At 57.0% G+C, this 57671-nt stretch carries 58 protein-coding genes (1 of these 58 running past the window's edge); 44 read left to right on the forward strand and 14 right to left on the reverse strand.

Translation table 11 applies throughout. The features are described 5' to 3' along the window. Positions 1-1251 precede the first annotated feature (1251 nt). From IG168_RS13255 to IG168_RS13275, 5 genes are all read left to right on the forward strand, one after another. Entirely contained in the window at positions 1252-1875 is a 624-nt protein-coding gene (locus IG168_RS13255) for a bactofilin family protein (protein WP_193164890.1), read from the forward strand. Between the two features lie 83 nt (positions 1876-1958). Continuing rightward, on the forward strand, positions 1959-3185 hold the full coding sequence (locus tag IG168_RS13260) for a hypothetical protein (protein WP_193164891.1): 1227 nt from the start codon (positions 1959-1961) through the stop codon (positions 3183-3185). A 3-nt stretch (positions 3186-3188) separates the two neighbouring features. Further along, positions 3189-4496 carry a MotA/TolQ/ExbB proton channel family protein gene (locus tag IG168_RS13265; RefSeq protein WP_193164892.1) on the forward strand — a complete coding sequence of 436 codons (1308 nt, stop codon included), beginning with the start codon at positions 3189-3191 and terminating at the stop codon, positions 4494-4496. Then, complete coding sequence (locus IG168_RS13270; protein WP_193164893.1) at positions 4486-5190, forward strand: OmpA/MotB family protein; 705 nt, start codon at positions 4486-4488, stop codon at positions 5188-5190. Before IG168_RS13265 ends, IG168_RS13270 begins: the two co-directional genes overlap by 11 nt. Then, positions 5190-6263: a hypothetical protein gene (locus IG168_RS13275; RefSeq protein WP_193164894.1), complete on the forward strand. Its 1074-nt coding sequence runs from the start codon at positions 5190-5192 to the stop codon at positions 6261-6263. Before IG168_RS13270 ends, IG168_RS13275 begins: the two co-directional genes overlap by 1 nt. A gap of 68 nt (positions 6264-6331) precedes the next feature. Here IG168_RS13275 and IG168_RS13280 read toward each other — a convergent pair whose 3' ends face one another. Beyond that, the gene (locus tag IG168_RS13280) at positions 6332-8284 is read right to left on the reverse strand and encodes a cytochrome c/FTR1 family iron permease (RefSeq protein ID WP_193164895.1); all 1953 of its coding nucleotides are present in this window, start codon (positions 8282-8284) and stop codon (positions 6332-6334) included. 166 nt (positions 8285-8450) lie between these two features. On the opposite strand from IG168_RS13280, the gene IG168_RS13285 reads away from it, so the two are divergent. The 7 genes from IG168_RS13285 (at position 8451) to IG168_RS13315 (ending at position 15127) form a co-directional block, all read left to right on the forward strand. Beyond that, on the forward strand, positions 8451-8930 hold the full coding sequence (locus IG168_RS13285) for a glutathione peroxidase (RefSeq protein ID WP_193164896.1): 480 nt from the start codon (positions 8451-8453) through the stop codon (positions 8928-8930). Beyond that, complete coding sequence (locus tag IG168_RS13290) at positions 8927-9433, forward strand: MarR family winged helix-turn-helix transcriptional regulator (RefSeq protein ID WP_319024710.1); 507 nt, start codon at positions 8927-8929, stop codon at positions 9431-9433. Before IG168_RS13285 ends, IG168_RS13290 begins: the two co-directional genes overlap by 4 nt. A gap of 339 nt (positions 9434-9772) precedes the next feature. After that, positions 9773-11308 (forward strand): 2-isopropylmalate synthase, encoded by a 1536-nt coding sequence (locus tag IG168_RS13295; RefSeq protein WP_193164897.1) that lies wholly within the window; start codon positions 9773-9775, stop codon positions 11306-11308. A 23-nt stretch (positions 11309-11331) separates the two neighbouring features. Beyond that, positions 11332-12147 carry a uracil-DNA glycosylase family protein gene (locus IG168_RS13300; RefSeq protein WP_193164898.1) on the forward strand — a complete coding sequence of 272 codons (816 nt, stop codon included), beginning with the start codon at positions 11332-11334 and terminating at the stop codon, positions 12145-12147. Further along, entirely contained in the window at positions 12144-12617 is a 474-nt protein-coding gene (gene rimI, locus IG168_RS13305; RefSeq protein ID WP_193164899.1) for a ribosomal protein S18-alanine N-acetyltransferase, read from the forward strand. Before IG168_RS13300 ends, rimI begins: the two co-directional genes overlap by 4 nt. An 87-nt stretch (positions 12618-12704) precedes the next feature. Further along, positions 12705-14081: an MATE family efflux transporter gene (locus tag IG168_RS13310; RefSeq protein WP_193164900.1), complete on the forward strand. Its 1377-nt coding sequence runs from the start codon at positions 12705-12707 to the stop codon at positions 14079-14081. Positions 14082-14119: 38 nt separating this feature from the next. Then, positions 14120-15127 (forward strand): alpha/beta fold hydrolase, encoded by a 1008-nt coding sequence (locus tag IG168_RS13315; protein WP_193164901.1) that lies wholly within the window; start codon positions 14120-14122, stop codon positions 15125-15127. Positions 15128-15228: 101 nt separating this feature from the next. Here IG168_RS13315 and IG168_RS13320 read toward each other — a convergent pair whose 3' ends face one another. Then, the gene (locus IG168_RS13320; RefSeq protein ID WP_193164902.1) at positions 15229-17010 is read right to left on the reverse strand and encodes an aminopeptidase P family protein; all 1782 of its coding nucleotides are present in this window, start codon (positions 17008-17010) and stop codon (positions 15229-15231) included. 165 nt (positions 17011-17175) lie between these two features. Between IG168_RS13320 and prfC the strand changes: the two genes are divergently transcribed. The 14 genes from prfC (at position 17176) to IG168_RS13390 (ending at position 27973) form a co-directional block, all read left to right on the forward strand. Further along, entirely contained in the window at positions 17176-18759 is a 1584-nt protein-coding gene (gene prfC / locus IG168_RS13325) for a peptide chain release factor 3 (protein ID WP_193164903.1), read from the forward strand. 38 nt (positions 18760-18797) lie between these two features. Further along, positions 18798-19400, forward strand: coding sequence for a lysophospholipid acyltransferase family protein (locus IG168_RS13330; protein WP_319024711.1), 603 nt, complete (start codon positions 18798-18800; stop codon positions 19398-19400). A gap of 19 nt (positions 19401-19419) precedes the next feature. Continuing rightward, on the forward strand, positions 19420-20184 hold the full coding sequence (locus IG168_RS13335; RefSeq protein WP_226876986.1) for a TSUP family transporter: 765 nt from the start codon (positions 19420-19422) through the stop codon (positions 20182-20184). Positions 20185-20186: 2 nt separating this feature from the next. Further along, complete coding sequence (locus tag IG168_RS13340; protein ID WP_193164905.1) at positions 20187-20534, forward strand: hypothetical protein; 348 nt, start codon at positions 20187-20189, stop codon at positions 20532-20534. A gap of 14 nt (positions 20535-20548) precedes the next feature. Beyond that, positions 20549-21955: a M20/M25/M40 family metallo-hydrolase gene (locus IG168_RS13345; RefSeq protein ID WP_193164906.1), complete on the forward strand. Its 1407-nt coding sequence runs from the start codon at positions 20549-20551 to the stop codon at positions 21953-21955. Positions 21956-22519: 564 nt separating this feature from the next. After that, a complete protein-coding gene (locus tag IG168_RS13350; RefSeq protein WP_193164907.1) occupies positions 22520-23038 on the forward strand; it encodes a hypothetical protein in 519 nt (172 codons plus the stop codon). Between the two features lie 90 nt (positions 23039-23128). Continuing rightward, entirely contained in the window at positions 23129-23470 is a 342-nt protein-coding gene (locus IG168_RS13355; RefSeq protein WP_193164908.1) for a hypothetical protein, read from the forward strand. 114 nt (positions 23471-23584) lie between these two features. Then, entirely contained in the window at positions 23585-24016 is a 432-nt protein-coding gene (locus IG168_RS13360) for a hypothetical protein (RefSeq protein ID WP_193164909.1), read from the forward strand. 60 nt (positions 24017-24076) lie between these two features. After that, positions 24077-24382: a hypothetical protein gene (locus IG168_RS13365; protein WP_193164910.1), complete on the forward strand. Its 306-nt coding sequence runs from the start codon at positions 24077-24079 to the stop codon at positions 24380-24382. Positions 24383-24504: 122 nt separating this feature from the next. After that, positions 24505-24843 (forward strand): ribonuclease E inhibitor RraB, encoded by a 339-nt coding sequence (locus IG168_RS13370; RefSeq protein ID WP_193164911.1) that lies wholly within the window; start codon positions 24505-24507, stop codon positions 24841-24843. Between the two features lie 97 nt (positions 24844-24940). Further along, entirely contained in the window at positions 24941-25252 is a 312-nt protein-coding gene (locus IG168_RS13375) for an SMI1/KNR4 family protein (protein WP_226876968.1), read from the forward strand. Between the two features lie 506 nt (positions 25253-25758). Further along, entirely contained in the window at positions 25759-26184 is a 426-nt protein-coding gene (locus tag IG168_RS13380) for a hypothetical protein (RefSeq protein WP_193164913.1), read from the forward strand. Positions 26185-26448: 264 nt separating this feature from the next. Further along, complete coding sequence (locus IG168_RS20995) at positions 26449-27294, forward strand: formylglycine-generating enzyme family protein (protein WP_226876987.1); 846 nt, start codon at positions 26449-26451, stop codon at positions 27292-27294. A gap of 184 nt (positions 27295-27478) precedes the next feature. Continuing rightward, entirely contained in the window at positions 27479-27973 is a 495-nt protein-coding gene (locus IG168_RS13390) for an AAA family ATPase (protein WP_193164915.1), read from the forward strand. Positions 27974-28143: 170 nt separating this feature from the next. Here the strand turns inward: IG168_RS13390 and IG168_RS13395 are convergent, their stop codons facing one another. From IG168_RS13395 to IG168_RS13410, 4 genes are all read right to left on the reverse strand, one after another. Then, on the reverse strand, positions 28144-29487 hold the full coding sequence (locus IG168_RS13395) for an OmpP1/FadL family transporter (RefSeq protein WP_193164916.1): 1344 nt from the start codon (positions 29485-29487) through the stop codon (positions 28144-28146). Between the two features lie 386 nt (positions 29488-29873). Next, positions 29874-30218 (reverse strand): YbbN family protein, encoded by a 345-nt coding sequence (locus tag IG168_RS13400; protein WP_193164917.1) that lies wholly within the window; start codon positions 30216-30218, stop codon positions 29874-29876. Positions 30219-30264: 46 nt separating this feature from the next. Further along, entirely contained in the window at positions 30265-30732 is a 468-nt protein-coding gene (locus tag IG168_RS13405; protein ID WP_193164918.1) for a DsrE family protein, read from the reverse strand. Continuing rightward, a complete protein-coding gene (locus IG168_RS13410; protein ID WP_193164919.1) occupies positions 30732-31565 on the reverse strand; it encodes an MBL fold metallo-hydrolase in 834 nt (277 codons plus the stop codon). The genes IG168_RS13405 and IG168_RS13410 overlap by 1 nt, the downstream gene beginning before the upstream one ends. Before the next feature lie 304 nt (positions 31566-31869). Here IG168_RS13410 and soxC point away from each other — a divergent pair, with 304 nt between their 5' ends. The 8 genes from soxC (at position 31870) to soxB (ending at position 38906) form a co-directional block, all read left to right on the forward strand. Continuing rightward, positions 31870-33279, forward strand: a complete 1410-nt coding sequence (gene soxC / locus IG168_RS13415; RefSeq protein WP_193164920.1) for a sulfite dehydrogenase — start codon at positions 31870-31872, stop codon at positions 33277-33279. After that, positions 33263-34384, forward strand: coding sequence for a c-type cytochrome (locus tag IG168_RS13420; protein WP_226876969.1), 1122 nt, complete (start codon positions 33263-33265; stop codon positions 34382-34384). The genes soxC and IG168_RS13420 overlap by 17 nt, the downstream gene beginning before the upstream one ends. A gap of 46 nt (positions 34385-34430) precedes the next feature. Next, a complete protein-coding gene (locus tag IG168_RS13425; RefSeq protein WP_193164921.1) occupies positions 34431-34799 on the forward strand; it encodes a c-type cytochrome in 369 nt (122 codons plus the stop codon). A 59-nt stretch (positions 34800-34858) separates the two neighbouring features. Then, positions 34859-35305, forward strand: coding sequence for a thiosulfate oxidation carrier protein SoxY (gene soxY, locus IG168_RS13430; RefSeq protein WP_193164922.1), 447 nt, complete (start codon positions 34859-34861; stop codon positions 35303-35305). Next, positions 35293-35652: a thiosulfate oxidation carrier complex protein SoxZ gene (gene soxZ, locus IG168_RS13435; RefSeq protein WP_226876970.1), complete on the forward strand. Its 360-nt coding sequence runs from the start codon at positions 35293-35295 to the stop codon at positions 35650-35652. Before soxY ends, soxZ begins: the two co-directional genes overlap by 13 nt. A 73-nt stretch (positions 35653-35725) precedes the next feature. Then, a complete protein-coding gene (gene soxA / locus IG168_RS13440) occupies positions 35726-36541 on the forward strand; it encodes a sulfur oxidation c-type cytochrome SoxA (RefSeq protein ID WP_193164923.1) in 816 nt (271 codons plus the stop codon). 12 nt (positions 36542-36553) lie between these two features. Then, positions 36554-37174, forward strand: coding sequence for a sulfur oxidation c-type cytochrome SoxX (soxX, locus tag IG168_RS13445; protein WP_193164924.1), 621 nt, complete (start codon positions 36554-36556; stop codon positions 37172-37174). Between the two features lie 7 nt (positions 37175-37181). Continuing rightward, on the forward strand, positions 37182-38906 hold the full coding sequence (gene soxB, locus IG168_RS13450) for a thiosulfohydrolase SoxB (RefSeq protein ID WP_193164925.1): 1725 nt from the start codon (positions 37182-37184) through the stop codon (positions 38904-38906). Positions 38907-38924: 18 nt separating this feature from the next. On the opposite strand, the gene IG168_RS20925 is transcribed toward soxB, so the two are convergent. Further along, positions 38925-39713, reverse strand: a complete 789-nt coding sequence (locus IG168_RS20925; RefSeq protein WP_319024712.1) for a metal-sensitive transcriptional regulator — start codon at positions 39711-39713, stop codon at positions 38925-38927. Positions 39714-40048: 335 nt separating this feature from the next. On the opposite strand from IG168_RS20925, the gene IG168_RS13460 reads away from it, so the two are divergent. From IG168_RS13460 to rtcA, 3 genes are all read left to right on the forward strand, one after another. Then, complete coding sequence (locus tag IG168_RS13460; RefSeq protein ID WP_193164926.1) at positions 40049-41494, forward strand: catalase; 1446 nt, start codon at positions 40049-40051, stop codon at positions 41492-41494. A 91-nt stretch (positions 41495-41585) separates the two neighbouring features. Further along, entirely contained in the window at positions 41586-42299 is a 714-nt protein-coding gene (locus tag IG168_RS13465; RefSeq protein ID WP_193164927.1) for a DUF72 domain-containing protein, read from the forward strand. After that, positions 42296-43333, forward strand: coding sequence for an RNA 3'-terminal phosphate cyclase (gene rtcA / locus IG168_RS13470; RefSeq protein ID WP_193164928.1), 1038 nt, complete (start codon positions 42296-42298; stop codon positions 43331-43333). Before IG168_RS13465 ends, rtcA begins: the two co-directional genes overlap by 4 nt. Before the next feature lie 284 nt (positions 43334-43617). Here rtcA and IG168_RS13475 read toward each other — a convergent pair whose 3' ends face one another. Beyond that, positions 43618-45504 (reverse strand): MFS transporter, encoded by a 1887-nt coding sequence (locus IG168_RS13475; protein ID WP_193164929.1) that lies wholly within the window; start codon positions 45502-45504, stop codon positions 43618-43620. A 136-nt stretch (positions 45505-45640) separates the two neighbouring features. Continuing rightward, a complete protein-coding gene (locus tag IG168_RS13480; RefSeq protein ID WP_193164930.1) occupies positions 45641-46702 on the reverse strand; it encodes a zinc-binding metallopeptidase family protein in 1062 nt (353 codons plus the stop codon). Positions 46703-46857: 155 nt separating this feature from the next. Between IG168_RS13480 and IG168_RS13485 the strand changes: the two genes are divergently transcribed. Then, positions 46858-47394, forward strand: coding sequence for a sugar O-acetyltransferase (locus IG168_RS13485; protein WP_226876971.1), 537 nt, complete (start codon positions 46858-46860; stop codon positions 47392-47394). Positions 47395-47468: 74 nt separating this feature from the next. Here the strand turns inward: IG168_RS13485 and IG168_RS13490 are convergent, their stop codons facing one another. Together IG168_RS13490 and IG168_RS13495 are read right to left on the reverse strand one after the other, a co-directional pair. Then, a complete protein-coding gene (locus IG168_RS13490) occupies positions 47469-49544 on the reverse strand; it encodes a M13 family metallopeptidase (RefSeq protein WP_193164932.1) in 2076 nt (691 codons plus the stop codon). 205 nt (positions 49545-49749) lie between these two features. Next, entirely contained in the window at positions 49750-50910 is a 1161-nt protein-coding gene (locus tag IG168_RS13495) for a TonB family protein (RefSeq protein ID WP_193164933.1), read from the reverse strand. Between the two features lie 360 nt (positions 50911-51270). On the opposite strand from IG168_RS13495, the gene IG168_RS13500 reads away from it, so the two are divergent. After that, the gene (locus tag IG168_RS13500) at positions 51271-51981 is read left to right on the forward strand and encodes a Crp/Fnr family transcriptional regulator (RefSeq protein ID WP_193164934.1); all 711 of its coding nucleotides are present in this window, start codon (positions 51271-51273) and stop codon (positions 51979-51981) included. 416 nt (positions 51982-52397) lie between these two features. Next, a complete protein-coding gene (locus IG168_RS13505) occupies positions 52398-53303 on the forward strand; it encodes a phosphoribulokinase (protein WP_226876972.1) in 906 nt (301 codons plus the stop codon). Between the two features lie 71 nt (positions 53304-53374). Here IG168_RS13505 and IG168_RS13510 read toward each other — a convergent pair whose 3' ends face one another. Beyond that, positions 53375-54202: a hypothetical protein gene (locus IG168_RS13510; protein ID WP_193164935.1), complete on the reverse strand. Its 828-nt coding sequence runs from the start codon at positions 54200-54202 to the stop codon at positions 53375-53377. A gap of 31 nt (positions 54203-54233) precedes the next feature. Here IG168_RS13510 and IG168_RS13515 point away from each other — a divergent pair, with 31 nt between their 5' ends. Beyond that, positions 54234-54446, forward strand: a complete 213-nt coding sequence (locus IG168_RS13515) for a hypothetical protein (protein WP_193164936.1) — start codon at positions 54234-54236, stop codon at positions 54444-54446. Beyond that, the gene (locus IG168_RS13520; RefSeq protein WP_193164937.1) at positions 54443-55336 is read left to right on the forward strand and encodes a hypothetical protein; all 894 of its coding nucleotides are present in this window, start codon (positions 54443-54445) and stop codon (positions 55334-55336) included. Before IG168_RS13515 ends, IG168_RS13520 begins: the two co-directional genes overlap by 4 nt. Before the next feature lie 53 nt (positions 55337-55389). On the opposite strand, the gene IG168_RS13525 is transcribed toward IG168_RS13520, so the two are convergent. Beyond that, on the reverse strand, positions 55390-55794 hold the full coding sequence (locus IG168_RS13525; protein WP_193164938.1) for a hypothetical protein: 405 nt from the start codon (positions 55792-55794) through the stop codon (positions 55390-55392). 181 nt (positions 55795-55975) lie between these two features. On the opposite strand from IG168_RS13525, the gene IG168_RS13530 reads away from it, so the two are divergent. Together IG168_RS13530 and IG168_RS13535 are read left to right on the forward strand one after the other, a co-directional pair. Next, complete coding sequence (locus tag IG168_RS13530; protein ID WP_193164939.1) at positions 55976-56428, forward strand: methylglyoxal synthase; 453 nt, start codon at positions 55976-55978, stop codon at positions 56426-56428. Positions 56429-56612: 184 nt separating this feature from the next. Further along, complete coding sequence (locus IG168_RS13535) at positions 56613-57038, forward strand: ExbD/TolR family protein (RefSeq protein WP_193164940.1); 426 nt, start codon at positions 56613-56615, stop codon at positions 57036-57038. 122 nt (positions 57039-57160) lie between these two features. On the opposite strand, the gene IG168_RS13540 is transcribed toward IG168_RS13535, so the two are convergent. Then, positions 57161-57671: the 3' portion of a tryptophan 2,3-dioxygenase gene (locus IG168_RS13540; RefSeq protein WP_193164941.1), read on the reverse strand. It continues 272 nt past the right edge of the window; 511 of the gene's 783 nt are visible here — the last part of the coding sequence; its start codon lies off the right edge, out of view; it ends in the stop codon at positions 57161-57163.

Consider the following 57671-nt stretch of genomic DNA (forward strand, 5'->3'; position numbering starts at 1 on the left):
ACAGCCACTGCGTACACCCCTCTAAATAAAAGAAAGGCTCGCCTAAAAGGGCTGCTCCTTTTTATCTCTAAAAATTTACTCCTGATTAGTGGTAAACATCCCACCCTCAAGCCTGGAATGCAGTATTTCGATACATGTGCTCTCAAGTAGTCTATTAAGGGGCAATATCGAGCCGACCCTGTCAAACAATCGCACGCCTCCCGAGACTTAGAATTATTTGTAGGACCAACAACCAGCTTTTCGGCCGAGCGATCCGGTCGATCTATATAACTTCTTCTGCTGGGCCCCCGAACCTTGTTCACCTTCTACCGTCGCCAAATAAAGCCGTCCCACAAGTACAAAAATTAGACGCTGGTTTTTTATGCGAACGGAGAGAATGGCGTAGTCACACGCTCAAGCCAAGTTATCCAATCGTTATGCACAGTTCTGTCCAGATATTCTGTTAGTAACATTACTTGCACGTTGGCCTGCAAGTGGAGGATTGATGTCCTCATGAAGAACACGCTTGAGTTCCCTCAATAGGTCAATGGGCTGGAGATGGATTTGGTTTTCTGATGTTAAAAAAACGTTGACTATTAATAGGTTAGCTGATTTTCCCTGCGCTATGGACAGGCGTTGGGTCAATTGTTATCAGGGGAAATCGACGGTGTTTTTTTAAACGCATTTAGGAGGCGGTAGCATCCTTGGGCTCGTAGCAAGTATCCCAATGTTATGCACAGCCCTTTCCAATATATCTGTGAATAATTCTAATCAAGACGGAAGCGAAGCTGGATTACTGCTCGCAGCCAGGGAGTTGTGAATAACTATCCGGAAATTGGCCGGGCATGGTCCGTCAGAACACATGAATGCACATTGAGAGTGCGCATCCTGGTGATGACTGCCTAATTTTTTAAATTGCACAAGATATGAGCCACTTGGGCTGGTTGGAAAACACGTTGGGTATTTAAAACGGTGATCGAAATATAGGCTTATTGATTGGGAGATCGACCGCCCAGTGGATTTACTTACGCGCAAGTATCTGAAAGTCGGTCTGAAATTACCTGGGAATTTGTGAGGAAAGTCTCACACTAAACAAAAAGCCAGTCATTGCAGGTGAAAAAAGGACTTTTGCGACATGCGGCCCGCACTTCTCCCCCGTATTATCAATTGGTGCAATCACTGCATAGACAGTGAATGAATACATGCCCTGGATTGTGAGATGTATGGCAATTGGGGCACCCAACCAGCTATCCCTAATCTGAGGAGTACGACATGGCAAATGAAGAGCAGTCCAACGACGAGAGCTCGAACAGCTTTCTGGACGGATTTATGGATCAGGGCGGTTCAGCCCCGCAGAGCGCCTCGCGGGCGGGCGAAGACTTTGAGAAGTCTGTGATCGGCAAAAATATCAAGTTCCGTGGCGAATTGATTGGTAATGAGAGCCTGCATATCGAGGGCACCATTGAGGGCACTGTCATTATGGAAGGGCACAACCTTTCCGTTGGTGCTGGCGGTGAACTGAATGCAAACATTCATGCCAAAAATATTACGGTCGAAGGTGCGCTGACAGGCGATGCCCTTGCGGAAGAGCTGATCGAGATTCGCCGTACAGCAGTTGTTAAGGGCAACCTGACTGCTCCCCGTATCCAGCTGGACGACGGCGGTAAGTTCCGCGGCTCCATGGACATGGTAGATACCGATGCGGAAATGAAAGAACGCGTCAACGAGTTCAAAGAAAAACTCGTGCACCCAAGCCTGCCGCCGCGTGAAGCCGACGGTACTAATGGCAGTAAAGCTGCGGGTGCAGGTAACAGCGGAAGTGGTAGTTTCTTTTCCTCTTCCAGTGCCGCTTCCGATTACTCCGAAACAGAAGCCGAATCGGAAACCGAAGCGTAATCGCAGTCGGTCTCTAGGCAGAGAAGCGAGCAGTACCCCGGGTGCTGCTCGCGCTTTTAATGTGGTGTTTAGAGAAGAGGTTTATGCAGCATCACTCTTTCGGGCTCGCCGCGCTCAATCAGGAAATCATACAGCCGGGATACCGGATACTGGATCTGGGCCCACTGGCAGTGGGGACCACCCAGGCGTATCTGCAGATGAACTGTCCGTGTTATATCGAGGACCTGATTGAGTTCTTTGCTGATAATCAGGGTGTGTCAGATGTAAAAACTGCCTTGAGCCGTCATCTGGTAGCCAAGCCGGAGAGAATCAAGTTTGACGTTATTCTGTGTTGGGATCTGCTGAATTTTCTCAGTGCGGAAGTTATTGCTTACTTGGTGGAACTACTGCAACCAAATTTGAAGCCGGGCACTTTATTGCACGCCATGATCTATACCGGTGCCAGAGCACCGCAGAGGCCGGCCAAATTCAAGCTGCTGCGGGATTTCAACTATGAAATGGCTGACGATCCGGAATATCCGGCGGTCGCCTACCAGGGACATTCCACGGTGACCCTGATGCAAAGCCTCGGGCGCTTCAATCTCAGTAACTCTCTTGTCCAGCGACAGGGCATGCGAAAGGATTTGCTCGAGTACTTTTTTGAATACGACAGCGGTGCGCAGGCAGGAAATGTCCGGCCAGGAAGCACTTCAGACGTAACAACCTATTTTGCCTCGGCCGACATCGGTGAGGCTCTGAGGCTCAGTGGGCTGGATTCGGCACTTCTGTCTGCACGAAAATCACCGGTCAGCCGAATCGTGGATTGCGGGCCGAGAAGCGGCCGAAATATCGGTGCTCTACAGAAACAGGTGGGAGAATTATTTCTACTCGACTTGCATGCCGCTATTCAGTGGCGCAAGCAGCGTGGTGAAGACGGATGTCAGGCGATACGTTCGGCATTCAGCAAGTACGAAAGTCTTACCCCCTGTGACGCCGTTCTTGCATGGGATCTGCTGAGTTATTACAGCCCCGAAGAGGCGCGTGTATTGAGCGAACTACTGCTTTCAAAACTGAAGCCGGGAGGTCTGCTCCATATCGTTTTCAGTAAGCGGCAACGTCTGGCAAAAAGACCGTCAGTGTTTGAGGTTCAGCCGGATCAAAGCGTTTTCGTCAAAGAGTTTCCTGTCGGTGAAGAGGCTGGCCATTTCGCCAATTTAACAGAAATCATTCGCGCATTGCCGCGACTGCAGTTGGTCGATCAGGGGCACGGAAAATTCCCCAGTGGCGCCTTCTATCATGAGCTGGCATTAAAGAAAATCTCCGAGGTATAGGCAATGTCGGGATTATTACACCAGGCGTTTTTAGAATTGATGCCCTCGGGGGTTACCGACGGGTTTCTCCTGTTAATGCTGTTTATCTTCGCGGTGGCCCTGGTTCTGAGGTTTTCGGGGCGCGGCAGTGATTTTGTCGAGCAGGCCCCCGGTTTCCTGACCTCGCTCGGCATCCTCGGTACGTTTATCGGCATCATCATCGGGCTATACGGATTCTCACTGGAGGACATAGACGGCAGCATCGCTGACCTGATGGCCGGCTTGAAGACAGCTTTCATCACCAGTGTGATTGGTTTGGCACTGTCTCTGCTGTTGAGGGTCTTTAGCCGAATGTTGCGGTTGCCGTCGGACCCGGAACAGGAAACGGCCACCATCGATGACCTGAACCGCAACCTGTTGGAAATGCGCTCGTCGCTGGACGGATTTGCCCAGCGCACCGGTGAAGAACTGGTAGAGCGTCTGGAGCAAGTGGTGGCGAGTTTCAATCTGCAGATACAGGCACAGTTCGGCGACAATCTGCAGCAATTCTGCAGTCAGCTCTCGGGCTTGGAGCCGGCCATTAATGCAGCGGCTAGCGAATATGAAGCGCACGCGGATCGCGTTGCATCCTGGGGCCAGCGTTGCGAGGAGAGCCAGCAGCGACTGAGTGATCAACAGAGCGTAATCTCGCAGATGTTCGAAAAAATCGCCGGGCTGCCAAGCGTGTACCAGGGGATGGATCAGCTATTGAACCGCCAGGGTGAGCAGGCGGAGCAGTTGGCGGGCCTGATGCATGCACAAACTGAATCGGCGCAGCGGCTGGCGGAACTGGTACCGCAGTTGCCGCAGAATATGGAGCGCTTGAGTCAGGGCATTGTGGCGGCACAGAAGGGCGTCGACGAGAACCTGATCGCGATTAACGGCCTATTGCAGGAGCAGGCCCGGTCGCTCGCCGATCGTTTCCAGCAGCTCTCCGGTACGCTGGAAAATCTCCGGGGTCTGGATACTGACGCTCTGCAGAACCTCGTCAGCGCGTCGGCGCAAAGTCATCGGGAGTCGATGCGGGAGCTGGCACAGCTGCTCGCCACGACCCATCGGGAAATGCTGCAGGCGCTCACCGAGGTGGTGCGCCGGGAATTGAAAGATGCCGATGTTTCCATTCGGCGCCAGTATGAACAGATGGATCGGGTCATGGCTGCCCAGGTGGAGCAGGTAATGGCTGCCATGGGCGAGGCCCTGGCGACCATCAGTGGCAATTTTACCCGCGACTACCAGAAGCTGCTGACACAGATGCGACGTATTCAGGTGAGGGAAGCCGAGTATGCCGACTAGCCTTGGGCTGCGACGCGGTTCCAGTGAGGAGAGCGAGTGGCTGAGCGTTTCCGACCTGATGGCCGGGCTCATGATGGTTTTCCTGTGTATCTCCATCGTGATGATGCGCTCGATGATGGAAGAGCGGGAAAAGATCCGTGCGCTGGCGCAATCCTACCGGGACAACCAGCTGGCAATTTACCAGACGCTGGTGCGGGAGTTTGCAGATGACCTGCCGCGATGGGGGGCGACAATTGACAAAGACCGGCTGGTTATCGCCTTCAATAACTCGGATGCGATGTTTTCCACCGGTTCCGCCGAACTGAACGGCGATGCGCAGCGGGTAATGGAGAATTTCTTCCCGCGCTATATTGCGGCACTGAAGCCCTATCTCGGTTCCATTCGCGCGATTCATATCGAAGGGCACACCAGCTCGGAATGGGGCGGCGGCGGAAATTCCCGTGAAAATTATTTTAATAACCTGCGCCTGTCGCAGAACCGCTCCCGGGAGGTGTTACATTTCGTGCAGGAGCAGGTGCCTGCGGACGAAGTGCCGGGTATGCTGGCACTGGTGGCCGCGGTCGGTTATTCATCAGCCCGGCCGGTGCTGCGCTCCGATGGAAGTGAAGATCCGGAAAAATCAAAGCGGGTCGCCTTCCGGGTCATTACGAATTCGGAAGCGCAGATTCATCGAATACTAGAGGAGGCCCTATAGTGGCACTGTGGAAACAGGCTCTGGCAAAGCTGCGCGGTGCGGCAGATGAGGCCAAACCGTCCGGCGTAGAGGCTGAAAGCGGCGGTGATGGCGAGCTGGACGTACTCGACGAGATCCCCGCAGCCGAGGGCGAAGATACCGCACCGGAACCGAAAGCTGTGGATAAGCAGGTGCTAGCGCGCGAGCTGCAGTCGGGCATCGAGGTAAGTCTCGGCGATCTCGAATTCCTGGGGGCGGGTTGGCGCTACCGGGGCCATCCGGTCATGGTCTTTGGGGCCGATGTGCGAGAACTCGAAGCGTCCCAGCAGCGCGACTTTTTCTCCCAGATTCACCTTTACCCCTGTTCCGGCGTCCTGCAGAACGAAACTGTCGGCGCCTGGGTGGGGACAGATCTGGAGCAGATCAATGCTGGGCACGGCCAGGGGCCATTCCGCCTCTGCAGGGCCTGTCTGGAGGCCGCTGCCGGGCGTGGAGCCGACGCAGCCCGTTTTGATTTTGCCTCCCATGTCCGCAGCCACGGCGACAGCTACTTTGCTGACGCACCGTGTTACTGGCAGCCCGGAGCCAACAGCGAACCGCTGCAGGCGCCCGCGAGTCGGGCCGAGGGCGACTGTCCCCACTGTGGCTGCCGGGCAGAAGAGGGGGGCTGGCAGCTGGCAAGCGAAGATGCACAACGGCTTGAGCTACCCGTAGGAAGTTGCCTGCTCTGTGCCGAGCGGCGTGTAAAGGGCTGCCTGCATCTTACGGGAGAAGAGTTGCTGGGCGCTGCCCGGGTTCGCTATCAGTACCTGGTGAGCCAGGCTGCAAAAGTACCGGCCCCTTCCTGGAGACTCGCCGAGGCGATTCTGCCACTCGGCTGGCAGCCTCTGCTGCAGAGCTTGCAGAGAGTGCTGCCGCCACCGGAGCTCTTTTATGTTTACGCGGAGTCAGCGCAGCCGGCGGTGCTGGCATGGCCATCACTGCGCCGTGGCATCGTGGAATCGGTCGGCGGCACCGAGGAAACCATCGCCGAGGAGTGGAGTCTTTGGACCCGTGGCCAGATCGAGGCTGAACTCGGTTTCAAGCTGCGTTGATCGCCAATAAATGTATTCGCCGATTTAAATGCCGATAAAAAAATACCCCGCCGAAGCGGGGTATTTTTTTAGGCCTTGACGGTGGATCCCGTCGCTACCGACTTGCGCCCGCGCAGCCATAGCCACGTGGCGGCAACCAGAATGGCGGCCTGCAGGCCGACACCCTGCCAGGTGGAGTAGATACCCAGCCAGTCGAAGTTGAAGGTCACCGGCAGAGGGCTGATACCGATCAGCGCAGCCTCCTGCAGAGCCTTGATAGCCTTGCCGGCAAGGACGAACGACAGCGCCAGCAGGATAAATGTCGATGAGGCGAAGAACTTGCCAATGGGCAGGCGCGCGGAATAGCGCACCATGGCCCAGCCAAGCGCGGCTAGCAGCACGACTGCGGCGGCGATGCCTAACCAGAGGGCGCCGAACTGGCCGGGAGAGGCCTGTGTGAGCAGCGACTGGTAGAACAGGATGGTTTCAAAAATCTCCCGGTAGACGGCAATAAACGACAGTCCGGCAATGCCCCACAGTGTGCCTGTGGTCAGGTTGCGATCGATAGTCTTCTGGATATAGCGCTGCCACTCCTGGGCGTGAGTCTTGCTGTGCATCCAGTAGCCCACGTAGAACAGCACCGCCGCGGCGACCAGCGCGGCCACACCTTCCATGACTTCACGGCCGGCACCACTGATGGTGATCAGCTCCTGGGCTGCAACCCAGGTGGCGAAGCCGGCCACAAAAGCGCCGATCCAGCCGAAGTGCACGTACTTCAGCGCGTCTTTGCGCCCGGTCTTGAGCAGGATGGTGGTCAGTGCGATCACTACCAGCAGTGCTTCCAGACCCTCGCGCAGTAGGATGATCAGGCTGGCGATAAACAGGGCGGTACCGGACAGGTTGGATTCCTGCATCAGCGACTGGGCGTGGTCGAGCCGTTTGAGGATGGCCAGCACCTGCTGCTCGATATCTTGCGGATCGCTTTTCGCATTCAGCTGGGTGCGCAGGCCGAGCAGATCGCGCTCGATGGACTTGCGCAGATCCGCGTCGTGGGAGTCGAGGGTGCGCTCGGCCAGCTCGAAACCGTCGAGGTAGGCGCTGACAGCCAAGGTGTGGGCGGTGGTGTAATCCTTTTGTTTATAGGCAGCCAGCGCCTTCTGCAGCTGGCTGCGCGCCGTATCCATCGGATCCGCGGCATGTGCGGCGCGCTGCTCGAACAGCGGGGTCGGGTTTGCACGCAGCGCGGCTATGGCCTCGGCGGGAATTTCCGATTTGTCCTCGCCCAGGACCTGCGGGCTGTACATGACCAGGTCCTGCAGGCGCAGGCCGGATGCCTTGGCTGCTGACATGCCCGTGTCGGTAAATGCGAGACCACCGACATAGAAGGCGAGGGACCAGCGCTGTTGCTCTGACAGCTGGTCGAACGCGGTCATCGAAGTGCCTTCCAGGCCGTTGCTGATCGCGTCGTAAAGACCCAGCAGTGAGCGGTTTTCGGCGCGCTCACGATCGTGGAAGTTGATCGGGGGCGGATCCAGGTGCGTTGCCAGCGGGCCGTCGCCGTGGCCGCTAGCGCCGTGACAGGCGGCGCAATGCTCCTCGAACAGGGCCTGGGTGTCCGCTTTGGGCAGTAGCGTCGGCGGCAGTGACAGCTGCGGGGAGATGGAGAGCAGGCCGTGGCGCAGTTTGGCGGTGTGGGCCTTGATACGGGCCAGATCCGATTTGCCGGCAATGGCCGCCTGCAGTGCGCCGGCCTCGTCGCGGATGGCCTGAGTCTCGGCGGAATCTGCGAGTTGCTGGCTGCGGTCTGCCAGCAGTTTGGCGAACTCCTGCATTTCCGCGTATTCATCACCGTTGACGACCTTGCCGTCGCGCACCGCTGCCGAATAATCGACGCCGATATATTCGGCCATCTGCATCAGCTGGCGCAGTTCCGTATCGCCGAGGCCTTCCTGTTGGGCGTGGGCGCTGGCCGCCAGGAGAGCGCCGGCGACCAGTGGGATTGTGAACAGCACCCGCCACAGGTTGGTGGTGAAATTACGCATGAAAAGACGTTCCCCATTCGAGTGGAATTTAGAACGTAATATTATTGATAATTATTCTCATGATAAAGCCCTGGCTGCCAATAAAAGCATCTATTCGCGGTTGCAATTTATATTGCGCACAACTAAATTGTGGAAAACTTAAATTGTGCAAGTGAGGGCGACGACCATGAGTGATCTTTTTTCCATTCCCCTGAAGACCCAGGATGGTCGCGATTCCACCCTGGAGGAGCATCGCGGCAAGGTGCTGCTGATGGTCAACACCGCCAGCAAGTGCGGATTCACCCCGCAGTACAAGGGGCTCGAGGCGCTGTATGAAAAGTACCGCGAGCGCGGCCTGGTAGTACTGGGCTTCCCCTGCAACCAGTTCGGCAAGCAGGAGCCGGGCAGCGACGACGAAATCCGCGAGTTCTGTGAACTGAATTTTGGGGTTTCCTTCCCGCTGTACGCGAAGCTCGATGTCAACGGGCCGGAAGCGCACCCGCTGTTTGTCGAACTCAAGCAGCAGGCGCCGGGGATTCTCGGTACCGAGGGAATCAAGTGGAACTTCACCAAATTCCTGGTTGACCGGGACGGCAAGGTGGTGAAGCGCTTTGCGCCCAAGGACAAGCCCGAGGCGCTGGACGCCGAAATCGAAGCGCTGCTGTGAGTGGATCGGCAGAGCGTCCCGGGTTGGCCTGCGACGGTGCCAACCCGCTGGCTCTGGAGCGGCAGTTGTGTTTCGCGCTCTACGCCGCTTCGCGCGCAATGACCCGCGCCTACCAGCCGATGCTGCAGGCGCTGGATATCACCTATCCGCAATATCTGGTATTGCTGGTGCTGTGGGAGCGCGACGGTACCGTTGCCGCCGGGGATGATGGGGCGGCAATCAGTGTCGGCGCCCTGGGGCGGCAGTTGATGCTGGATTCCGGCACGCTTACCCCGCTGCTGAAGCGCATGGAGATCCGCGGCCTGCTGGACCGGCGCCGCGGAACCGAAGATGAGCGGGTGACAGTGGTGACATTGACGGATGCGGGGCGAGCACTCCGCCCGCAGGCGCTCGCCTGGGTTGAGAAGCAGCGGGATAGCACGAAGCTCACGCACCGTGACGTGAAGGAACTGCATGCGGGGCTGTGGAAATTGCTGGAAGCGCTGGGAGGGGATCTGCCGTAGCTTTGGGATGAACATCCATGTTTTTATGGTTTTCATGGTTCTTCGTCATAAAATATAAGCTCTTCTCCTTTATTATTAGGACAGTTGTTGACCTTACGCGTCCGTGGGCCGTATAGTGTTCTGACTGAATACCTAACCGATCTGACCGCTATGCATTACGCATGCCCCAGCCACTGCCTCCTCGCCCGCGCGCTAGCTTCCTCCCTGCGACTACCGCGCTGCGGTACATAATTTTATTTCGATACCTTCCGACAGAATTCCACACTTAATGTTGATCGGCGCGTAGACAGCGGGAACGCCGCTGTTTAGCCTCGGGCCAGATGAGGAGACGAGCCCAAAATGAGTACAAATAAAGATAAATTAGTCATTTTCGATACCACTTTGCGCGACGGCGAGCAAAGTCCCGGTGCCTCCATGACCAAGGAGGAGAAGATCCATATTGCGCGAATGCTCGAGCGTATGCGTGTGGATGTGATCGAGGCGGGCTTCGCCATCGCCAGCCAGGGTGACTTCGAGGCGGTACAGGCCGTGGCCGAGACCGTAAAAGATTCCCGCGTGTGCAGTCTGGCCCGCGCCGTGGGGCCGGATATCATCCGCGCCGCCGAGGCACTGAAAAAAGCCAACGCCCCTCGTATTCACACATTTATTGCCACTTCGCCAATCCACATGAAATACAAGCTGCAGATGGAGCCGGAAAAGGTTCTGCAGCAGGCGGTGGAAGCGGTGAAACACGCGCGCCAGTACACCGACGATGTGGAATTTTCCCTCGAGGACGGCAGCCGCTCCGAACCGGAATTCATGTACCGGATCATCGAGGCGGTGATCAAAGCCGGTGCCGGCACCATCAATATCCCGGACACCGTCGGTTACGGTGAGCCGGAAGAGTACGGGGCCATGTTCCGGCGTGTGATCGAGAATGTGCCCAACTCCGACAAGGCCATTTTTTCCACCCACTGCCACAACGACCTCGGTCTCGCGGTGGCCAACTCCCTGTCCGCCGTCATGAACGGCGTGCGCCAGGTAGAGTGCACCATCAACGGTCTCGGCGAGCGCGCGGGCAACGCGTCTCTGGAGGAGATCGTGATGGCGGTGCGCACCCGCCAGGATCTGTACCCGGTGGATACCCGCATCGACACTTCGCACATCGTGCCCACGTCGCGTCTGGTGTCGTCCATCACCGGTTTCCCGGTGCAGCCGAACAAGGCCATCGTCGGTGCCAACGCGTTTGCGCACGAATCCGGTATTCACCAGGACGGCGTACTCAAGCACCGCGAAACCTACGAAATCATGCGTGCAGAGGACGTGGGCTGGGGCAACAACCGCCTGGTACTCGGCAAGCATTCCGGCCGCGCCGCGGTGAAGGCGCGCTATGAAGAGCTGGGTCACACCTTCGACGACGCCGGTGAATTCCAGGTGATCTTCCAGCGCTTCAAGGACCTGGCCGACAAGAAACACGAGATCTTCGACGAGGATCTGCACTCCATCATCGCCGGTACGGAAGAGCCGGTGGAACACTACCGCCTCGCTTCGCTCGACGTGCACAGCCGCAGCGGCCAGAACCCGCGCGCGCAGCTGCAGCTGATGATCGACGGGGAAGAGTTTGCCGCGGAAGCGGAGGGTAGTGGGCCGGTGGACGCAGCCTTCAAGGCCATCGAATCCGTCGTCAAGAGCCAGGCCGACCTGAAACTCTACTCGGTCAATGCCGTCACCCAGGGTACCGATTCCCAGGGCAGCGTCACTGTGCGACTCGAGCGCAATGGTCGGCTGGTCAACGGGGTCGGTGCCGATACCGATATTCTCGTCGCGTCCGCACAAGCCTACCTGGATGCTTTAAACTTGCTGTCCAACGGTGAAAGCAAGGCCAAGGGCGTCTGAGCCCGGCAATCAGGGGTGATCGAGTGAACGAACTGCAGCGGGCGGAATATCTGTCGGTACTGGGGGTGCCCAGTTATGTGCCGCGTTTCGTTCTGCCACTGGCACCGCCGCCGCGCCAGGCCGAATTGCCGGTTGCGGCGGCGCCCGTCGAAAACCCGCTGCCGCGCAGTGCCGAGCAGATTCGCGCGACGCTGGCCCCGGCTGAAGCCGCGGCGCCGTCACCCGCACCAGCGACGCCAGCCGCGCCCTCTGCACCGCAGGATCCCGCCGTCGCGCGCCAGGTCGGCGAGATTGTCCAGCACGCCCGCGTAGAGCCGGAAAAATCCTCCGCGCCGGCAGTGACACCGGTGGCGCCGCCCGCGCAACAGGTGGAGCCATTCGTGCTCAGCTGCTGGTGGCTCGGCGATGAACTGCTGGCGGTGGACAGCCGCGAGCCCGGTGTCGCCCTGCCGGTGGAATCCCTGTTTAACAATATTGCCCGCGCACTGGGCTGGGACCAGTTGCCTCGGGAGCAGGATCGCCTGCGCTGGCCGCTGGCGGAAAACCGCTTCGGCCCCGCGGCTTCCGCGGCCGAGGCGCGCGATACCTGCTCCATCTGGCTGGAGGCCGCCAGCGCGCGGCGCCCGGTGAAATCCATCTGGCTGATGGGGCGCCAGGCGCGCGACTTCTGTGCGCCCCTGTCTTTACAAGCGCCACTATCCGAGCCGGTCACCGACTGGAACGGCATTCGCGTCGTCGCGATGCCGAGCCTTACCCAGCTGCTGCAGCAGCCCGAGCGCAAGCGTGCCCTGTGGCAGTTGCTGCGGCAGACCTACCCGCAACAGACACGCGCCCAGTGATAGATTGCGGCATCCCCGGCGCCCGGCTGCGGGCTGCCACTGACGCCGATTGTGCTGCGCTGGCCGCGCTTGCCAGCAGTGCCCACTCCCACCCCTGGAGCGAACGCCAGTACCGCGACAGTATCGCCGCGGGCCATCACTGCTGGCTGCTGCAAACGGACACCGGCGAAGCCATCGCCTGCTGCGTGCTGTCGCAGCTCTTCAACGAGTCGGAAGTCCTCGATATTGCGGTTTCACCGTCGTGGCGTCGCCGTGGTATCGCCCGGGCGCTGCTGCAGCAACTGCTCGGCGAGCTGCCGGACAATGTCGATCGCGTGCTGCTCGACGTGCGTGTCTCCAATACGCCGGCCCTGGGCCTTTACCGTTCGCTCGGCTTTGTCCAGGACGGCCTGCGCCGCAATTACTACCCCGCGGCTGGCGGTGCGCGCGAAGACGCCATCCTGATGAGCCTGGCCATCGAGGCGCGCTGACAGCCGCTGCGGGGCTGTTAGAATGTCCGTACTCTGAATCCGAATTACTTTCTGTCCCAATCCGTTCAACCCCGCAATGAGTTTTTCATGGCGTTATCCAGCAACAGACATCCCTCATTACTCGAAGGGCAGGTAGCCGGCCACCTGCGGCGCCTGGCGCTGCCGATGGTGTGGGGCATTCTCGCCACCATGTCCTTCAACGTGGTGGATACCTATTTTGTCGCGCAGCTGGGCAATGGCCCGCTGGCGGCGATGAGCTTTACGTTTCCGGTGGTCATGGTGATCAACAGCCTGGCCATCGGTCTCGGCGCCGGCACCTCGTCGGCGGTGGCGCGGGCCTATGGTGCTGGTGATCTGCAGCGGGTGCGACGCCTGGTAACCGATGCCTCGCTCCTGGCGTTACTGGGGGCACTGGCTATCAGCGTCCTGGGGCTCGCCACTATCCGGCCACTATTCGAACTGCTCGGCGCGCCGGAGGAGATGCTGCCGCTGATCGCCGACTACATGGTGCCCTGGTATCTGGGGGCTGTGTTTGCGGTGGTGCCGATGGTGGCCCTGTCTTCGCTGCGTGCCATCGGCAACAGCGCGCTGACCGGCCGTATCATGGTTGCGGTGGCGTTATTCAACCTGCTGCTGGATCCATTGCTGATTTTCGGGCTGTTCGGTTTCCCGCGGCTGGAACTGCAGGGCGCCGCGCTGTCGACCGTGATTGCGCGCGGTATCAGTTTTTTCGCCGCGCTCTATTTCCTGGTGCGTCGCGAGCACCTGATGGCGCTGCCGAGTGTGCGGCTCGGGGTGGTGTGGGCGTCGTGGCGGGCAGTGCTCGCCGTGGGCCTGCCGGCGATCGCGACCAACGCGATCATCCCGATGGCCGGCGGTGTGGTGGTGGCGCTGGTGGCGGCCCACGGCGCCGACGCGGTCGCCGGGCTGGGGGTGGCGCTGCGCATCGAACCGCTGGCGCTGATCGTGTTTTACGCGCTGTCGTCGGTCGTAGGGCCATTTATCGGCCAGAACGCAGGCGCAGGCAAAACGGCGCGCATGCAGGAGACCGTCAGCGTGCTGGGGCGTTTCTGTATCGGCTGCGGTTTCACGCTGGCGCTGGTGCTGTATGTCGTTGGGCCGTCACTGGTGCGGTTGTTCAGCGATTCCGCGCCGGTACTGGCCGTGGCCGTTGCCTACCTGACGCTGGTACCGTTCAGTTACGCCGGTTATGGTTTCGTCATGTCGGCCAACGCCGCTTTCAACGGGCTCGGCCGGCCACTGCCGGCCACGCTGATCTCTTTCTTGCGCGTACTCGGCGTCTATCTGCCGCTGGCCTGGGTGGGCAATCAGCTGTGGGGGATTACCGGCCTGTTTGCGGCCACCGCACTGGCCAACCTGCTGCTCGGCGCACTGGCCTGGTGGTGGCTGCGCCGGGACATCAGTGAGCGCGCACGCTGTAGCGAAGCGCTGGCGGCACAGTAGCAACCGCATCGTCGGATTCAATAAAAAAGGAGTTTTCCATGGGGCGCTGGATTCGGTTTTTCTACGGGCTTCTGTTTGTACTGCACGCGCTGATTGCGCAAGTGGCTACGGCGGAGACGGACAACCCCTTCGACCGCTATCCGATCCACTTTGCCGATATCAAAGGCGTCTCCATTGCTTACCAGGATATGGGGCCGCGTGACGCCGAGCCGGTATTGCTGGTCATGGGGCTGGGTGCACAGATGCTGCACTGGGGCGATACCCTGGTGCAGGGGCTTCTCGACAGTGGCTACCGGGTGGTACTGCTGGACAACCGCGACGCCGGCCTGTCACAGAAGTTCTACGACCTTTCGGCACCGTCCGTGTGGTGGATGCTGGTGAAGGAGAAGGTCGGCCTCGCCGGCGAGCCGCCCTACACCCTCGGCGATATGGCCGGCGATGCCGTGGGGCTGCTCGACCAGCTGTATATCGAGCGGGCCCACATTGTCGGCGCGTCGATGGGGGGCATGATTGTGCAGGTAATGGCGGCGCAATATCCCGAACGAGTGCTGAGTCTCACCTCGATCATGTCCAGCTCCGGCGCGCCGGGTTTGCCCGAATCCAAGCCGGAGGCGATCGAGGCGCTGGCAATGGCCGCGGAGGGCGCGGACTCGCGTGCCCAGCGCATCGCCAACGGTATCCAGGTTTCCCGCACTATCGGCTCGCCGGTGTATTTCGATGAGGCCGCGACCCGTGACCGGGTACAGCGGGTCGCCAATCGTGGCAGCTACGGCCCGGGTATGGTGCGCCAGTTGGAAGCCATCATGGCCAGCGGTGATCGTTCGCCGCTGCTGGCGAAAATTGCCGCGCCGACACTGGTGATACACGGCGAGGCCGATCCGCTGCTGCCCATCGCCCATGGTCGCGATACCGCGAAAAAGATCGCCGGCGCGCGCTTTGTAGCCATTCCGGGTATGGGGCATGGATTGGAACCGAAGACGAGCCAGTTGGTGCTGAAAGCGTTGCTGCCGTTCCTGCATGGGGAGCGGCAGGTAGCGGTCGAGTAACTCTGATATGCCGGCGCAGGCCGGCATCCAGCGGGTTGGCTAGTCGCCGCCATTCTGGACCCCGGATCGAGTCCGGGGTGACAAAGTGAATGGTCCGGCAATCAGTTGATCGGCGCGGTGGCTTCCTCCAGCCAGGCTTGGGTCTTCTCATTCACCAGCGGCATCAGCGTCTCCCGCACACGCTCGTGGTAGCGGTTCAGCCAGTTTTTCTCCTGTTCGTTCAGGAGCTCCGGATCGATCAGTTTTCTCTCGATCGGCACCAGGGTCAGTTCCTCGAATTCGAGGAAGCCGCGGTGCTCCGCGCTCTCTTTCACGAAGACCAGGTTTTCGATACGAATGCCATACTGGCCGGTGAGGTAGAAGCCGGGCTCGTTGGACAGGATCATGCCCGCCTGCAGTGCCACGCCGGTACTGGCCTTGCCGACCCGCTGCGGGCCCTCGTGCACACTGAGGAAGCTGCCGACACCATGTCCGGTGCCGTGGGCGTAGTCGAGGCCTACATCCCACAGGGATTTGCGTGCGAAGGCGTCGATCTGTTCGCCGCAGGTGCCCTTGGGAAAGCGCAGGGTTGCCAGGGCGATATGGCCCTTCAGTACGCGGGTGAAGTGATCGCGGGCGTGGACCGGGAATTCGCCCAGTGCCACGGTTCGGGTCACATCGGTGGTGCCATCCGGGTACTGGCCGCCGGAATCAATCAGGTAGATGCCCTCGGCTTTGATCGGCAGGCTGGATTCCGGGCTGACCCGGTAGTGGACGACGGCGCCATTGGGCCCGTAGCCGGAGATGGAGTCGAAGCTGTCGTCGGCGAAGCCCTCGCGCTGTTCGCGCTTGTCGCGCAGCAGGTGCACCGCTTCCAGTTCGCCGAAACTGTTGTCTTGGGAGCCCGCAGCAACAGCATCGGGCAGCTCGGCGAGGAATTCACACAGGGCGGCACCGTCGCGCTCGTGCGCGGCGCGGCTGCCGGCCAGTTCCACGGCATTCTTCTCCGCCTTGGCGGCGGTAATCGGATCGCGCTCCACGAGCAGCTCGATATCCATGGCCCGCAGGCGCTGCAGTGTCCAGCAGTTGGTGATCGCCGGATCTGCCCACACCTTGGCCACGTGGTGGCGCTTGGCGGCGGAGAACAGCTCCTCTTTGTCGCTGACGATCGCCACTTCGCTGTTGAGGTGTTCGATCAGCGCTTCGCTGATGGCTTCTTTCGCCAGGTACAGGGTGGCGGTGCCGTCGCGGTAGAGCAGGGCGCTGGCGAGGGCGACCGGAAGGTGCGGCACATCGGTACCGCGGATATTGAACAGCCAGGCGCAGACTTCCGGGTTGGGCAGCCACAGGGCGTCGGCGCGTTTGTCTGCCAGCAGCGCGGCGATGCGCTTGCGCTTCTCCGCCGAGTGCTCGCCGGTGAAGGTGTGGGGGTGCGGGCGCGCCGAACCACAGGGCGTTGCCGGCCGGTCGCTCCAGACCGCGTCGATGGGGTTGTGCTCCAGCGGGCGCAGGGCGATGTCCCGTTCGCCCAGGCGCTTTTTCAGCAGGGCCAGTCCGGGTTCGGTGTGCAGGCGCGGATCGTATCCGAGTGAATCGCCAGTGCTGAGCTGGTCACACAGCCAGTCCGCAATGGCGCCCGGATCCAGGTTTTCCTGGTCGATGGGCTGGTCGCCGATCTGCTGCTGCGCCTGCAGCGTGTAGCGACCGTCAACGAACAGGGCCGCATGTTCGAGTCCTACCGCCGCCATTCCGGCGGAGCCGGTAAAGCCCGTGAGCCAGGCCAGGCGTTCGTCGGAGGCGGGCACATACTCGTTCTGGTACTCGTCTCCACGCGGGACCAGAAATCCCTGCACCTGCTGTTGTACCAGTTCTTCCCGCAGGGCCTGTAAACGCTCCCGACTCATGGTTCACCTCTCTCTTTAGTCTGTGGCGGTATCGATCCCGTACGTGACCCGGCACTGCCCGGTCATTCGCTGAATTGTGCAGTCTACCAGCCTCCTCGGCACCTTGCCGACGTGTATAATGCGCGCCTTGTTTCCGCATCGATGCCGAGTTTTCAAATCTAGATTATGGGTCAGAGTTCCTCACAGGCGGGCATTGCCGGCCGCCGCACCTTCGCAATCATTTCCCACCCGGACGCCGGTAAGACTACGGTGACCGAAAAACTGCTGTTGTTCGGGAATGCGATCCAGCTGGCCGGCTCGGTCAAGGGCAAGAAGGGGCCGCACGCGCGCTCCGACTGGATGACCATGGAGCAGGAGCGGGGTATCTCCGTGACCTCCTCGGTGATGCAGTTCCCCTATGCCGGCCGCACAGTGAACCTGCTGGATACTCCGGGGCACGAGGACTTCTCCGAGGATACCTACCGCGTACTGACCGCAGTGGATTCAGCGCTGATGGTGATCGACGGTGCCAAGGGCGTCGAGGACCGCACCGTCAAGCTGATGAACGTGTGCCGCCTGCGCACCACGCCGATCCTGTCCTTTATCAACAAGCTCGACCGCGATATCCGCGACCCGATCGAGGTGATGGACGAAATCGAGGAAGTCCTGAAAATCCAGGCCGCGCCGATCAACTGGCCGCTGGGCTCCGGCAAGGGCTTCAAGGGTGTTTACAACCTCTACACCGATACCATTCACGTGTTCAAGCAGGGCCAGGGCCACACGATCCCCGAAGATATCCAGATCGAGGGGCTCGATTCCGACGAAGCCACGGCGCTGCTGGGGGAATACGCTGACGACATCCGCGAAGAGATTGAGCTGGTGCGCGGTGCCACCCACGAATTCGATCTCGAGGCCTACCTGAAGGGCGAGCTGACCCCGGTATTCTTCGGTACCGCGCTGGGCAACTTCGGCGTGCGCGAAATGCTCGACGGCTTCGTCGAGTGGGCGCCGGGTCCGCAGCCGCGGGAGACCAACGAGCGCACGGTCGAACCCAGCGAAGATAAATTCTCCGGTTTCGTATTCAAGATCCAGGCGAACATGGATCCGAAGCACCGCGACCGCATCGCCTTTATGCGCGTCTGCTCCGGCACATACAGCCGCGGCATGAAAATGAAACACGTTCGTATCGGCAAGGACGTGAAGATCGCCGACGCGGTGACTTTCATGGCCGGCGACCGCACCCATGTGGAAGAGGCCATCGCCGGGGATATCATCGGCCTGCACAACCACGGCACCATTCAGATCGGCGACACTTTCACCGAGGGCGAGAGCCTCAAGTTCACCGGTATCCCGAACTTCGCGCCGGAACTCTTCCGTCGCATCCGCCTGAAGGACCCGCTCAAGCTCAAGCAGCTGCAGAAGGGCCTGCAGCAGTTGTCGGAAGAGGGTTCCACCCAGGTGTTTTTCCCGCTGGACAATAACGACATCATCGTCGGTGCCGTGGGGGTGCTGCAGTTCGAGGTGGTAGCCTACCGCCTGAAGGACGAGTACAAGGTGGAAGCCATCTACGAAAACGTCAACGTGAACACCGCCCGCTGGGTCGACAGCGAGAGCGCCAAGGAGCTGGACAACTTCAAGCGCAAGGCCAGCATCAACCTGGCCCTGGACGGCTCCGGCCACCTGACCTACCTGGCGCCGACGCGGGTCAACCTGCAGCTGGCGGAAGAGCGTTACCCGGATGTCCGTTTCTACGCGACTCGGGAGCACTGATAACCGGTGTCGACGATCAATAAACAGAGAATTCCATCGTGAGTATTCCGAAGCAACTACCTGAAGAAATGCCGCGTATCGGCAACTGGTTTACCAAGGGCCTCGGCCTGCTGATCGTCAAGGCGCTCGGCTGGCGGTTCGAAGGTGAATTTCCTCGGGAAAAGAAACTGATGGTGGCCCTGGCGCCGCACACCTCCAACTGGGACTTCGTCGTTGCCATGCCGTTTATCCTGGCGCTGAAGCTCAAGGCCTCCTGGCTGATGAAACAGGAAGCCTTCTTCTTCCCGTTCAAGCGCCTGTTTATGTGGCTCGGCGGTATCCCCACGGACCGCAAGGCGCCCGGTGGCATGGCCAAACAGGTGGCCACCCAGTTCCGCGAAAACGAAAAGATGTGGGTGGCGATCACGCCGGAGGGCACTCGCAAGCAGACTGCCAAGTGGAAAAACGGCTTCCTGCGCATCGCCTATGCGGCGAAAGTGCCGATTCTGCTGGTAGCCTGGGATTTTCCCAACAAGTGCATCCGGGTGGACTCCCTGTACCGCCCTACCGGTGACCAGGACGCCGATATGTACGAGATCCGCAAGCGCTTCGACAAGTACCAGGGGCGCCACCCGGAAAACCAGTCGCCCGCGGTCGACTGAGGAGGGCAGCGCAGCGGTGATGGAAATTAGCGGCGACCTGTCCCTCCTCACCCTGCTTGCCCTGACCGCGGTCGCTTTTGCCGCGGGTTTTATCAGCGCCATCGCCGGCGGCGGTGGCATCATCACTCTGCCGGCCCTGCTCTGGGCCGGTGTGCCGCCACTGGATGCGCTGGGCACCAATAAATTCCAGAGTGTATTCGGCACCGCTTCCTCGACGCTCAACTTCTTCCAGAAAGGCCACCTGGATTTCCGCCCGCTCTGGTCGGGGCTGGTGGCTGCGGCCTGCGGCTCCGCGCTCGGCACCTGGACCGTGACACGCCTCGTCGGCGAACAGCTCGACACCTTGCTGCCACTGCTGCTGATTGCGATCGCGCTCTATTTTACCTTCTCGCCACGGATCTCCGATCTCGATACCAAGCCGCGTATGGGCAATGGGGCTTTCAATCTGGTGGTGGGCGGCAGTGTCGGCTTTTACGGCGGTTTCTTCGGCCCTGGTATGGGATCCATATACGCGCTGGCGTTCGCCGCGCTGCTCGGTTACAACATGCGAAGGGCCACTGCCCACACCAAGCCGCTGGTATTGGCCACCAACATCACCTCGATGGTCATATTCATGGTCGGTGGCCACCTGCTGCCGTGGCTGGCCGTGTGTATGTCAGGAGCACAGTTCTTCGGTGCGCGGCTGGGCTCCAACCTGGTCATCGCCCGCGGGGCAGTGGTGATCAAACCGGTCATAATCCTGGCGACCATTGCCGCCGCCATCAAGTTGCTGCTGGAGTCCTGACCATGCAAATTGTCGTGACCGCTGGCCTTTCCTTTTTGATCTTTGCCCTGATAATCTGGGGGTTTATGCATATGCGCACTCCGCGCTTTCGCATGGATCGCGCCCATTTTCTCCGGGGGCTGGAAGAGGTCATCACCGGACAGGCGGATGACAATCAATGGCGTGTACTGATCGGCTACCCGATGCGCCATGACCCCGAGCTGGAGCGGCTGCGGCAGGAATGCCTGGCCATTGAGGAAGAAGAATACACCGGCGGGACGCCATACCTGTTTACCGAGGCTGGCATCGAGCGCCTGAGCGCCGTGCGGCACCGGCTGCTGCAACTAACCGAAAAAAACAACGAGCATTAACTGGGGGCAACACCATGTACAAACCATTGCTGACACTGACCGGGGGCCTGGTCGCCGCGCTGGCCCTGAGCGCTGCGCAGGCGAAACCGTTGAGCCAGGAGGACCTGTCCGTTGCCGAAGTGCTGCGCGACCGGGCGCTGGCATCTTCCGATGCCTACAGCATTGTCGAATCTCTCACTGTCGAAATCGGTCCGCGCCGCGCCGGCACCGAAGGCGACCAGCGCGCCGTGGCCTGGGCGCAAAACAAAATGAAAGCGCTCGGCTTCGACCGGGTCTACACCGAGCAGATCGATGTGCCGCGCTGGCATCGCGGCCACGCCCACGCGCAGGTAGTGGCGCCCTTCCCACAGCCGCTGGTGGTCACCTCCCTTGGCTACGGCGCACCAACACCGGAGGGCGGTCTCACGGCCGACATCGTCAAGTTCGAAGATGTCGATGCGCTGATGAATGCTCCGGCGCGCAAGGTCAAAGGCAAGATCGCCTTCATCAACAAGCGCATGGAGCGTGCCCGCACCGGTGAGGGGTACGGCCCGGCAGTGAAAGGGCGCAGCCTGGGCATGCGCGCTGCAGCCGAGAAAGGCGCCGTGGCAATGCTGCTGCGCTCCGTGGGTACTGACAACGACCGCATGCCGCACACCGGAATGATGTCCATCGACGGCGTTGAGAACCCGATTCCGGCCTTGGCCCTTTCCGCTCCGGATGCCAACCAGCTGGAAGCCATGCTCAAGCGTGGCAAGCCGGTACAGGTCAAGCTGGACGTGGACAGCGAGCGCCTGGCAGATGGCCCGTCTTTCAATGTGATCGGTGAAATCACCGGTCGCGAAAAGCCGGAAGAGGCCGTGGTGATCGGTGCACACCTGGACAGCTGGGATGAGGGCACCGGGGCCATCGACGACGGCGCCGGTGTGGGTATCGTCATGGAAACCGCGCGCATGATCTCCGAGCTGCCGCAGCGTCCGCGCCGCACCCTGCGTGTCGTTCTGTTCGGCGCCGAAGAAATCGGCCTGGTGGGCGCGAAGCAATATGTGGAAGCGCATCAAAACGACATGGACAACATCGTCGCGGTGTCCGAATCCGACTTCGGCGCCGGCAAGATCTGGCGCTTTGACACCCGCATTCCCGAAAATAAGTTCGACGTGGCCGACCAGATCATGCAGCTACTGGCCCCGCTGGGCATCGAACGCGGTAACAACAAGTCCCACGGTGGCTCTGACAGCTATCCGTTTGTCGCTCAGGGCGTACCCGCCTTCGGCCTCTATCAGGACGGTACCGACTACTTCGACTATCACCACACCGCCAACGATACGCTGGACAAAGTCGATCCGGAAAACCTGAAACAGAACGTGGCTGCCTGGATCGTGGTGTCCTTCCTCGCCGCGGAAATGGAAGACGACTTCGGCCGGGTGCCCACCGAGCACTAATTGTGTATCAGCGCGGCCCCTCCTGGAATAAGAACTTCCGTAAGGTTGGCCCCGCTATCCCAACATCCTGCCGTTACAAAGCGGGCTTCATCTGAGGCTCGCTTTTCCCCTCTCATCTTGACATTTGAATCCCTTCTGTCTTCTACAGCTAGACACGCGTGGTAAAGCGCCAAGCCCTAGATGAATTACACGGCCAATACGGCAGTTGGCGAATGGGTATCTGTTGCGGCCTCTTCAGCCCGCAGGTGACTTGCCAGTTAATATAAAAATGACCGAATCGATCCCGGGATTTCAATCGGTGCGACCGAATTCCGGTCGCCTGCAGTAAAAGCGATTAAACCTTAATAAAATCCATGCATTGGGCTGTGTGTCTAAAATCGGAATATGAGTCTTAATGATCACTAATTATTTGATACCGGAGTGCCAATATCTATGGATGCCTTGACGGTATGGAAGATTGTGGACATTCTGATGTGAAATGCCGCCTTGGATATTTTTCAATTAGATATCGGTCTTGGTGACCACGATATAACTGTTAACTTTAGTGTGGCTGTAGAAAAATAGATGAAAGATTACATCGATTCCGGAATATCAATTCAAAGCGCTATGCTTGATATGTACAAATCTTATCCTGATAAAGCCACAAGACCAAATCATATAATTTGGGGTGGGAAGGAAGTAAGAACTGGTTATTGGATCGATGTCCCACATGAATTTCACTTGATTCTAAGTTTTTTAAGTGCCCCGGATGCTAATCAAGGCGCAGATGTTAAAGTCGAATCTGGATATTTGAAGCTTGTATCGGGAAAGGAAGTCAAGCTTTTGCGAACCTGGCATTCACCAGAATATGAGCCAACCGTTGAATACGATGGATATAGCAAAACGGGCAGAATTTTCGTCTGTAATGTATACATAGAAGAGCGTGGTGGTCATAGCTTTGAAGAAAAATGGACGAGAAATGCGGGTATGATTGTCGAATTGAAAGAAAAAGGTAAATATGTCTTTCGGTGCAGTCCTGGTGAAAAATCACCTCCCGACTTTAATTCTATTGTTTTCACTTTAAACATTGAAAATCGAGCGTAATTCAAAAGTTAACAAGTCAAGGTTGCGGACCTCCTTACAGTCGGCCGCAACTTGAGGCGTTATGCATCAACCATCTAAAGGGAATTATGGATGAAAATCTTTCTTACAATAGTTTCTTCATTATTCGCTGTTCTTCAGGGAGTAATTGCTTATTACTGGACCTATGACTCAGGAAGAACGGGGAGTCAATTTTTCTCAATGCTGCAATCCATATATGGGCAGGTTCCAAATTGGAGCGAAATGGCATTTTCTCTCGGTGTTTGGTGGTATGGCGTGGCTGCAGTAATTGCAATAGCATCAATAGCGGTTAATTTCTTCCCTTTATCAAAGTCAGTTCATGTAGGTATTTTTGTCGTCTCTCTGGCTACTGTAGTTTCTATGGTTTATGCAATGTACCCAATTCACCTAATGGCCTCTGGGGACATAATCTAATATGCATAACAAACAGCAGCACGTAAGCCCGGCAGAATACGCCGGGCCGGACGGCTTACATTCCGCTTTGCTTCATTTCAGCCGCCCGTGTGCTGGGCGTTATAAATCTAGAAGATGAAATCAGTAGCTAGAAACTGGATCATTCAGGAAAAGATTGGATTGATATCCACTATTGATCTTGTTGAGTTGGCGGATAACTACATTAGGGCTCATGATGAATTTCCGGACTGGATGATCGATATATCGACCAACGGCTCTTTGGAAAGAATCGAAGAATTAGATCTAGTTTTGAGCCCAATAAGGGATGCTGATTGCTCGCTAATTGCGCAGCAAATGTTGGCGCTCTTTGAGGCTGGAGATAGAGATATCTATCAAATCGCCGCAGCCTGCCATCGTATGTACCTTGCTCTAGAGTGGGGACATGAAGCATTTAACCAGTTTATCTGGATAAGTGATGAGCTTGATTTAATAGAGCAGGGTGTAAAACCGAGGGAAGGCTATGAGGAGAACATGAAAGATGCACTTAGTCGGGTCAGCCACTTATAACAAGGCTGAGCAGGCGACAAGCGCATGACAGCAGCGTTACACCCTCAATAGGAATCGAGAATGAGTGAAAGATACGAAGGGAAACCGTTACTAAGATTGTTGGAGCTATATGTCTTAGATGCGATAGGTTTTCTTGAGACAAAGGACGAATCACTTTTACAACAATTGACTCCAAAGCTATCTCAAACTTATGGCATCGAAGGGAGCTGGAAAGAAATTATACAGAATGTGATGGAGCTCCCTGAGAATATGCAATCTCTGATTAGAGATCTTTGGCTCAAAAACCAGGAGATAGCCAAGCAAAATAACACTGAACTACAAGCTGAGCATTTTGCCATGATGTTTGTAGATCAGAATTTATCGTAGCCAGGTGTAACAAGGTACAGCAATCGGACTTCCGGCAACTGTCACCTTTTGTGTGTTCCACACAAAAGTCGCCAATTACCTCCGGTCGTTGTGCACGGTGTTATACAAACTAGGAAACATCTATGGAATGGCCAAATGATGCAGATGGCGATGTCTTGCGAAGGCTCAAAGAGCGCAATTTCAATTTCGCATCTGAGCACGAGGTAGACTTCAATATAGACTTTGATCATTGGCCGCTAACGGAAGCCGAGCGAATGTATCTTTTCCAAAATTACCCTGGCGCCGAATTTATAGAGCCTGACGAGGAGGATCTCGTAAATGGTAATACTTGCGGGTATGTATTAATTAAATTCAAAAGCAAAATATCTTATGAATTTGTAGTAGAAACACAAAAGTTCATAACTCGAAAAACGTCATTTATCGGAGGCTCTTGCGAATCTTGGGGGTTATGGGGTGGATAGTGTGCATAAAAAATCACGTCAGGGTCGCAGGCTTCGCCTGCTGGACGTAAAAACCTATCGGTTTTTCCGCCCCTGCGCTCTGCGTTAAATGGCCATTATGAATCTCGACGGAATCAAGAAAACTCTGCTGGCTTGGCTTAATGAAGGGTTTCTTGAAGGAGAGCTCTCGGTAGAACCAGAGTGGTATGTACTGTGGCGCCCGGAAGAGGTTGAGGAGTTTAACCAAGACTATCAGCTCGCTGAGTATGCTCCTGGTTTTATAACATTCGGTGGCAACGGTGGTGGCGTGCTTTTGGTGGTTAATGAGCGCGGTGAAGTATTTCATCTTCCGTGCACAGGCATGGCGCCAGACTCTGCAAGCAGAATCGCTGACAGCCTCCAAGAATTTAAGGGATACATGCAGAAATGAGCGCGCCATTTAACATGCAAAGGCAGCCGACCGCTTCGCGCCGGCTGCTTTAAGCGTTTTGTGAGGTTCATAGATTGAAATTCTTCAAAAGAGAGAAATACATATTGATGGAGCTTGTGTCATCTATGAGTCAAAGGATGAGCAAGAAGTAATTTGTTTGGGTGATTTATTGGAGGTCAGGTGCCAATGGGGTCTTGGAGTAGGTTTTTCTCATTGGTTGATATTTTCCTCAAAAGATACTTGTCGATCCAAAGGTCGCCGGCGTAGACCAAGTGCTCACTTACCTGAACAGAAAACTCAAAAAATTTCCAAAGGTGGACAATATTGAATCACTTATTGAGGAAGATTTAGCATGGGATAATGTGTTGGTGTGGCGCCACACATAACAATGCCAGGCATGATGCTACGGACCTTCGGCAACGTTAGCTATAAAGGGTAGTATGAAGAAATTTTTAGTTTTTCTCGTTATTTTTCTCTAGGGATGTGGGATATAAGAATGCATTGATATGAAATTCGAGCGAGAAGTTAAGCCAATAGATAAAACATTCAATGTGGCTCTCGAGTTTCAAGGTCACAAGATGAGCATGAATGTACAGTATGAAGATTATTACGATACTATATGTGCGGAGCGAGGAAATTACTGGTCTATTCGTGAAGTTGGTTCTAAGTCGCAGTATCAAACCAGTAAATTTAAATTTACTGATGCCAAATTGGAGAAGGTAGAAATTCCTATCCCCAGTTGTCGAGACATGGTTAATGGTAAAGAGTATTCTTTGCAGGACATCGTTCCCCAAATTAATGGTGATAATTACTGGCTTCAGTCTTGCGATGGCACTGTTTGCACTTTTTTAACAACCAAATACAAGAATCAAGAGCCAAAAACCGTTGTTGTTAATTGGTCTCTAAAAGTAAACAATAAGCCACTTAAGTAGCAGTACAGCTAACAAGCGCAGGCAGTTTGCTACGGCCAGTGCTATGAGAATTTTGTGCGGGTCGCTGCGCTCTCAGTTTCGCAAAACATGTGCATAGCATTGTTCGTCCCGCTGGCGGCGTTATGTGGCTAAAGTAGGTTGCTTACTATGAAAACATCTTCAAAGCGATACGCTGCTTGTCGTATCTCCAGACTATATATCGTTGCACTGTGCTTTGCACACGGGATCTCTGCTCAAACATTGCCCCCTACGTTGGAGGAATCCATGGTTGCCTTGCCTGGCGGTACGTTTGACCAAGGCAGCCCACATAATGAACTGGGGTACCAAGACCGTGAGGGACCAGTGCGTGAGGTACATCTGCAACCGTTTGCCCTTTCCAAGTTTGAGGTAACCGTGGCCGAGTTTCGCTCTTTTGTAGAGCAGACAGGCTATCTTACGGATGCCGAGCGTGATGTTCCGGCATTTAACCAACCTGCTCAGGGGTGTTTTTCGCACCAACGGCCGGATGAACCATCAGCAGGCTGGGTCGCCGGGCACTCCTGGCGCGACCCCGGATTTGCTCAAGCCGGTACCCATCCCGTCGTATGTGTTAGTTGGAATGATGCCAGCGCCTATGTGGCTTGGCTTCGGGACCAGACAGGACTCAACTATAGGCTGCCGACCGAGAGCGAATTCGAATATGCGCAACGGGCTGGTACACGCACCCCCTATACTTGGCCTGTTGATAGCCGGCTCTGTGCGCGTGCGAATCATGGAGATGAGAGCTTGCGGAGCGTATTTCCTGACTGGGAATCTGAAACGACAAGCTGCAATGATGGTCATGCATTTTCTGCCCCAGTGGGAAGTTATGAGATCAATGCTTTAGGCCTCCATGACATAGTGGGCAATGTATCAGAGTGGACCGAGGATTGTTGGCACGACACGTATCAAGATGCTCCCTCAGATGGTCGCTCATGGGAATCATCTCCGACAACGGAATGTCGAGGCCGGGTATTGCGAGGGGGCGATTTTATGAGTCCTACTTCGCAACTCAGGTCAGCGAATCGAACCTGGATTCCTCAATCGTTTCGTGCCTATCACGTGGGATTTCGTGTTGCCCTGGATCAGTGATTCTGGGAGCAATTGTGCAGCAAGGATATGCGCAAGTAGAGGACAGCATAGCCATCGCTCAAGCTGATAAACCTCTCTAGAGTTTCAGCGCTACTCCCTCATGGGTGTTTTCGCAGCTTTAAGGAATGTCGCTGGTGCGGTTTGTGGCTTCGTTCGACAGTTATGCATTTAAAAGAGATCTAGCATGAAGATCGGTACACTGATATTTTTCTGCGGAAAAATGGGCGCCGGAAAATCAACTAAATCGAAAGAAATCGCTCTGGAGAGAAATGCCGTATTGCTGTCCGAGGATGAATGGCTTGATTCACTCTATCCAAATAGGATTGCTTCGCTAGAAGACTATATAAAATATTCAAATCAGCTTAAGCCTCAAATGAAAAAGCTGGTTCAATCGATATTGTCCACCGGTACAGATGTGGTAATGGATTTTCCTGCCAATACTCTTTCACAAAGAGAGTGGTTCAGAAAAATTTTCACCGATGCAGAGGCTCCTCACAATTTGATATATATCGATATGCCTGATGAAGTCTGTCTTGAGCAAATTGAGAAAAGGCGTGTCGAACAACCTGAAAGGGCTGCGACTGATACGGCAGAGATGTTTGAGATGATCACCAGATACTTTGCACCGCCAACCCCTGAAGAAGGATTTGTCACAACGAGATTGACAAGAGGTACATAAAAGGGCGAAGCAGGTCCTCGATAGCGGTGCGTACAGAGATCGAGTGTCAGGAGGGATTGTGGCCTGAGCTGAGGGTAAGTTCAGGCTGATAGATAGAGATAGATGGATGGTGGGCCCGGCAGTGTCTGCCTCTGCCGGCCCCCCATACACACAATCCTATGGCTGGCAGTTCAGAAACCGCTAGACCAGCCGAAGCGCAGAATGTTCTGGCTCATGGTCAGTTCCGCCTCGCCGCCGCCAAACGCCGAGGGAATTGAGCCGTTACCTGCCACCGTTTCTTCGAACGCATGAGTATAGGAAACCGTCCACTCCCCCAGGCTGCTGCGCCAGTCGGCACCAACACTCGCGTGATCCTGGATTACGGCGGGGGCCAGGATATTGATAAAGGCCTCGCCTTCCGGAATCGGTTGCCCGGCATGGCTGACCCCACCGCGCAGGGTAATCGAATCGTTGAGTGCATAAACGGCGCCCAGTTTGACGACATCCACATCTTTCCAACCAAAACCGGGGCCACCATCTGCACCCAGGGGCTTGCCCTGGAACAGCAGGTTCAGGCTGTTTCCTACCGAGCCGGTGCCGCTGTATTCGATGCGCTGCCAGTCGCCGGCGAGCGTTAGCGAGGAACTGGTATTCCAGCTGATGCCCGCTGCATAGCTCGCGGGAATATCGAATCCGCCCCGGTCGGCAAACAGGCCGGAATACTCGCTGAATGTGCCGGTCTCGATTTTGGACGACCAGGACACCCCGAGCATGACATCTTCACCCAGATGGCCAATCCAGCCGAGCTTAAAGCCCCAGCCCTGTGCGCTGTCGCGGCCATTGTTTGTCACCTTGCCCGGCTGGGCCGATACATAGGGATTGTCGAACGGCTGTAGGCCGTTGGCCTCAAAGCGCTGGTAGGCAAAGGTTGCAGCAATACCCAGTGACTGTCCCGGCGTAGGGCGGAATGCCAGTGACGGGGTAACGATTAGCTGACTCAGATCCACACCAGCTTCACCGGATGCACCAAATGCCGCAAATGGGTTGGTGCTGTAACCCGTATTCATGCCACCGTTGCCGTACATCGCAACCCCATAACTCCATCGATCAGAGAATTCCCGCGAGTAACCGATTTCCGGAATCACAAATGCGGATATCTCATTGCCGTCATAATTGCCGTCGGCGCCGGCTAGGTTGCCACTGATGCGGGCGCTGCGCTCGGGGCTGAACCAGGTGAATCCCACATCCATGCGGTTGCCCACCAGTCCGGTTCCTGCGGGATTGCTGGCAGCTGCAAGTGAATCCTGCGGCAGTGCCACACCGACTCCAGCCATCGACTGGGCTTTGGGGCCAACGCCGTCCATAAAGTAACCGTTGGTGGCATGTGCGGAGGACGCGAGTAGTAGGGAGCAGCCAATGACGCTCAGGTAGTTGGAAGCCTTGAAGTTCCGTAGTCTGGATTTGATAAGTATTGTTACACCGGGGGTTACTGCTGTTACTGCCGTTAAAAGAAAAAGTTTGAAGTGCAGATTCATCGCATATCACCCTATCGTTGTGATGTTTTCTGTTTATTGTTGTTAAATTACATACTTACTGCTTTGGCTTTTTTACTTGTTGCTGTGGTTGTTTATTTTCAAAAAAATTTTATTGCTTTGAGATTGCCTTTTTATGGTTGTGGGTTTTTCTGTGTGGATTTATTGATCGTGAATGAAGGAGGTGTATGGGAAAGCCGGACACACGAACTTGATGTCGGAATGCACGAAATCATTGATTTCCAGGCGGTGGGGAATTCCATAAACACATCCTTATTTTTGGTTTTTCTGGTGTCGACCTATTCCGTGTTGAGACAGGAGGGGATCAAGTGGACTTGTCGTGTGCTTGGGAAAATAAGTTTAGGGCCGTACGAAAAGTATAAAAGGTACTAACTCGACGGCAGTCTGTTCAGAAGGCGCTGCAATGACATCCAGAACAGCTCATCCTGGGAATATCCACTAAAGCGATCTATCTCGCGTCCATCGCTAATCAGAATAAATGTTGGCGCACCGATGATGTCGGTATTGACGTCCACTTGCCGGTTCCCCAGGACAACGTGTTTACCGTGAATGGTATTGATATTCACTCGGCGTAACGGTGCGATGTGTGCTTCCTCAGTTTTTGAATAAATGCCGCCAATATCGTGATCGAAGGCACGGCAGGGGGCGCAATGTGGCTCAAAAATATAGAGCAGTTCGGCAGCACTCAGTGCTGGGCTGGCCAGTGAAAGCATTAGCACGGCTACGTGCCGAGCGATAACCACGAGAGAATGGCGAAGCTTAGGGCTTGATATAGGCATAGCCTTCCTCTAATTGCAGGCGGGTAATTTCAGCGATACCTGCGTCAACAAAATTTACGCCTGGAGTCATATCGTCCTCCTGCAGGTTCTTGGCTTTGAGGGTGTTGCGACAAACCTCGAATTTCACGCCGTTTAACATCAATGAGTCGATCATCGACGCATATGTGTTGCCGTGCTTGTCTTTGGCATTGTCGATCAAAAAATCGATGCCGCCGCCCACCGCAACTACGGTAATGGCGATATCGTGATCTACCGCTCGCTGGTTATTAATGTGCCGTATGGCGCGCACTGCCTGGCTGCTGTCAGATATATGGTAGACAACGCCGCGGAGAGCGGACTCGGATGCGTTTTGCACAAAAGTAAGGGCAGTGAGGGGCACTGCAGCAAACATGATCAGGCTGAGAACCCAAATGAGGGGGCTACGGAGCTTGCTGTGTTGTGCTGACATTATGATTCCTCTTCAAATAAAGCCTGTTGCATCTCAAGAAACACGTGATAGGCATTCCGTCGGTTTGCCGCCTCGAAGAGGGGGACAACGCGAAATTCTGACCAATCTATTGCCTCATAAGCCTCGTTGAAATCGCGAAGCTCTTCTGCAGCCGTGCCCATTTGCTGACGGAGGAAGCGAATATAGCGAGTATTCAACTCGATATCCTTCGCGGGGTTTGTGGAGGCGTGACCGTGCCCCGGAACAATAGCGGCGGCATCCAGTTTTGCGAGCTTCGCCATGCTTTGTAGCCACACCTTAGTGTTGCCATCGACCAGGAAGGGCAGCCTGCCGCTGGAGAAAATATCTCCCGCGAAGACCACCGATTCCGATGGAACAGACAGCAGGATGTCGTCAGGGCTGTGGCTGAAGCCGCCGTCGATAATGTCCAACGCAGTGTTGCCCACTTGCAGGCGATATCGCGGTGCTGTTTTAAAGTCCAGCCAAATATCAGCGCCGATCAGGCGGGTTTTACCATCGACCCAGGGGAAGAGGGCCTCTCGCCTCTGCTGCAGACGTTGCTGCGCATGCTCTGAGTTGATGTAGGCCTTGCCGTTGCGCTTGGCAATAATCGTGGCTCCGGCATCTTTAAATACCTGCAGCCCGTAGATGTGGTCGGCGTGATAGTGACTGACGATGACATGGGTTACAGGCAGATCTGTGAAGCTGGCGATAGCTTCTAGCATACCTCGCGCCAGTGCGGGTGTGGCCAGCGCATCGTAGACGACCACGCCGGCGTCGGTGATGACAAACCCGCTGTTGCTCATGAAGCCTTTGTTGGCGGCGGAGGCCATGCCCGATGCACCTTGGAAATACCAAGACCTGGCGGAAACCTGGATAGGGTCGAGGTGTATTGATGAGTCGCTGGGGGGAGGCACGGCGCCCTTGCAGACGCTGCATATAAGCAGCGCGATCGCGGCTACAAGCGAGGGCTTTCTGACGTAATCAGGCCTGCGTTTTATTGTGTTTTTGCTCATCGTCGCCGGGCTTGAAATATACTATAGGGGGTATAGTATAGAGCTGTTTTCAGAATAATAAAAATAACGCCACCAACATAAAAGCAGTCCTGGAGGCAGGATGTCAGGAAAGTCAGATAAGATGGGAACGTCAGAAAAGGAATTCTTGGCTCAGGCGTATACGCCATCGCCCACGGTACCTGAGCGCCCCGGCTCGTTTGGTCAGTTGCGAAAAGCGCCGGAGTCGTTTTTAGAAAAGTCCACGATAGAAGCTGTAAGTCAATCGGGTGTCGATGAAAATCGTCGCCGTCTGTTGCGAACGAGTTTTACCACCGCGCTGGCGGGGATGCTGGGAGCAGGTTTGTCAGCGCGTGCTGCGGCCGCGGAGGGTGATCCAGACATTCTCACGCTCCCACCATGGTCAAAGTCCCTGGGCAATGCGGTCGCCACCAACCCCTATGGCCAACCCTCCAAATATGAAGCGAATATTGTTCGTCGGCAGAGTCCGGGACTAACTCAAACAGCTCAAGCCAGTGTGTCATTCAGTCCGCTGCAGGGCATGTTCGGCATGATTACCGCCAGCGGTTTGCACTTCGAACGTCACCACCAGGGTTGGGTGGATGTCGATCCCCGGCGCCATCGCCTGATGATCAACGGCCTCGTGTCGAAGCCCATGGTGTTTACCATGGATGATCTGATGCGCTTGCCCTCGGTATCGCGCATTCACTTTATCGAATGCGGTGCCAATACCGGCATGGAGTGGGGTAATGCCGCAGTGCCGACGGTGCAATATACCCACGGCATGTTGTCCTGTTCTGAATTTACCGGGGTGCCGCTGTCACTGTTGCTCGAACACGCCGGCTACGACAAGGCCAGGGGCAAGTACGTGTTGGCCGAGGGTGCTGATGGCTCCTCGATGACCAGAACCATTGATATCGAGCGGGCGCTTGATGATGTGATCGTCGCCTACGGTATGAATGGCGAAATGCTGCGCCCGGAGAACGGCTATCCACTGCGCTTGGTGGTGCCCGGCGTTCAGGGTGTCTCTTCCGTGAAGTGGCTGCGTCGTCTGGAGGTGGGGGATAAGCCCTATGCGACCAAAGACGAAGCGATACATTACGTCGATCTGATGCCCGACGGCCAGAGCCGGCAATACACTTCGATTCAAGAGGCGAAGTCGGTGATCACCAGCCCCTCAGGCGGACAGCGCCTGATGACCAAAGGCTACTACAACGTGACCGGCCTGGCCTGGAGCGGCCGTGGCACGGTGAAGCGTGTTGATGTGTCTTTCGACGGCGGCCGCAACTGGTATACCGCGAACCTCGAAGGGGCGGTGCTACCCAAGGCCCTGACCCGCTTTAACATCGGCTGGGTATGGGACGGTAAGCCGGCAATTTTGCAGAGCCGTGTAGTAGACAGCACGGGCTATGTCCAGCCGCTGAAGCGTCAGCTCAAAGAAGTGCGGGGTACGCGCTCCGTGTATCACAACAACGCGATTCAGTCATGGCGGGTTATGGAGTCGGGGGAGGTGGAAAATGTTCAAATTGCCTGACGGTTTTACGCGGCATGTCGGCGTGTTGCTGATGATGGCCGTGCTCTCAGCCTGTGGACAGGGCGGCGATGAAAAAGCCGAGGCGGCAGCAGTAACACCACCAGTGGCCAGTCCCTGGCAAAGCGGTTACGAGGATATCGGTCGCACCGCGAAACCGGCTGAAGTCGCCGCTTGGGATATTGATGTGCGCCCGGATTTTACCGGTCTTCCGGCCGGTTCCGGCAGCGTCGAGCAGGGCGAAGAAATCTGGCTGGCACGGTGCGCCGCATGCCACGGCGATTTTGGCGATTCCAACAAGTTTTTCTCGCCATTGGCGCTGGGTAATGTGACGCCCCAGGATATTGAAAGTGGTCATGTGGCAGCGCTGAACGACCCTACCCGGGTTCGTACCACGTTGATGAAAGTTGCGACGGTGTCGACTCTCTGGGACTACATTGACCGCGCGATGCCCTGGAATGCCCCCAAGTCACTGAGCACGGATGATGTCTATAGCCTTGTTGCCTACCTGCTGAGTCTCGATTACATCGTGGATGAAGACTTCGTGCTATCCAATGAAAATATCGCAGAAGTGCAGGCGCGCTTGCCAAATCGCAACGGCATGACGCAGGACCACGGCCTGTGGAAAATCGATGGAGAGCCAGATGTTCACAATACTGCGTGTATGACCGACTGCGAAAGCAGTGTAGAGGTCGCCTCGTCTATCCCGAGCTTTGCCCGCAATGCCCACGGCAATCTGCGTGACCAGATGCGAAGTTTTGGGCCGTTTCAAGGCGTGAATACCAGTGAGGAGCAGGGAGAAAAAATGATGCTTGCCTCTGAGGATAAAGCGCCGGCTGCACCGAAAGCAGGGCTCGCTGCATCAGCGCCGATGGACCTTCTCACCAGTAATGGCTGCCTGGGCTGTCACCAGGTTGATAATAAATTGGTCGGACCTGCTTTCACTGCCGTGGCAAAAAAATATGCCGATCGAGAGGATGCGGTCGCTTATTTGAGCCAAAAAATTCGCCAGGGCGGCTCTGGTGTTTGGGGCGGCGCTACCATGCCACCAATGGCCCAGCTGAGCGAAGGCAAGGCTGATGAAATAGCGAGTTGGCTGGCGCAGTAGCTGCGCTGCTCTATAGCGAGAATTCTTCGTATCAACATAAGAAAGAATGGTGAAGAAAATGAGCAGAAGTAGATGTGGTTTTTTGACACTGGCCGGAACCGTTGTGGCGCTGAGCTTGTTACCGCTGAAATTACTGGCGGAGCCTGCGCCGAAGGCGGAGCTTGCGGCATCGGCGCCGATGGAGCTACTCACCAGTAATGGCTGCCTGGGCTGCCACCAAATTGACAGCAAATTGGTTGGGCCTGCTTTTAATGCGGTGGCGGAAAAATATGCGAATCGGGATGATGTGGTGGCTTATCTGAGCGGCAAGATTCGCCAGGGCGGCTCGGGGACCTGGGGCGGCGCAATGATGCCCCCGATGGCACAGCTGAATGACGCCGATGTGGAAAAAATAGCGCGCTGGCTGGCGCAGTAGCTACTTTGTCTCACAGGATAAAGTCTTAGTATCAACATAAGAAAAGAGTGGTGAAGTGAATGAACAGAAATAGACGCGGTTTTTTGAAATTGGCCGGTGCCGCGGCGGCTCTGAGTATGTTGCCCCTGAAAGTTCTGGCAGATTTTGTGCGCCCCAAAGAAGCAATGGCGGCGACTGATTTGAAGGGAGTTTTTGCCAGCCTGGGAAATGCGCAAGACAGTGACCAGATTAGGCTGGAAACTCCGGATATCGCAGAAAATGGCGCTGTGGTGCCAGTGACGGTCAGCAGCGCAATTCCCGGAACCAGCAAGATTTATCTTCTCGTGGAAGATAATCCCAACCCTCTGGCGGCCGCATACATGATTCCCGAGGGCACTGAGGCCTTTGTTCAGACCCGCGTTAAGGTCGCGCAAACCTGCCCGATTTACGCTGTGGTTGAGGCTGGTGGAAAGCTCTATAAGACGAGCCGTGAAACCAAGGTAACTCTCGGTGGTTGTGGTGGCTGAACGCCCCAAAAAAAGAATTTGATGGAGTAATAAAAATGGCAGGTTCAATTCGGATTCGGGCAAGGTTGTCTGGCGATGTTGCCGAGGTAAAGGCCTTGATGCGTCACCCCATGGAAACCGGGCGGCGTAAAGACAGTGCTGGTAATACTATCCCAGCACATTTTATTACCGAGGTGACGGCTACCTCGGCGGGTAAAACTGTGCTTCAGGCCCAGTGGGGCGCCGCTGTATCACAGAACCCCTTCTTGAGTTTCCGCATCAAAGGCGCTAAAGCCGGTGATACGGTTCAAGTGCAATGGCTGGATAACAAAGGTGAAACTGGTGTTGGTGAAGCGACCATTAAATAAGTTCGCCGACAACGCCACGTAATAATAAAGATGCTGGCCGGCTCTCGGTCGAGCCAGCACCAAAGGAGGCCCAATGTTGGCTAAATCAGGTATTGCTGCGCTGTTGCGCGGGCTGTCTGTTTGCTCGCTCCTGTTTTCCATTGCGGCGAACGCGCAGGATGATCCCTTCGCGGAATACCATGAGATGATGGGAGATGATAACCCTGCAATTTTCGTGATTGAGGAAGGTGCTGAGCTTTGGGCCAAACCCCAGGGACCAAAGCAAGCCTCTCTAGAGCAGTGTGATCTGGGATTGGGGGCCGGTGTGGTGAAGGGTGCCTATGCCCAGCTGCCAAGCTACTTTGCCGATACGAAGCAAGTCATGGACTTAGAGGGGCGCCTCATTTACTGCATGGAGTCCCTGCAAGGCAGAGATCGCGCCGACATATTGCGCAAACCCTATTCCAGCACAGGGGATATGGGCACGGAGCTCGAGGCGCTGGCCAGCTATATTGCCGACCAGTCCATGGGCATGCCGATCGCAACACCACAAAACCACCCCGCTGAACGGGCGGCTTACGCCATGGGTGAGCAGCTGTTCTTCTACCGGGCTGGGCCCTACGACTTTTCCTGTGCGACCTGCCACCGCCAAAGCGACAAGCGCATCCGCCTGCAAAACCTACCCAATCTCACCGTCAGTGCGGGTGCTGGGTCTGCCTACTCAACATGGCCTGCTTACCGCATTTCCCAGGGGTTGGTGCGAACAATGGGCTGGCGGATGCAGAACTGTGCCAAGCAACAACGCTTGCCCCAATTGTTGCCAGGCTCTGAAGCAGTGGTCGCTCTGATCGAATATATGAGTGTCAATGGCACCGGAACCGAAATGGCCGCACCCGGCTTAAAGCGATAGGAGTTCGTAGTGATGTTGAAAACCAAAATCCTGCTTGCTGCCGTTGCGGTCACTGCGCTGGCGAGTGCTTATGGTGAGTCTGGATTAAAGCCAGATGCCAAAACCGTGAAAGCCGTATGGCGTGACTCGATGGTGGCTAAAAACCAGGCAGGCCTCGACCGCCTAAATCAGACTGCACTGGAAAAAGCATGCAGTAATGCCAGTGACAATGTGGCCTCAGATACTGAGCGTGAACAGTTGCGGCAAGCTGCGACGAATTCTGTTGTTTATCCCGCTGATGGGAAGTTTCTCGGCGATTGGCAGCGGGGCGAAGCCATTGCCAGCAATGGTAAGGGGATGCAGTGGAGCGATGATCCGAATAAGCCCAATGGTGGCAACTGCTACGCCTGTCACCAGATGAGCCCTGGCGAAGTCGCTTATGGAACGGTCGGCCCCTCGCTACGTAATTATGGTATGCGTGGTCGTTCAGAGGCGATGCTGAAATATACCTGGGCCAAGATCTGGAACCCTCAAGGTTATCGGGTCTGTTCACATATGCCGCGTTTCGGTGATGCCGGTATTCTCGACGAGCAGCAAATCCGTGATGTGATGGCGTATCTTTTCGATCCCAACTCTCCCGTAAACCGCAAGTGAGTCTGTAATGAATCGACGCGAATTTGCCCAGATGCTGGGCCTAGGTATGATGGCGGGGATGTCACTGCCGCTGCTGGGTGCCTATAGCCGAAAGTCGGTTGCTGCTACTGCAGGCGACCTCTACGATGTGCCGCGCTTTGGTAATGTGCATTTTATGCATATGACCGACGCTCACGCCCAACTGATGCCAGTTTATTACCGCGAGCCTTCGATCAATATTGGTGTCCACGCGGCGCGAAATCAGCCACCGCATCTTGTGGGTGAGGCCCTCCTGAGAGCTTACGGCCTACCTTTGAACTCGCGGATTGCCCATGCCCTGACCTATCTCGATTTCAATATGGCGGCGGCTGAGTATGGGCGAGTCGGCGGCTTTGCCCATCTGGCAACCCTGGTGAAGCAGATTCGCGCTTCGCGGCCGGGCTCGCTGTTACTCGACGGGGGCGATCTCTGGCAGGGCTCGGCGACGTCCCTGTGGACTAAAGGGCAGGATATGGTCGATGCCAGTAAAGCACTGGGTATCGACATTATGACCGGCCATTGGGAGTTCACCCTCGGGGCCGACAGGGTCATGGAGATTATTGAGAATGATCTTGATGGCCACATAGAGTTTCTGGCCCAGAACGTCAAAGACTTTGACTTTGGCGACGCGATATTCGCAAGCCACACCATGCGTGAAATGAACGGTGTACCGGTGGCAATTATCGGCCAGGCTTTTCCCTATACCCCGATTGCCAATCCGAGTCACTTTACCCCGGGATGGACGTTCGGTATCCAGGAGCGCGAGCTGCAGCAAACCATCGATAAAGTGCGCAAACAAGGTGCGCAAGTTGTGGTGCTGCTTTCTCACAATGGCGCAGATGTCGATATTAAACTGGCCTCCAGGCTCAGTGGCTTGGACGCGATTATGGGCGGCCATACCCACGACGCCATTCCGCAGGCGATACGGGTCAAAAATAGCGGTGGTGGCCAAACCCTGGTGACCAACGCGGGGAGCAACGGCAAGTTTCTCGGCGTGCTGGATTTTGATGTGCAGGCGGGCAAGATCAAGCAGTGGCATTACCGCTTGCTCCCCGTTTTTGCTGACCTGTTACCCGCAGACCCCGAGATGGCTGCACTGATTGATCGCTTGCGGGCGCCCTATCTGGACAAGCTCAATACCACTCTGGCCACTACCGAGGGGCTCCTGTATCGACGGGGTAACTTCAATGGCAGCTTTGACCAGCTCATCGTCGATGCGCTGATGGAAAGCAAGGACGCTGAAATCGCGTTCTCGCCCGGATTCCGCTGGGGCACCTCGCTATTACCGGGGGATAAGATTACGGTTGAGGACTTGATGAATCAGGTTGCGATCACTTATCCACAGACCACTCTTAACGAGTTTACCGGTGAGCGCATCAAGTTCATCCTTGAGGATGTTGCCGATAATCTGTTCAACCCTGATCCCTACTATCAGCAGGGGGGGGATATGGTGCGTGTCGGCGGTTTGGATTACACCATTAATCCAAATGCAGACAGCGGCAACCGGATCTCGGACATGAGTCTCAATGGCAAACCCCTTGAAGCCAGTAAAACCTACAAAGTTGCGGGCTGGGCGCCGGTAGCCGAGGGGGTTGAAGGTGAGCCGATATGGGATGTGGTTGGCAACTGGCTGAGCAGCAAGAAGACAGTACCTCTTGTTGAACCTAAACAACCGCGTATTGTGGGTTTGAAAGACAATCTGGGGCTGGTGTAAGGCTGGCCCGTTATCCCTTCAGGCGTATTTGCTGATGAGGTCAGTGAAGTGTTTGATCTGGCTTTCCAGTTCTTCCGAACTCTGCTTACGATTGTTCTGCGCCTGGCTTAATTCCTGGCGCATGGCGCAGGCCATGGTTTCGTAGAAAGTTTTGTCCAGGGCTCTGCGCGCGGCGGAGAGCTGCTGGGCAACGCGCTCGCAGTCCTGCTCCTCCTCCATCATGCGCTGAATACCGCGCAATTGGCCTTCGACCCGACGCAAGCGTGTTATCAGTGATTTGCGTTTGTCGTCCCAGTTGCTTTCCATAATCTCTGCTCTTGAACTGAAGCCAATAGTATACACGCAAGTTGCGCATCGGCAGCACGGTGGGTAAAGGAATACTTCGAGGTGCGCAAGGTAGCTGAGTTTGGGGAGGACGGCTCTGAACTGGATCTTGGCAACAAAAGGTTGGACCTTACCGGGCGCACTAAGGGATGTCTCTCGATCGAACTCTTGGCGAAAGGTAGAGGCAAAAAGCATGATGCCTGGTAAAGAGATCACGCAGCAGACTCCCAGCGTGGCAGTAAATTGGCCAGTCAAGCGAGAATGCATCAACCGTTCGAGTGGAAAGAGTGGGATAACCCTGAAGCCAGTCCACTTGTGGATCCCGGCGAGGTTACGGAATTTTTCTGCTTCTCGAGATGCGGGGTTATTAAAAGCTGAAAGAGGAGCGGTCAAAATCATAACCGGTATGGTATTTCTCGGGATCTGTAGATGAATACTAATCGCATATTGTTCGGTCAGTTGATCCTCTGTTTTGGGGGACACTGAGTTATTTTCTGGGCGGCAGAGCAACGCCTGCGCCTTTCAATTCTGGTGTTATGGGCGACCCGCTGGCATTCGTCCCGAACCCGGGGCTCATCGACCTGGCGAGTGTATCGGTCAATAGGGATCTTGAAACGGAAGGCTCGGCCCTGAGTTTGGATTACCGTTAGGCGCTAGTGGCCGCGCGGAGCCGGCGCACCCGTCTACACAACTGCGGAAATTTCTGCCTTCCTGGCGCTGCGTGCCCTCCGCGCATTGCGATCCTGCACTATCTTATCCTGCGTCTCACTCCCGATCTTCGGGATGGTTTCTAAGCCAAACTACAAGGATGAAGTGCTGTGAGTAAAGACGATCAAAACCGCACGACTACCGATGCGGGTATTCCTGTCGCCAGTGACGAATTCTCCCTGACGGTCGGGGCGGAAGGCCCCATTCTGCTGCAGGATCACTACCTGATCGAACAGATGGCCAACTTCAATCGGGAGCGGATTCCAGAGCGCCAGCCCCACGCAAAAGGCTCGGGGGCATTTGGCTATTTCGAGGTGACTCAGGACGTGAGCGCCTATACCAGGGCGGCAGTATTCCAGCCGGGTACCAAGACCGATACGCTGATACGCTTCTCCACGGTAGCCGGTGAGCGCGGCAGCCCGGATACCTGGCGCGATCCGCGTGGCTTTGCGCTGAAGTTCTACACCAGCGAAGGCAACTACGACATGGTGGGGAACAATACGCCGGTATTCTTTATTCGCGATCCGATGAAGTTCCAGCACTTCATCCGCTCGCAGAAACGGCGGGCCGACTCTGGCCTGCGCGATCACGACATGCAGTGGGATTTCTGGACGCTGTCTCCGGAATCCGCCCATCAGGTCACCTGGCTGATGGGGGATCGCGGTATCCCGAAAACTTACCGTCATATGAATGGCTACTCCAGCCACACCTATATGTGGGCCAACGCCAAGGGCGAGCGCTTCTGGATCAAGTACCACTTCAAGACCGATCAGGGTAACGACTTCCTGACCCAGGAAGAGGCAGACCGGCTGGCGGGGGAGGATTCAGATGTGCATCGCCGCGACCTGTTTGACGCCATCGCCAAAGGCGACTATCCCAGCTGGACGCTGAATGTGCAGATCATGCCGTTCGAGGAGGCGAAGAGTTATCGGTTCAACCCGTTCGACCTGACCAAGGTTTGGCCCCACGGGGACTATCCGCTGCAGGAAGTGGGGCGGTTGACGTTGAACCGCAACCCGACCGATTTCCACACAGAAATCGAACAGGCCGCATTCGAACCAAACAATGTAGTGCCCGGGGTAGGCTTCAGCCCGGACAAGATGTTGCAGGCGCGGGTCTTCTCCTATGCGGATGCGCATCGCGCGCGCATGGGTGTGAATTACAAGCAGATCCCGGTGAACCGCCCCAAGTGCCCGGTGCACAGCTACAGCAAGGATGGTGCCCTGCGCGTGGAAAATGTCTCCGACCCGGTGTACGCACCGAATTCCAAGGGTGGTCCGGCAGCCAATCATACTTATCTGGAAAAATGGGAGGCCAGCGGGGAGTTCATGCACGCCGCCTATACACCGCACAAAGAGGACGACGACTTCGTCCAGGCGGGTACGCTGGTGCGCGAAGTCATGGATGATGCAGCGCGGGAGCGGCTGGTGTCCAACGTCGTTGGGCACCTGAAGGCCGGGGTTTCCGACGAGATTCTCAAGCGCGCCTTCGACTACTGGCGCAATGTGGACAAGGACATCGGCGACCGGATCGAGAAGGGCGTCATGGGTAACTGAACTCGGATATTGAGATCCCTTCCTGGGTGCGCCACGCGCGCCCTGTAAAACCGGTTACGGGGTGGTTTTCTCTTCCGGGAGGGCCGATCGAATGCAGTTTTATATAGGCACATCCGGCTGGGTGTATCCGCACTGGCGGGGCCGCTTCTATCCCCAGGACCTGGCCGAACCCGAATGGCTCACCTCCTATGCCGGGCGCCTGCAGAGCCTGGAAATCAACCGCAGCTTCTACCGGCTTCCCACGCGCGAAAACTTTGCCACCTGGCGCGACGCTACCCCTGACGACTTTGTGTTTGCGGTCAAGGCGAGCCGCTACATCACCCATATGAAAAACCTGAAGCAGCCGCAGGAGACACTGCCGCCGCTGCTGCAGGCCATCCGGGGCCTGGGGAGCAAGCTGGGACCACTCCTGTTCCAGCTGCCGCCGCGCTGGCATGCCAACCCCGATAGACTCGAGGCTTTCCTGCGGGTTCTGCCTAAAGGGTTGCAGGTCGTATTCGAGCTGCGCGACCAGAGCTGGCACCGTGAGGAAATCCTAGCGATGTTGTCGGACTTCAACGCCGCCTTTTGCATCTACGACCTGGGCGGCTTTACCAGCCCACGGATAACCACTGCGGATTTCCTCTACCTGCGCCTGCACGGTCCAGTCAATACTTACCGCGGATACTATGATGTCGCGACACTCGAGGACTGGGCCACGTGGCTGCGGGAACAGCAGGTGGGCAGGGCTTATGTCTACTTCGACAATGACGAATCTGCCTATGCCGTGCGCAATGCGCTGGAACTCAGCGAGATGCTGGGGTGAGCTGGCTCGTCATCGACGGAAGTTTCGGTGAAGGTGGGGGGCAGCTCAGCCGCTATGCGGTGGCCCTGTCTGCAATCAGCGGCCGCCCGCTCCACCTGGTGAATATCCGCGCCCGGCGTGCCAGGCCCGGGCTGATGGCCCAGCACCTGACAGCGTTGCGGGCGGTCGCTACGGTCGGAGGCGGCGCGCTCGAAGGCGCCGAGCTCGGTGCCACGGAGATCCGCTACAGGCCGGGGTACATTCGCGGCGGCGAATACCAGTTCGATGTCGGTACGGCGGGGAGTATCGTGCTGGTTCTGCAGGCGCTCATGCCTGTGGCAATAAGAGCCGACGCTACCGTACGTCTGAATATCACCGGAGGTACCGACGTGCGCATGGCGCCGCCGGTCGACTACCTCCTTATGGTCTTTCTGCCCTGGCTGGCGCGTATGGGCGTTCGCGTGCAAGTCGAATCCGTCCGCCACGGTTACTACCCGAGAGGCGGGGGCAGGGTGAAGCTACGGATGGAACCCTGTAAGACGCTGCGGCCACTGATGGCCGAAGCGCCTGGTGCCGTGCAGCAAATCACGGGCCTGTGTCATGTCGCACACCTGCCGCCGCATATTCCCGAGCGCATGGCGAAATCTGCCCGCGGATCCTTGGCTGGGCTGGGGCCGCTCCGGATCGAAGAGAAAGTATTAGCCGATGCCGAGGCCTTCGGCTGTGGCGGTGCTATTGTGCTGGTGGCAGAGACCGAGCACAGCCTGCTGGGGGCGGCGACCGTGGCTGAGCGGGGTGTGCCCGCCGAGCGCTTGGGGGAAGATGCTGGACACGCACTCCGCGCCGAACTGGAGGCCGGTGCCGCTGTCGATATTCACGCCTGCGACCAGCTACTTCTCTACGCCGCGCTGGCTGAGGGAAACTCGCGATTATTAGTGCGCAAAGTCAGCCAGCATGCGCAGACGGTGATGTGGCTTCTGGAGCAGTTTCTTCCGGTCAGGTTCTCTGTCACACCCTGTGGACAGCTATCCCGGATCGACATACTTCCCACGTAGATATCCAACACAGCGTATTTAGAGTCGGTAAAGAGCACCATAAAAACCCGGCACTTCGTATTGCAGTATTTCTCCAATCTTAAATCGTGATTAAGCGCTCTGTAGCCAGTACCGGAGGTCTCTGGCAGAGACCTGACGTCATTGCACCGCATTGGCTAAATAAACTGGCGCCGTCGCCGAAGAGAATTAAAGAAAACGTCTGTGCCAGCTTCCTGTCAGCTGAGGAAAAGAATCAAAAGGCGCAGGAAAAGCAGCCCGAGAATTAACCCAGGCTTGCCGGAGCTTTAGCGCTGTTCGCCGCGCAGTCCGAGTACCTGTTCCTGCAGCGTTTCCGCCCTGGCGGCGGTTGCATCTAGCGGTTTGCCGGCTACGACACCAACGCGGGACCAGAAGCGTTTCGGCCAGGTGGTAAAGGCGTGGCCATCTTTGTGGCTGAAGAAACTGCCCCAGAGTCCGCGCAGGGCCATGGGGATCACCGGCACCGGCGTGCGGTTCAGGATCTTTTCGATTCCGGCCCTGAAGGGTTGTAGCTCGCCGGTTTGGGTGAGCTGTCCCTCGGGGAAGATACACAGCAGGTCACCATCCTTGAGTCCCTGTTCGATCTCCTCGAAGGCGCGCTCGTAGCCTTCCGGGTCTTTCTGGCGAGAACAGATAGGAATGGCGCGGCCGGTGCGGAAAATAAAATGCAGCACCGGGATTTCATAAATCGGCTTGTACATGATGAAGCGGATCGGCCGGCGCACCGCGCCCGCCAGTAGCAGCGCGTCCACATAGCTGACGTGGTTGCAGGCGATGATGGCCGGCCCCTCGGCGGGAATCTGCTCCAGTCCCTCGTGTTTGACCCGGTACATGGTGTGGGACAGCAGCCAGATCAGCAGCCGCATGGCGAATTCCGGGACCTTGGCGAAAACGAAGACCGCCACCGCCGCGTTCATCAACGCGATCACCATAAAGAACTGCGGAATCGACGCCTGCAGGATATTCAGGAACAGGATGCCGAGCAGCGCCGACACCACCATAAACAACGCATTCAGTACATTGTTGACGGAAATGATCCGCGCGCGGATGGCAGCAGCGGAACGCTCCTGCATCATCGCGTAGAGGGGCACTATGTAAAAGCCGCCGAAGATGCCGATCAGGGTCAGGTAGCCGAGAATGGAGAGCGCACCGTCGCTGGCCCAGAAGGCCGCGAGGTCCGTTGTCGCGGGCGGTGTAAAGTTGCTGCCTGCAGCGGCGAGCGCGAGGCCGGCCAGTGTCAGGCCCGCCGCGCCGAGGGGAACCAGACCCAGCTCGATACGGCCACCGGACAGGCGTTCGCAGAGCAGGGAGCCCAGGGCGATTCCGATGGTAAAAGTGCACAGCAACAGCGTGACTAGCGACTCGCTACCGCCGAGCACATTCCTGGTGAAACTGGGGATCTGCGTCAGGTAGGCGGCGCCCAGCAGCCAGAACCAGGAAATGCCGATAATCGCGTAGAAGACTGAGGGTGTTTTCGCCGCTTCGCGCAATACCTGAATCGTTTGCGTCGCCGGATTGAAGTTGATGCGCAGTTCCGGCGCCGCGGCCGGCGCCCGCGGGATGGCGCGGCAGGCGAGGTATCCGCAGAGGGCCGCGCTCATGATCACAATGCCCAGGTAGGCAATGCCGTGCTCGCCGGCTCCGGTCTTGGCCGCCAGCAGGCCGCCGACGATGGTGCCGCCGAGAATGGCGACGAAAGTGCCCATCTCCACCAGGGCGTTGCCGCCCACCAGCTCGGATTTTTTCAGGTGCTGGGGCAGGATGGCGTATTTGACCGGGCCGAAAAAGGCCGATTGCACCCCGAGCAGGAACAGCACCGCGAGGCACAGGGCGTTGTTGCCACTGACCAGCGCCGCGACGGCGAAGACCCCGATACCGATTTCCGCGAGCTTGATCAGGCGGATCAGGCGGCTCTTGTCATATTTGTCCGCCAGCTGGCCGGCGGTGGCGGAAAACAGGAAGAAGGGCAGGATAAACAGGCCGGCGGCCATATTGATCAGCGCGTTGGCCTCGTTCGCGGCGAGGCGGAAGGCAATCATCACAATCAGCGCATTCTTGAACACGTTGTCGTTGAATGCGCCGAGGAACTGGGTCAGAAAAAACGGTAGAAAGCGGCGGTTGGCCAGCAGCTGGAACTGGTTCTTGTGGGCCATGGGCAGGTTCCCCCCTCGGTCTTTGCACTAATAGTACGCGAAATCGGTTCCTATTTGCGCCGGCACTCGGTGAGAGGATGCAACAGGTCGTTGTTTGACTGGTTGTGGTGCCTTGGTCGCAATTCGGAGCGGGTTATTAGGACTCCGGCGGATTGCCGTGCAGCAGTGCGTGGATATAGCCGATCTTGCCCACCACCGGCGGAATAAACACTTCCGGCACATAGTCGATCAGGCCCATGGCCCGGTTCATCTCATTCATGGCAATACCGAGGCTGCGGTAACACTCGATCATGGGGTCGAGTGGAGAGCCGCAGACATCGATGGCTGGAACCAGTCCCATATGGCTGGCGGTATCCAGTGCGCTGATCATATCCAGGTAGGTGGCAAAGGTTTCGGCGAAGTCTTCCCACGGATGCATGCTGGCGTAGGCACTGACGTAATGTTGCTGCCAGTCGCCGGGTGGCCCCTCGCGGTAGTGGCGCTCCATGGCTTGCTGATAGCCGGGGTTGTTGTGATCGCCGAAGACGGCGATAACGCTGTCTTCGCACCGGTCGCGGACCAGGAGCTCCCAGTAGTAGTGGCCGATTTCGTGGCGGAAGTGGCCGATCAGGGTGCGGTGGGCCTCGTCCAGTTCCAGGCGTATTTTCTCCCGTTCCAGCTGATCGGCCTCGCGAATGTTGATCGTGATCTTGCCGCAGGCATGACCGGTAAACACCCGTTCGCCCTCCTCGGTGGTGGTGCGCCAGAGCCCCTCTTCCGGAAGCACGTCCGCCTTGAAGTCGAACGAGAGTGGCAGCCCGCCATCACCGGGATGGGTGCGGCTGGGCCGCGGTAACTGCAGCAGGTCTAGTGCGTAGATCAGTCGGCGCTTGGCGGCCTCCAGGCGCGCCCACTTCTGCCAGTTACCGGGCACCGAGAGGTCGGGAATGGTGTCGTTGTATTCACAGCTATCGCAGTAGTGTTGCCCGCTGTCTGCTTCGATCCCGCGGTTACAGACGTTTTCCATTGCGTAGTTGTCGCACTTGGCCAGCAGCATGCCGCAGCCGGTATTGCCGCAGCGGTAGTGCCGCGCGGATTCCGCAATCCAGGCGCTGATGGCGTGACAGCGAGGACACCAGCCCACCGGCGTGCCGCAGGACAGGCAGCTGACATTGTCGAAGAACAGAGTGTTGCCGCAGATACACGTGAAGGTTCTCATATTGGCAAGGCTAGACCGTTTGCAGCTATGTGCGTGAGCGTGGGAGGGTGGAGGAAGTGCTGTGGCTGGATGGGGCGAAACGTCTCGGCGATACTGCAGCCCATTGAAATCTTGTGATCCGTATGAGGGAGCTTGTGAGTAGCACGTCGTCAGAAATGGATAAGATGCTGGCCGGAGAGGCCTATCTTGCCGGGGATCCGGAGCTGGTGAGCGCGCGTATGCGTGCGAAGTCGCTTTGTCACCGGTTCAATCTAGCCGATCCCGCGTATCCGGCGGAGCGAATGGCAATGCTGTCGGAGCTGTTGCACTGCGCGGGCGATGCGCATATCGAACCGAATTTCTTCTGTGATTACGGCTTCAACATCCATCTCGGCGAAAACTTTTACGCCAATCACAATCTGACAATACTTGATGTCTGCCGCATCGATATCGGCGACAACGTTCTGTTTGGTCCCGGTGTAGTGTTGTCTGCGGCGACCCATCCATTGGATCCGGTGGAGCGGCTGCACACCGAGTCCGGTGCTCCGATTGGTATCGGCAGCAATGTGTGGATCGGTGGAAATGTCTCGGTATTGCCCGGCGTCACCATCGGGGACAACTGCGTCATCGGCGCCGGCAGCGTCGTTAACCGCGATATCCCCGCGAATTCGCTGGCCGCCGGCAATCCATGCCGGGTCATCAGGTCACTGTGAAAGGCCCGTTTTATCCACAGGCATAAAAAAAGCCCCGCGGAGCGGGGCTTTTCGTTGAGAGGGTTGTGGCCTGATTACCAGATCACAACGCGCTCCTCTTCCGGCAGGTACATATCGTCGTCTTGCTTCACATCGAACGCCTTGTAGAAGGCGGAGATGTTCGGCAGTACGCCCTGTACGCGGTACTGGCCCGGGGAGTGCGGGTTGGTCTTGATCAGGGAGCTCAGCGCTTCGTCACGGGACTTGCCGCGCCATACCTGGGCCCAGCCCATGAACAGGCGCTGGTCGCCGGTAAAGCCATCGATCTCCGGTGACTTCTTACCGTTCAGGGACATCTGGTAGGCCTTGTAGGCAATGCCGAGGCCGGACAGGTCGCCGATGTTCTCACCCAGGGTCAGCTTGCCGTTAACGTGCTCGCCGGGGAGCGGCTCGAAAGCGTCATACTGCGCGACCAGCTTGCCGGTCAGGCCTTCGAAGTTTTTGCGATCGGAATCGGTCCACCAGTTGTTCAGGTAGCCTTTTCCGTCGTACTTGCTGCCCTGGTCGTCAAAGCCATGGCCGATTTCGTGGCCGATCACGCCGCCGATGGCACCGTAGTTAACTGCGTCATCCGCGTCCTTGTTGAAGAACGGCGGCTGCAGGATGGCTGCCGGGAAAACGATTTCGTTCATTGGCGGGTTGTAGTAGGCATTGACCGTCTGCGGGTACATGTGCCACTCGGTGCGATCCAGCGGTTTGCCCAGTTTGGCGCGTTCGAAGTTGTTGTCGAAGGTGCGCGCGGCCAGCACATTGCCCACCAAGCTGTCTGCGCTCACGGTCAGGTCGCTGTAATCGCGCCATTTGTCCGGATAGCCGATCTTGGTGGTGAAGTTGGCCAGCTTGTCCAGGGCCTTCTGCTTGGTCTCGTCGCTCATCCAGCTGATGCTTTCAATGGATTCGCGGTAGGCGGCCTTCAGGTTGTTGACCAGCTCCAGCATGCGGGCCTTGGCTTCCGGCGGGAAGTTTTTCTCCACATAGCGCTGGCCGACCAGCTCGCCGACGGCGCCATTCACGAACTGTACGCCGCGCTTCCAGCGGGGTTCCATTTCGGTTACGCCCTGAATGGCGGTGCCGTAGAAATCGAAACGGGCCTGGGCCACGTCACTGTTCATGTAGGGCGCCAGGGAAGTCAGCATTTTCACTTTCAGGTAGCGCTTCCAGGTCGCCAGATCGGTGTCGGCGATGATCTTGTCGGCAGCTTCCATGTAATCGGGCTGGCTGACAATGACACTACTGACTTTATCCAACTGTGCGGCCGGCAGGTATTTGTCCCAGTTGATGGCGGGCATCATCTGGGCCAGTTCCTCAACAGACTTCTTGTTGTAGGTCTTTTCGTCGTCGCGGTTTTCCACGCGGGTCCACTGGTGTTCAGCCAGGCTCTTTTCCAGGTCATAGATTTCCCGGGTGCCCGCTTCGGCGCCATCGAGACCAGCCAGCTGCTGGATCTTGGTCAGGTAGGTCTGGTAAGCCTGCTGCAGCTTTTTACCTTTCTCGGAATCGTCGAAGTAGTAATCGCGATCCGGCATGCCGAGGCCAGCCTGCCAGAAGTAGGCGATGTAGGAATCGACATCCTTGACGTCCTGATTGATGAAAATACCGAACGGTGCGTCGTAACCCATGCTGTCGGCATAGGCGAAATAAGCGGTGAGGTCATCGCGGGTCTTGATCGCGTCAATCTTGTCCATCTCGCCCTGGATGGCTTTCAGACCGGTCGTCTCGATCTGCTTCTCGTCCATAAAGCTGTTGTACAGGGCGCCAATTTTGGCCGAGGCCTGATCTTCGGCGTGATTACCGGCTTCGACGATCAGTTCCTTGACCTGCTCGGTGCTCTGATCGCGCAGCATGTCGAAGACACCCCAGCGGGACTTGTCCGCGGGGATTTCGGTCTTGGCCAGCCAGCCGCCATTGACGTAATCGAAGAAGTCGTCTTGCGGGCGCACTTCAGTATTCATGGCCTTGAGGTCGATACCGGAACTCAGAGCGGTCTTTGTCGCAGTGGCGCTGGCGGCCGCCTGGGGGGCCTGGGTGCTGGCCTGATCGGCGGGTGCCTCTGATTTGGAGCAACCGGCAACCAAGCCGGCAATGGCGAGAGAGAGTATTAATTTATTCATTTCGTGCCTTTGTTGAACAAAGTTTGGCTTATTTATCCTGTCGGATATTACGCCGCATCGCCGGCGGGGGGCAACCGGGCTGCGCTCAGGCGCTAGTGCTGTCCGGTAAACGGCAGAAGTGACCCGGCATTAGTGAAGCGTCAGTATGTAAAAACTGCCCGGTCAGAATGCAAAAAGCCCCGCATGGCGGGGCTTTGCTGGTCACTCAGTCCGGTAAGCGGAAGGTGATCGGGATCGTGAAGTTGAAGTTGCCTTTTGCCAGTTGCGGCGGCGCGGCGGGGTAGGGGCCGGCGCGCTTCACGGCATCGACGGCGGCACGGTTCAGGCTTGAGTAGCGTGAATCCTGCAGCGTCTGAATGTCTGTAACATCCCCTTTGGAGTCGATGGTCACTTTCAGACGTACGCTGCCTTCCTGGCCGCGCTCCTGTGCGCGCTTCGGATAGCGGATGTACGGGAAGGTGTGGCGCAGCAGTGAAGAATGGTAGATCTGGCGGGCCAGGATCAGGTCCGCTGTCAGCGGAGCTTCGTCCTCGTCGTCTTCCTCCATCTCGCGGGCCAGTGCCGCTTTGCTCGGCTTGGGCTTGCTCGGCTTCGGCGCTTCGACTTTCTTCATCGCAGAGGCGGGCTTGTCGCCGATAGAAGCCAGCGTGGGGGGCGGAATATCGGCGGTCAGTTTGGGCTTGGTCGGCTTGGGCTTTGTCGCGGCCGGCGCCGGTTTGGCAGCGGCGACTTCCGTTTTGTCTTCCTGCTCTGCATTCAGCGATTCGACCTGCGCGCGAACTTGCGCGATGCGGTCACCGCTTGGTTTCAGCTGCTCATAGCGGCTGAGCAGGGATGAGTCGACATTGCCGGCAGCCAGTAGGCCGCCGCGGAATTCCGAGGAAGGCGGAACCGGACCAACCCAGGCGCGCAGCAGGGTATTGAAGAATTTACGATCTTCGATTTTGCCGAGTGTTACGCCGTTCAGGGCAACGGTGGTCGCGCCGGTGTTCGCGGCGAAAGCGACGGTGAGGTGATCACCTTTCTTCAAACGGCCGTTGAACAGCTTGGCGAAAGTCACCATGTTATCCGCCTGGCTCGTCAGAGTGTCGCCGCCATTATTGATGGCGATTCCTTCCATCCACTGGTTGCGGAATCGGCGTGCGGACATGCTGTCGGCAACGATTCGTACTTCCAGGCTGCGCGGTGTGTTATTGTCCAGCACCACTTCCGTGCTGTTGGCGAGGGTTTCGGAATAGACCGCGGCGATATAGCGGTCCTTGTTGAATTGCTGCTCCAGAGCGAGTCCGTTCAGCAGTGGTGAGGCTTGGGCGGACAATGCCGTCGCAAACACCATCAGGGCGATGACAAATTTTATCGGTTTCATTGTTGTTCGGTGTCTGTATTTCCGGACGGGATTGATCCGGCGGATAAGCATTTTGGCACCCCCTCCCCCGAGGCGCGCCGGCCAGATTAAATTTTGTACTTCCTGCTTGGCGCTGAGGCCTAATTTAATCTGAACTCCGCCTAACTCTACTGTAACTGCAATGGAGTTCAAGTCCGAAACGGGTAGAATGTCTCGTTTTTCTGAAAATGAACCATTGAAGGGAAGACAGAAATCCTCTAATCGATAGAATGCACCGGGGTGGTGCTCAAATAACTCTGTTATTTTCTGTCTCTGAAATAGTCAGGGCTTCGGCAGCGGTTCCGCCCGGAGCTTATTGTTTTACTAAAAAGTCTTTATTGGATGGATATAAAACCACTCAGCGATTATCCGCGCGAGGCCGTAGATCGCCTTCTGAATGTCATTCATTTATTTCGCGATATTCGTGCCAGCAGCGAATGGCAATACGATGTCCTGCTGAAGCGTTCACGACTGGTCAGCCTGCAAGCGGGTGAACGTTTGTTGAACGCGGGTGATGTGGACCAGTGGGTGTATTTTCTACTGCGCGGTGAACTGCACGTACTGATGGACCCTTCGGCAGCGGACGATGCCGCTGTGGCTGACCGGCCGCTTGCCGTTATTCGCCCCGGTGAGGTGTTCGGCGATCTGTCGATGCTGTTGGCGGAGCCGCGTAGCGCGACTATCGCGGCCGCACCCGGCAGCCGTGATACCCAGGTGCTCGGGGTGGATTGCACCCTGTTCGGTGACCTGGATGATTTTTCCCTGCTGCATCTGCCCACCAAGCTGGTGTTCTACCGCAATATGGTGCACTCCCTGCGCTGGAAGCTGGAGGTTTATCGCTCCAAGTATCCGGGACACCAGTTGGCCGACAGTCACCGCAAGCTGAAACTCTATACCGGTCCGAAAAATTGTCGCGACGAGCTGGTGGCACTGGCAGACCAGGCCCGCGCCCTGGCGCGCATTCTCCTCGACTGGAATGCTGAATTTGGCAGTGGTCAATTGATCGACGAGGAATCCGATATGTCCGATTTCCTCGAGTCCATGCTGTCCTGACACTTCCCTCTCTCCGGGCGCCCCGCGCGGCGCTCGGGTAAGTGCGTATCCACTTCCCGCAATTGCAGCGCGCCAGCTTAAATGAGCGCTGCGAGACCACCTCGACTTCAGACCGCTAAAGCCCGACTCCCGGTGTGGCCCCTGGCATGATGTGTGCTTCCTTTCGGAGTAAGGCCCGCCTCGACCCAACCAGGTAAGCAGGGGTCTCCAGCAACTAGTCCTCACAATTGCATTCAGGCGTTCGAACCACTGGTCTTATCTGCTGACGCTCTCAGGCACTAGAGGTATGCTGTTTTTTGTAGGGGACTGTGGCGGCGCTTGGGGTCCGATGGATATTCGGACAATTTATCGGCGGAGGAACGGATTTGAACAGCGGACAAAGGATTGAGAGCAGGGCGGCTGTTTGGCCTGAGATAGTGGACCGTGATGTCGAGCTATTGCGCCCTCAGTTGCCGGAGATTATCGGGCAGTTCATTGAGGAGCGTCAGTTGCCTCAATCCTTTCATCGCGTGATCGACGCCTACTATTTGCCGCTGGCGGTATGGCTGGCGCAGCAGCGACACGTGGATCAGACGCTGGTCGTAGGGATTTGCGGCGGACAGGGCTCGGGAAAGTCAACACTCACAGAGTTCTTACAGGTAGTGTGGGCTGAGATGGGACTGCGCGCTACCGGCTTCTCACTGGACGATATTTACCTTACCCGCGCAGAGCGCCAGGAGCTGGCCGAACGCGTGCATCCGCTGCTGGCCACCCGCGGCGTGCCAGGAACCCACGATGTCTCCCTGGGGCTCAAGACCATCGGGGCGCTATGCGCGGGGAGGGCGGGCAGCGATATACCGATTCCCCGTTTTGATAAATCTCTCGATGACCGCGCGCCGCGCTCCGCGTGGCCCCACTGGCACGGCGAGACGGATATCCTGCTGTTTGAAGGATGGTGTGTCGGCGCTGAACCCTGGGAAGATGCCGCGGCGCCGATCAACGCGCTGGAAAGCGAAGAAGATAAAGAGGGGATATGGCGCGATTACGTGAACGTCCAGTTGAAGGGGCCCTATCGGCAGCTGTTCGCGCAGCTGGACGTGTTGTTGATGCTGAAAGTCCCCGATATGGACTGTGTGCTGGAATGGCGTCGCCTGCAGGAGCATAAACTGCGTTTACGCAGTGGCGGGGGTATGACGGATCAGGAGGTTGAGCGTTTCGTGCAGCACTACGAGCGGATCACCCGCAATCTGCTGCGGGAAATGCCCGGCCGCGCCGATTGTGTCCTTGAGCTTGGGCGGGATCACGGCATCAAAGAGCTGCGTTTCAATCGTGGGGATGTGTGACGGAAAAAACAAACCCCGGCGATTGCCGGGGTTTGTCTGGGGCGAAATTCGCCTTTGTCGTTCGCTGAGCCTTACTTGGCCTTTGGCGGACGGCCGCGACGGCCAGTAGTCTTCTTGGCGGCAGCCTTTTTCGGGCGACCGGCAGACTTCTTGGCGGTAGCGGTAGCGGCTTTCTTCGGGCGGCCCGGAGATTTCTTGGCCGCAGACTTCTTAGCTGCAGTCTTCTTGGCAGGAGCCTTTTTGGTTGCTGCTTTCTTCGGGCGACCCGGCTTTTTCTTTGCAGCAGCTTTGGCTTTGGCGGTAGCCTTCTTGGCCTTGGCAGCGGCTTTCTTCTTGGCAGCAGCAGCTTTTTTCTTATCTGCGGCGGCTTTCTTCTTGGCGGCGGCGGCAGCCTTCTTCTTGTCAGCAGCGGCTTTCTTCTTCGCCGCCGCGGCAGCTTTCTTGGCTTCTACAGCCGCTTGTTTCTTGGCTTCTGCTGCCAGCTTCTTGGCGATTGCAGCCTCTTCCTTGGCTACGGCCTTGGCGACGGTGGAGGCGAGCTTGTTTTCAGCCTTGATGGCTGCGAGCTGATTTTTGGCATCTTTGGCAGCTGCTTTGGCGCTGGCAGCGGCAGTTTTCGCGGTTTTGGCCGCAGCCTGGGCCGCTTTCAGCTGCTTCTGCTGAGCAGCGGTTTTCTTCTTGGCGCGGATGGTTTTGACCTTGGCGGCAGCAGATTTGGCTTTGCTGTCGGCTTTGGTCGCGTCCTTGGCGAGCTTGTCAGCGGTCTTGCCCGCGTCTTTTTCCTGGTTGGCGCGTGCTGTCTCCAACTTGGATTTCAGTGCATTCAGCTCTGCTTGCAGCTTGGCTACGGGGCTGAGTGCCACCGCTTTCGCTTTCGCTTTCTTTTTACGTGCAGCCATAAAATATCCCTGTCTTTCAGTATTGTTGTAGATGGAGCGAGGCACCTCTATCAATGGCTTTGTTGTCGCAAGTCACGCCGGTGTCGATATTCAGGTTATTCAGGTTCTTAACTGCAATAGTTGCCGTTTAGGGCAATTTTTCAGAGAAACGGGAATAACAATCAGCCGGAAAATGCGGGTCAAAACAATTGATAGAGATGCCCCAAAAATCATCGCGCTAATTGCAGCTTATTTATATACTTGAATGCAAGTGTTTTAGGGCATTTTTACCCTGTAATGAATAAATTTAAGTGCTTTTTTACCTTTGCCGCATTTTTTTGGCTGTGGGGATGCGGTTTCCTGGCGATTCAACGTTGGTTTTTTACCGGCGATGCCACCTGGTGCGGATTGCTGATAAATGCCTGGGCGCTGCCGATATGGATGTTGCTGAGATATTTATGGCCGGGGAAGTTTTCGGGAGATTTGCGTGAGACACCGGCATTTACGACCGTACTGATTGGCCTCGCCATTGTCCTGTTAACAGATACCGATCGCGGCGCGGCCATATATCTGGCGATTTACAATCTTTTTGTTCTGCTGGTGTATCTGTTCCACCTGAGCTCGATTGCGCATCCGAAGCTACCGGATACCGACAATACTTTTCCCCAATTGAAGGTTCGCAGTGGGGACGTGTGGTCGGCCGGCAATACAGCTGAGGGTGGCAAAGCTGCGCGCGCGGGGTCGCTATTGATATTCCTGCGCGGCCGCCACTGCGCCGACAGCCGCCATCTGTTGGTGGAACTGTCTGGACTCGTCAGAGAACTCGATCGCCGGTCAGTGCAATTGGTATTGATTGATGCGGATGAGAGGACGGGTTGGCAGCGGCAGTGGATCAGTGACGTGGATGCACAGCAGTTGACACTGGATCCCAGGGCCAACAGCAACCGTCCTTTTGTGGCTGCGGCCGGAGCGCCGCTATGGGAGATTCTCCTGGGCGGCAAGGCGGCGGCCTGCCGTCCGAGTGCCTGGCTGCTCGATCGAGAAGGATATGTTGTGTGGCGGCATCTGCCGGGCAATTACCGGGTGCCGGGCGGCGCGGAGCTGTTGCGCGGCCAGTTGTTCCGACTGGACGATGAAGAGCTCCCCGAAAACTGATCGAGGAGCGGGGGAGGTTATAAAGGGCTAAAAAACGCTGCGTGCGGAGATGATTAAAGAGGGCCGTAGGGCAGGTAGCGGTTATCGGAGTGCTCTCTAATCCACAGTAGTTGATCGCGGTTGAGTGGCGCCTGTCGCCGGCGCAGGGCTTTTGCCAGTGGAATAACCGCGGACTCGGCGCCCGCATCCCAGCCGGGCAGTTGCTGCTCCGCGAGGGTAAAAAAGCGGATCAGGTCCCATAGCTGCGCGTCGTCCCACTGTGCGCTTTCTTCGAGCCAGCGCTGCGCCGGCAGGCGGATCAGGTGAGAGGCTTCCAGGTCCCCTGACTCGAGGCGTTCACTCAGGGGAGTATCGGATTGCACCGCTTCAATATAGCGCTTAAGCAAATCGCGACTGATCTCGGCGGGGGCGGTGTCTGCGTTGGCCGCTGCTTTGGGTTCCCAGGCTCCGACACTCATTGTGTTAATTCCTTGCAGGTAAACTTCGCCGGGCATTATAGCGGTCGAGCCACGGCCCTGCCGAGCCCTCTGGAATTTCCCCCGGGCGGGAGGGGCAATGATTTATCGGGATAAGTGGTTAGAATGACGCAGGCGCGCGGAGCCGCGGGCAATCGCTAAAAGACAGAAAGCTGAGGACCGGATGGAATTTATCGTACAACCCCTGCCCGCCACCAAGCGAGTGGCCCTGGTAGCACACGACAACCGCAAGGCGGCGCTGATTGAGTGGTGCGGTCGCCACCGGGAATTGTTACAGCGGCATCAGTTGCTCGGTACTGGCACGACTGGCACCCGTATCGAGGAGGCCACCGGCCTGGAAATCGAAAAGCTCTTCAGTGGCCCCATGGGAGGGGATCAGCAGCTGGGGGCAAAAATCTGCCAGGGGGAGATTGATCTGTTGATTTTCTTCTGGGATCCGTTTGAACCCATGCCCCATGACCCAGACGTCAAGGCGCTACTGCGGATTGCCGCGGTCTGGAATATCCCGGTAGCCTGTAACGGCAGCAGCGCGGATATGATGGTGCAGTCGGCGCTGATGGATGCGAGTTTCGACCGCGAGGTACCAGACTATCAAGGATATCTGTCCGCCAGGTAGGTTAAAATTCGCGCAATTTCGATTCTTTCCGGTTGGGCGATACTTGTAACTTGTTGATTTTAAAGTGTATTTTTTTGGGTGTGCAGGTTCCACTTGCAAACCTGACAATTTCGCGGCAATCTTGCCCACCTGATTAGACCGGTCAATCCGGCGCCATTCGCATTAGCTAACTGTACGGTGTTTTATGAGTAGACGACGCGGTAAGGCCGTAGAAGAGGAAAAAGCCGATATTGACCTGACGCCCATGCTGGACGTTGTGTTCATTATGCTCATCTTCTTCATTGTGACGGCGTCCTTTGTTAAAGAGAAGGCGCTGGACGTCAATGTGCCTGATCCGAATGAGACCCAGACTAATCCGCCCCCGCAGGACAAGCAGAACATTCTGCTGACCGTCACTGCCAGTGACGAGATCTACATGGGTCCCAGCCGTATCGACACCCGCGCAGTGCGCGCGCGTATCGCGCAGCTGTATGCGGAGAACCCTCAGGCGATCGTGATAGTGCGGGCGGACAATAAGTCCAGTGCCGACACCTACGTTCAGATCGCCGACGCGGCGAAGGAAGTGAGCCCGAACATCCAGGTCTCCCTGGTGCCCTTCGAAGGCAAGTAACTGTTCCGGGTTTACCCACAAAAAAGCCAGCTTCGCGCTGGCTTTTTTTATGCCTGTAAATCGGTGGGTTCCTCTTGATAGGGGGCGGCCAGTGCAAGCCGCGCCCCTCTCGAACGCTCGTATCAGAACTCCGAGCGAATCGCCCAAAGATCCGGGAAGACCGGGCGGAACAGGGTGTTTTGCAGATAACCCACACCGCTCGAGCCACCGGTACCCATTTTGCTGCCAATGGTTCTCTCCACCATTTTCACGTGGCGATAGCGCCACTGCTGCAGTGAAGTATCGATATCCACCAGCGCCTCGCAGATTTCGCTTACCAGTGGGTCGTTGCGGTAAACGTCGATCAGTACTTTCTGGACGGCGGTGGAGGGTTCGGCCACCTGACTGAAATCTCTATTCAATTCACTTTCCGGAATCTGGTGTCCCTCCTTGGCGAGGAACTGCAGGAAGGCATCCCACAGCGTCGGCGCCTGCAGGCGCTTCATCAGGCGCTGGTAGTGATCTGAGCCGGGCGCGTAGTTCTCCAGTTTCTTCGGATCCTTGGCGCCGTACAGAAATTCCAGCTCGCGGAACTGGAATGACTGGAAACCGCTGGCAGTGGACAGGCGATCGCGGAAGGACATGAATTCCAGC

The organism is Microbulbifer hainanensis, from assembly GCF_014904735.1.
Taxonomy (GTDB): Bacteria; Pseudomonadota; Gammaproteobacteria; order Pseudomonadales; family Cellvibrionaceae; genus Microbulbifer; species Microbulbifer hainanensis.

Coding starts and splice junctions, on each gene's coding strand:
- IG168_RS13255 (WP_193164890.1), top strand. CDS start 1,252: ATGGCAAATGAAGAGCAGTCCAACGACGAGAGCTCGAACAGCTTTCTG.
- IG168_RS13260 (WP_193164891.1), top strand. CDS start 1,959: ATGCAGCATCACTCTTTCGGGCTCGCCGCGCTCAATCAGGAAATCATA.
- IG168_RS13265 (WP_193164892.1), top strand. CDS start 3,189: ATGTCGGGATTATTACACCAGGCGTTTTTAGAATTGATGCCCTCGGGG.
- IG168_RS13270 (WP_193164893.1), top strand. CDS start 4,486: ATGCCGACTAGCCTTGGGCTGCGACGCGGTTCCAGTGAGGAGAGCGAG.
- IG168_RS13280 (WP_193164895.1), bottom strand. CDS start 8,284: ATGCGTAATTTCACCACCAACCTGTGGCGGGTGCTGTTCACAATCCCA.
- IG168_RS13285 (WP_193164896.1), top strand. CDS start 8,451: ATGAGTGATCTTTTTTCCATTCCCCTGAAGACCCAGGATGGTCGCGAT.
- IG168_RS13295 (WP_193164897.1), top strand. CDS start 9,773: ATGAGTACAAATAAAGATAAATTAGTCATTTTCGATACCACTTTGCGC.
- IG168_RS13310 (WP_193164900.1), top strand. CDS start 12,705: ATGGCGTTATCCAGCAACAGACATCCCTCATTACTCGAAGGGCAGGTA.
- IG168_RS13315 (WP_193164901.1), top strand. CDS start 14,120: ATGGGGCGCTGGATTCGGTTTTTCTACGGGCTTCTGTTTGTACTGCAC.
- IG168_RS13320 (WP_193164902.1), bottom strand. CDS start 17,010: ATGAGTCGGGAGCGTTTACAGGCCCTGCGGGAAGAACTGGTACAACAG.
- prfC (WP_193164903.1), top strand. CDS start 17,176: ATGGGTCAGAGTTCCTCACAGGCGGGCATTGCCGGCCGCCGCACCTTC.
- IG168_RS13335 (WP_226876986.1), top strand. CDS start 19,420: ATGGAAATTAGCGGCGACCTGTCCCTCCTCACCCTGCTTGCCCTGACC.
- IG168_RS13340 (WP_193164905.1), top strand. CDS start 20,187: ATGCAAATTGTCGTGACCGCTGGCCTTTCCTTTTTGATCTTTGCCCTG.
- IG168_RS13345 (WP_193164906.1), top strand. CDS start 20,549: ATGTACAAACCATTGCTGACACTGACCGGGGGCCTGGTCGCCGCGCTG.
- IG168_RS13350 (WP_193164907.1), top strand. CDS start 22,520: ATGAAAGATTACATCGATTCCGGAATATCAATTCAAAGCGCTATGCTT.
- IG168_RS13355 (WP_193164908.1), top strand. CDS start 23,129: ATGAAAATCTTTCTTACAATAGTTTCTTCATTATTCGCTGTTCTTCAG.
- IG168_RS13360 (WP_193164909.1), top strand. CDS start 23,585: ATGAAATCAGTAGCTAGAAACTGGATCATTCAGGAAAAGATTGGATTG.
- IG168_RS13365 (WP_193164910.1), top strand. CDS start 24,077: ATGAGTGAAAGATACGAAGGGAAACCGTTACTAAGATTGTTGGAGCTA.
- IG168_RS13370 (WP_193164911.1), top strand. CDS start 24,505: ATGGAATGGCCAAATGATGCAGATGGCGATGTCTTGCGAAGGCTCAAA.
- IG168_RS13375 (WP_226876968.1), top strand. CDS start 24,941: ATGAATCTCGACGGAATCAAGAAAACTCTGCTGGCTTGGCTTAATGAA.
- IG168_RS13380 (WP_193164913.1), top strand. CDS start 25,759: ATGAAATTCGAGCGAGAAGTTAAGCCAATAGATAAAACATTCAATGTG.
- IG168_RS20995 (WP_226876987.1), top strand. CDS start 26,449: ATGGTTGCCTTGCCTGGCGGTACGTTTGACCAAGGCAGCCCACATAAT.
- IG168_RS13390 (WP_193164915.1), top strand. CDS start 27,479: ATGAAGATCGGTACACTGATATTTTTCTGCGGAAAAATGGGCGCCGGA.
- IG168_RS13395 (WP_193164916.1), bottom strand. CDS start 29,487: ATGAATCTGCACTTCAAACTTTTTCTTTTAACGGCAGTAACAGCAGTA.
- IG168_RS13400 (WP_193164917.1), bottom strand. CDS start 30,218: ATGCTTTCACTGGCCAGCCCAGCACTGAGTGCTGCCGAACTGCTCTAT.
- IG168_RS13405 (WP_193164918.1), bottom strand. CDS start 30,732: ATGTCAGCACAACACAGCAAGCTCCGTAGCCCCCTCATTTGGGTTCTC.
- IG168_RS13410 (WP_193164919.1), bottom strand. CDS start 31,565: ATGGCCTCCGCCGCCAACAAAGGCTTCATGAGCAACAGCGGGTTTGTC.
- soxC (WP_193164920.1), top strand. CDS start 31,870: ATGGGAACGTCAGAAAAGGAATTCTTGGCTCAGGCGTATACGCCATCG.
- IG168_RS13420 (WP_226876969.1), top strand. CDS start 33,263: ATGTTCAAATTGCCTGACGGTTTTACGCGGCATGTCGGCGTGTTGCTG.
- IG168_RS13425 (WP_193164921.1), top strand. CDS start 34,431: ATGGTGAAGAAAATGAGCAGAAGTAGATGTGGTTTTTTGACACTGGCC.
- soxY (WP_193164922.1), top strand. CDS start 34,859: ATGAACAGAAATAGACGCGGTTTTTTGAAATTGGCCGGTGCCGCGGCG.
- soxA (WP_193164923.1), top strand. CDS start 35,726: ATGTTGGCTAAATCAGGTATTGCTGCGCTGTTGCGCGGGCTGTCTGTT.
- soxX (WP_193164924.1), top strand. CDS start 36,554: ATGTTGAAAACCAAAATCCTGCTTGCTGCCGTTGCGGTCACTGCGCTG.
- soxB (WP_193164925.1), top strand. CDS start 37,182: ATGAATCGACGCGAATTTGCCCAGATGCTGGGCCTAGGTATGATGGCG.
- IG168_RS13465 (WP_193164927.1), top strand. CDS start 41,586: ATGCAGTTTTATATAGGCACATCCGGCTGGGTGTATCCGCACTGGCGG.
- IG168_RS13475 (WP_193164929.1), bottom strand. CDS start 45,504: ATGGCCCACAAGAACCAGTTCCAGCTGCTGGCCAACCGCCGCTTTCTA.
- IG168_RS13480 (WP_193164930.1), bottom strand. CDS start 46,702: ATGAGAACCTTCACGTGTATCTGCGGCAACACTCTGTTCTTCGACAAT.
- IG168_RS13485 (WP_226876971.1), top strand. CDS start 46,858: ATGGATAAGATGCTGGCCGGAGAGGCCTATCTTGCCGGGGATCCGGAG.
- IG168_RS13490 (WP_193164932.1), bottom strand. CDS start 49,544: ATGAATAAATTAATACTCTCTCTCGCCATTGCCGGCTTGGTTGCCGGT.
- IG168_RS13495 (WP_193164933.1), bottom strand. CDS start 50,910: ATGAAACCGATAAAATTTGTCATCGCCCTGATGGTGTTTGCGACGGCA.
- IG168_RS13500 (WP_193164934.1), top strand. CDS start 51,271: ATGGATATAAAACCACTCAGCGATTATCCGCGCGAGGCCGTAGATCGC.
- IG168_RS13510 (WP_193164935.1), bottom strand. CDS start 54,202: ATGGCTGCACGTAAAAAGAAAGCGAAAGCGAAAGCGGTGGCACTCAGC.
- IG168_RS13515 (WP_193164936.1), top strand. CDS start 54,234: ATGGAGCGAGGCACCTCTATCAATGGCTTTGTTGTCGCAAGTCACGCC.
- IG168_RS13525 (WP_193164938.1), bottom strand. CDS start 55,794: ATGAGTGTCGGAGCCTGGGAACCCAAAGCAGCGGCCAACGCAGACACC.
- IG168_RS13530 (WP_193164939.1), top strand. CDS start 55,976: ATGGAATTTATCGTACAACCCCTGCCCGCCACCAAGCGAGTGGCCCTG.
- IG168_RS13535 (WP_193164940.1), top strand. CDS start 56,613: ATGAGTAGACGACGCGGTAAGGCCGTAGAAGAGGAAAAAGCCGATATT.